The sequence below is a fragment of the Tumebacillus amylolyticus genome (assembly GCF_016722965.1).
GTDB lineage: Bacteria > Bacillota > Bacilli > Tumebacillales > Tumebacillaceae > Tumebacillus > Tumebacillus amylolyticus.
Map to the genome: position 1 here is coordinate 346,030 of NZ_JAEQNB010000001.1, position 57,671 is coordinate 403,700.

General features: G+C 57.3%; 52 protein-coding genes and 1 pseudogene (2 of these 53 only partly in view). 46 read left to right on the plus strand and 7 right to left on the minus strand.

Going from position 1 to position 57,671, the window contains the following annotated elements; translation table 11 throughout:
* A protein-coding gene (locus JJB07_RS01670; protein WP_201630581.1) for a M4 family metallopeptidase crosses the window boundary here: on the minus strand, positions 1-1,176 show its 5' portion. 360 nt of this gene lie to the left of the window's left edge; only the first 1,176 of its 1,536 coding nucleotides appear in the window; it begins with the start codon at positions 1,174-1,176; the stop codon falls past the left edge of the window.
* A 343-nt stretch (positions 1,177-1,519) separates the two neighbouring features.
* Here JJB07_RS01670 and JJB07_RS01675 point away from each other — a divergent pair, with 343 nt between their 5' ends.
* The 9 genes from JJB07_RS01675 (at position 1,520) to kamE (ending at position 11,515) form a co-directional block, all read left to right on the plus strand.
* Entirely contained in the window at positions 1,520-1,759 is a 240-nt protein-coding gene (locus JJB07_RS01675) for an alpha/beta-type small acid-soluble spore protein (protein WP_201630583.1), read from the plus strand.
* 135 nt (positions 1,760-1,894) lie between these two features.
* Positions 1,895-2,350 (plus strand): GNAT family N-acetyltransferase, encoded by a 456-nt coding sequence (locus tag JJB07_RS01680; protein WP_347338305.1) that lies wholly within the window; start codon positions 1,895-1,897, stop codon positions 2,348-2,350.
* An 89-nt stretch (positions 2,351-2,439) separates the two neighbouring features.
* Positions 2,440-3,885, plus strand: coding sequence for a sigma-54 interaction domain-containing protein (locus JJB07_RS01685; protein ID WP_201630585.1), 1,446 nt, complete (start codon positions 2,440-2,442; stop codon positions 3,883-3,885).
* Positions 3,886-4,054: 169 nt separating this feature from the next.
* On the plus strand, positions 4,055-5,092 hold the full coding sequence (kdd, locus tag JJB07_RS01690; RefSeq protein ID WP_201630586.1) for an L-erythro-3,5-diaminohexanoate dehydrogenase: 1,038 nt from the start codon (positions 4,055-4,057) through the stop codon (positions 5,090-5,092).
* A gap of 15 nt (positions 5,093-5,107) precedes the next feature.
* Positions 5,108-6,487 carry a lysine 2,3-aminomutase gene (kamA, locus tag JJB07_RS01695; RefSeq protein WP_201630587.1) on the plus strand — a complete coding sequence of 460 codons (1,380 nt, stop codon included), beginning with the start codon at positions 5,108-5,110 and terminating at the stop codon, positions 6,485-6,487.
* 1 nt (position 6,488) lies between these two features.
* Positions 6,489-7,535, plus strand: a complete 1,047-nt coding sequence (gene kamB / locus JJB07_RS01700; RefSeq protein ID WP_201630588.1) for a lysine 5,6-aminomutase reactivase subunit KamB — start codon at positions 6,489-6,491, stop codon at positions 7,533-7,535.
* A 2-nt stretch (positions 7,536-7,537) separates the two neighbouring features.
* Positions 7,538-9,166, plus strand: coding sequence for a lysine 5,6-aminomutase reactivase ATPase KamC (kamC, locus tag JJB07_RS24155; protein ID WP_201630589.1), 1,629 nt, complete (start codon positions 7,538-7,540; stop codon positions 9,164-9,166).
* Positions 9,167-9,170: 4 nt separating this feature from the next.
* A complete protein-coding gene (kamD, locus tag JJB07_RS01710; RefSeq protein WP_201630590.1) occupies positions 9,171-10,742 on the plus strand; it encodes a lysine 5,6-aminomutase subunit alpha in 1,572 nt (523 codons plus the stop codon).
* A complete protein-coding gene (kamE, locus tag JJB07_RS01715; RefSeq protein WP_201630592.1) occupies positions 10,739-11,515 on the plus strand; it encodes a lysine 5,6-aminomutase subunit beta in 777 nt (258 codons plus the stop codon). The genes kamD and kamE overlap by 4 nt, the downstream gene beginning before the upstream one ends.
* A 59-nt stretch (positions 11,516-11,574) precedes the next feature.
* Here the strand turns inward: kamE and JJB07_RS01720 are convergent, their stop codons facing one another.
* Complete coding sequence (locus tag JJB07_RS01720) at positions 11,575-12,564, minus strand: ABC transporter substrate-binding protein (RefSeq protein ID WP_201630594.1); 990 nt, start codon at positions 12,562-12,564, stop codon at positions 11,575-11,577.
* A 120-nt stretch (positions 12,565-12,684) separates the two neighbouring features.
* Between JJB07_RS01720 and JJB07_RS01725 the strand changes: the two genes are divergently transcribed.
* The 5 genes from JJB07_RS01725 to JJB07_RS01745 all read left to right on the plus strand — a co-directional run bounded on the left by JJB07_RS01725 (position 12,685) and on the right by JJB07_RS01745 (position 17,209).
* Complete coding sequence (locus tag JJB07_RS01725; RefSeq protein ID WP_201630596.1) at positions 12,685-13,695, plus strand: FecCD family ABC transporter permease; 1,011 nt, start codon at positions 12,685-12,687, stop codon at positions 13,693-13,695.
* Positions 13,692-14,723 carry a FecCD family ABC transporter permease gene (locus JJB07_RS01730; RefSeq protein ID WP_201630598.1) on the plus strand — a complete coding sequence of 344 codons (1,032 nt, stop codon included), beginning with the start codon at positions 13,692-13,694 and terminating at the stop codon, positions 14,721-14,723. The genes JJB07_RS01725 and JJB07_RS01730 overlap by 4 nt, the downstream gene beginning before the upstream one ends.
* A gap of 16 nt (positions 14,724-14,739) precedes the next feature.
* The gene (locus JJB07_RS01735; RefSeq protein ID WP_201630600.1) at positions 14,740-15,561 is read left to right on the plus strand and encodes an ABC transporter ATP-binding protein; all 822 of its coding nucleotides are present in this window, start codon (positions 14,740-14,742) and stop codon (positions 15,559-15,561) included.
* A 16-nt stretch (positions 15,562-15,577) separates the two neighbouring features.
* On the plus strand, positions 15,578-15,880 hold the full coding sequence (locus JJB07_RS01740) for a hypothetical protein (RefSeq protein WP_201630602.1): 303 nt from the start codon (positions 15,578-15,580) through the stop codon (positions 15,878-15,880).
* Positions 15,881-15,994: 114 nt separating this feature from the next.
* Positions 15,995-17,209, plus strand: coding sequence for a DUF2515 family protein (locus JJB07_RS01745; RefSeq protein ID WP_201630604.1), 1,215 nt, complete (start codon positions 15,995-15,997; stop codon positions 17,207-17,209).
* Positions 17,210-17,256: 47 nt separating this feature from the next.
* Here JJB07_RS01745 and JJB07_RS01750 read toward each other — a convergent pair whose 3' ends face one another.
* Entirely contained in the window at positions 17,257-18,642 is a 1,386-nt protein-coding gene (locus JJB07_RS01750) for a hypothetical protein (RefSeq protein WP_201630606.1), read from the minus strand.
* 125 nt (positions 18,643-18,767) lie between these two features.
* Between JJB07_RS01750 and JJB07_RS01755 the strand changes: the two genes are divergently transcribed.
* A complete protein-coding gene (locus JJB07_RS01755) occupies positions 18,768-19,193 on the plus strand; it encodes a hypothetical protein (RefSeq protein ID WP_201630608.1) in 426 nt (141 codons plus the stop codon).
* 16 nt (positions 19,194-19,209) lie between these two features.
* Here JJB07_RS01755 and JJB07_RS01760 read toward each other — a convergent pair whose 3' ends face one another.
* On the minus strand, positions 19,210-19,848 hold the full coding sequence (locus JJB07_RS01760) for a cyclase family protein (RefSeq protein WP_201630610.1): 639 nt from the start codon (positions 19,846-19,848) through the stop codon (positions 19,210-19,212).
* Positions 19,849-20,096: 248 nt separating this feature from the next.
* On the opposite strand from JJB07_RS01760, the gene JJB07_RS01765 reads away from it, so the two are divergent.
* The 8 genes from JJB07_RS01765 (at position 20,097) to JJB07_RS01800 (ending at position 29,337) form a co-directional block, all read left to right on the plus strand.
* On the plus strand, positions 20,097-22,130 hold the full coding sequence (locus tag JJB07_RS01765) for a (Fe-S)-binding protein (RefSeq protein ID WP_201630612.1): 2,034 nt from the start codon (positions 20,097-20,099) through the stop codon (positions 22,128-22,130).
* 139 nt (positions 22,131-22,269) lie between these two features.
* The gene (locus tag JJB07_RS01770) at positions 22,270-23,445 is read left to right on the plus strand and encodes an acetyl-CoA C-acetyltransferase (RefSeq protein ID WP_201630614.1); all 1,176 of its coding nucleotides are present in this window, start codon (positions 22,270-22,272) and stop codon (positions 23,443-23,445) included.
* Positions 23,446-23,499: 54 nt separating this feature from the next.
* Entirely contained in the window at positions 23,500-24,348 is an 849-nt protein-coding gene (locus JJB07_RS01775; protein WP_201630615.1) for a 3-hydroxybutyryl-CoA dehydrogenase, read from the plus strand.
* 14 nt (positions 24,349-24,362) lie between these two features.
* Positions 24,363-25,145, plus strand: a complete 783-nt coding sequence (locus JJB07_RS01780; protein ID WP_201630616.1) for an enoyl-CoA hydratase-related protein — start codon at positions 24,363-24,365, stop codon at positions 25,143-25,145.
* Between the two features lie 12 nt (positions 25,146-25,157).
* A complete protein-coding gene (locus tag JJB07_RS01785) occupies positions 25,158-26,297 on the plus strand; it encodes an acyl-CoA dehydrogenase (protein WP_201630617.1) in 1,140 nt (379 codons plus the stop codon).
* A gap of 38 nt (positions 26,298-26,335) precedes the next feature.
* Positions 26,336-27,481 carry an acyl-CoA dehydrogenase gene (locus JJB07_RS01790; RefSeq protein ID WP_201630618.1) on the plus strand — a complete coding sequence of 382 codons (1,146 nt, stop codon included), beginning with the start codon at positions 26,336-26,338 and terminating at the stop codon, positions 27,479-27,481.
* A 4-nt stretch (positions 27,482-27,485) separates the two neighbouring features.
* Positions 27,486-28,430 carry a methylmalonyl Co-A mutase-associated GTPase MeaB gene (meaB, locus tag JJB07_RS01795; RefSeq protein WP_201630619.1) on the plus strand — a complete coding sequence of 315 codons (945 nt, stop codon included), beginning with the start codon at positions 27,486-27,488 and terminating at the stop codon, positions 28,428-28,430.
* Positions 28,431-28,491: 61 nt separating this feature from the next.
* Positions 28,492-29,337: an arylamine N-acetyltransferase gene (locus tag JJB07_RS01800; RefSeq protein WP_201630621.1), complete on the plus strand. Its 846-nt coding sequence runs from the start codon at positions 28,492-28,494 to the stop codon at positions 29,335-29,337.
* A gap of 46 nt (positions 29,338-29,383) precedes the next feature.
* Here JJB07_RS01800 and JJB07_RS01805 read toward each other — a convergent pair whose 3' ends face one another.
* From JJB07_RS01805 to JJB07_RS01815, 3 genes and pseudogenes are all read right to left on the minus strand, one after another.
* On the minus strand, positions 29,384-29,731 hold the full coding sequence (locus JJB07_RS01805; protein ID WP_201630623.1) for a DUF4870 domain-containing protein: 348 nt from the start codon (positions 29,729-29,731) through the stop codon (positions 29,384-29,386).
* 35 nt (positions 29,732-29,766) lie between these two features.
* The gene (gene cmpA, locus JJB07_RS01810) at positions 29,767-29,877 is read right to left on the minus strand and encodes a cortex morphogenetic protein CmpA (RefSeq protein WP_347338306.1); all 111 of its coding nucleotides are present in this window, start codon (positions 29,875-29,877) and stop codon (positions 29,767-29,769) included.
* Positions 29,878-29,956: 79 nt separating this feature from the next.
* A pseudogene (locus JJB07_RS01815) lies at positions 29,957-30,370 on the minus strand (ComE operon protein 2); the annotation flags it as partial.
* Between the two features lie 312 nt (positions 30,371-30,682).
* On the opposite strand from JJB07_RS01815, the gene spoIIE reads away from it, so the two are divergent.
* From spoIIE to JJB07_RS01930, 23 genes are all read left to right on the plus strand, one after another.
* Positions 30,683-33,253, plus strand: coding sequence for a stage II sporulation protein E (spoIIE, locus tag JJB07_RS01820; protein WP_201630627.1), 2,571 nt, complete (start codon positions 30,683-30,685; stop codon positions 33,251-33,253).
* A gap of 126 nt (positions 33,254-33,379) precedes the next feature.
* Positions 33,380-34,120 (plus strand): vWA domain-containing protein, encoded by a 741-nt coding sequence (locus JJB07_RS01825; protein WP_201630629.1) that lies wholly within the window; start codon positions 33,380-33,382, stop codon positions 34,118-34,120.
* Complete coding sequence (locus tag JJB07_RS01830; RefSeq protein ID WP_201630631.1) at positions 34,092-35,030, plus strand: protein kinase domain-containing protein; 939 nt, start codon at positions 34,092-34,094, stop codon at positions 35,028-35,030. Before JJB07_RS01825 ends, JJB07_RS01830 begins: the two co-directional genes overlap by 29 nt.
* A gap of 84 nt (positions 35,031-35,114) precedes the next feature.
* Positions 35,115-35,897: a threonine/serine exporter family protein gene (locus JJB07_RS01835; RefSeq protein ID WP_201630633.1), complete on the plus strand. Its 783-nt coding sequence runs from the start codon at positions 35,115-35,117 to the stop codon at positions 35,895-35,897.
* On the plus strand, positions 35,894-36,397 hold the full coding sequence (locus JJB07_RS01840) for a threonine/serine exporter family protein (protein ID WP_201630635.1): 504 nt from the start codon (positions 35,894-35,896) through the stop codon (positions 36,395-36,397). Before JJB07_RS01835 ends, JJB07_RS01840 begins: the two co-directional genes overlap by 4 nt.
* Positions 36,351-37,781, plus strand: a complete 1,431-nt coding sequence (gene tilS, locus JJB07_RS01845) for a tRNA lysidine(34) synthetase TilS (protein WP_201630637.1) — start codon at positions 36,351-36,353, stop codon at positions 37,779-37,781. Before JJB07_RS01840 ends, tilS begins: the two co-directional genes overlap by 47 nt.
* 51 nt (positions 37,782-37,832) lie before the next feature.
* A complete protein-coding gene (gene hpt / locus JJB07_RS01850; RefSeq protein ID WP_201630638.1) occupies positions 37,833-38,372 on the plus strand; it encodes a hypoxanthine phosphoribosyltransferase in 540 nt (179 codons plus the stop codon).
* A gap of 24 nt (positions 38,373-38,396) precedes the next feature.
* Positions 38,397-40,304, plus strand: a complete 1,908-nt coding sequence (gene ftsH, locus JJB07_RS01855) for an ATP-dependent zinc metalloprotease FtsH (protein WP_201630639.1) — start codon at positions 38,397-38,399, stop codon at positions 40,302-40,304.
* Between the two features lie 107 nt (positions 40,305-40,411).
* Positions 40,412-41,497, plus strand: coding sequence for an HD-GYP domain-containing protein (locus tag JJB07_RS01860; RefSeq protein ID WP_201630640.1), 1,086 nt, complete (start codon positions 40,412-40,414; stop codon positions 41,495-41,497).
* Between the two features lie 24 nt (positions 41,498-41,521).
* Positions 41,522-43,246, plus strand: a complete 1,725-nt coding sequence (locus tag JJB07_RS01865; protein WP_201630641.1) for a formate--tetrahydrofolate ligase — start codon at positions 41,522-41,524, stop codon at positions 43,244-43,246.
* A 163-nt stretch (positions 43,247-43,409) separates the two neighbouring features.
* Complete coding sequence (gene nadA, locus JJB07_RS01870) at positions 43,410-44,360, plus strand: quinolinate synthase NadA (protein ID WP_201630642.1); 951 nt, start codon at positions 43,410-43,412, stop codon at positions 44,358-44,360.
* 36 nt (positions 44,361-44,396) lie between these two features.
* On the plus strand, positions 44,397-46,007 hold the full coding sequence (gene nadB / locus JJB07_RS01875) for an L-aspartate oxidase (RefSeq protein ID WP_201630643.1): 1,611 nt from the start codon (positions 44,397-44,399) through the stop codon (positions 46,005-46,007).
* A gap of 3 nt (positions 46,008-46,010) precedes the next feature.
* Positions 46,011-46,853: a carboxylating nicotinate-nucleotide diphosphorylase gene (gene nadC, locus JJB07_RS01880; protein ID WP_201630645.1), complete on the plus strand. Its 843-nt coding sequence runs from the start codon at positions 46,011-46,013 to the stop codon at positions 46,851-46,853.
* Between the two features lie 13 nt (positions 46,854-46,866).
* Entirely contained in the window at positions 46,867-47,646 is a 780-nt protein-coding gene (locus tag JJB07_RS01885) for a type III pantothenate kinase (protein WP_201630647.1), read from the plus strand.
* A 1-nt stretch (position 47,647) separates the two neighbouring features.
* A complete protein-coding gene (gene def / locus JJB07_RS01890; protein WP_201630649.1) occupies positions 47,648-48,142 on the plus strand; it encodes a peptide deformylase in 495 nt (164 codons plus the stop codon).
* Between the two features lie 116 nt (positions 48,143-48,258).
* On the plus strand, positions 48,259-48,438 hold the full coding sequence (locus tag JJB07_RS01895) for a hypothetical protein (protein ID WP_201630651.1): 180 nt from the start codon (positions 48,259-48,261) through the stop codon (positions 48,436-48,438).
* A 122-nt stretch (positions 48,439-48,560) separates the two neighbouring features.
* Positions 48,561-49,595 carry a substrate-binding domain-containing protein gene (locus JJB07_RS01900; RefSeq protein WP_201630652.1) on the plus strand — a complete coding sequence of 345 codons (1,035 nt, stop codon included), beginning with the start codon at positions 48,561-48,563 and terminating at the stop codon, positions 49,593-49,595.
* Between the two features lie 111 nt (positions 49,596-49,706).
* Positions 49,707-51,803: an amylo-alpha-1,6-glucosidase gene (locus tag JJB07_RS01905; RefSeq protein ID WP_201630653.1), complete on the plus strand. Its 2,097-nt coding sequence runs from the start codon at positions 49,707-49,709 to the stop codon at positions 51,801-51,803.
* Positions 51,804-51,824: 21 nt separating this feature from the next.
* On the plus strand, positions 51,825-53,075 hold the full coding sequence (locus JJB07_RS01910) for an ABC transporter substrate-binding protein (protein WP_201630654.1): 1,251 nt from the start codon (positions 51,825-51,827) through the stop codon (positions 53,073-53,075).
* Between the two features lie 86 nt (positions 53,076-53,161).
* The gene (locus JJB07_RS01915; RefSeq protein WP_201630655.1) at positions 53,162-54,037 is read left to right on the plus strand and encodes a carbohydrate ABC transporter permease; all 876 of its coding nucleotides are present in this window, start codon (positions 53,162-53,164) and stop codon (positions 54,035-54,037) included.
* Positions 54,038-54,055: 18 nt separating this feature from the next.
* The gene (locus JJB07_RS01920) at positions 54,056-54,865 is read left to right on the plus strand and encodes a carbohydrate ABC transporter permease (protein WP_201630656.1); all 810 of its coding nucleotides are present in this window, start codon (positions 54,056-54,058) and stop codon (positions 54,863-54,865) included.
* Between the two features lie 105 nt (positions 54,866-54,970).
* On the plus strand, positions 54,971-56,653 hold the full coding sequence (locus JJB07_RS01925; RefSeq protein ID WP_201630657.1) for a glycoside hydrolase family 13 protein: 1,683 nt from the start codon (positions 54,971-54,973) through the stop codon (positions 56,651-56,653).
* A 752-nt stretch (positions 56,654-57,405) separates the two neighbouring features.
* A protein-coding gene (locus JJB07_RS01930; protein WP_201630658.1) for a response regulator crosses the window boundary here: on the plus strand, positions 57,406-57,671 show its 5' portion. Its footprint extends 106 nt past the window's final position; only the first 266 of its 372 coding nucleotides appear in the window; its start codon is at positions 57,406-57,408; the stop codon falls past the right edge of the window.

Genomic DNA, 57,671 nt, shown 5'->3' on the forward strand with positions numbered 1-57,671 from the left:
GACCATCCAGTCGTTGCCGTCCATTACCGTACCTTGAGCGTCAGACCAGGATTCGTTCAGAGCGCCGGATTGGTTGGAGTAGGTCAGGTTGGAAGTGGTTTCGGTGACTGCGTGGGTCAACTCGTGACCAACAACGTCGAGTGCGCCGGACAAGGAACGGAAGGTTACGCCGTCGCCATCGCCGTATACCATTTCAGCGCCATCCCAGTATGCGTTGTTGTAGCCGGAAGAGTAGTGGGTGTAGGAGTAGATCGCTGCGCCTGCGCCGTTGTAGGAAGTGCGGCCCAGACCTTTGTAGTAGTCATATACAACGCCAGCGTAGTAGTGAGCGTCAACGCCCGCTTTTTGAGTGGAGGAGTTCCACACGTTGTCAGCGTCTTGGTAGTAGTAACCGGTAGAAGTACCGTTTTTCATGTCGTAGGTTTCGATCGTGCCACGGGTGTGGTCGGTCATTTGGTAGGTAGAGCCGGTGTTGATGGTTTTGATCGACTTGGAGTCGCCCAGAACGCCGGTACCGGTACCAACGGTGTTGGTGTAGTTTTCGATCGTGTTGACCGAAGAGATAACGGAACCGTCAACTGCGTTTACGAGAACTTCGTAACGGCCCGGTTGTGCTGCATCCATGAATGCAACTTCAACTTTGTATGCGAGAACTGCTTTGTTGCCGTCAGCAACGTAGGTCAGTTCAGCGACTGCCGGACGGGACAGGTTGCCGGTGAAGCCGGTGGAAGCAACTGCTTTGTCAGAAGCTTGAACGCCGGTGATGACAGCTTTGGAAGCGGTCGGGGTCAGCGCTGCGAAGTCGCCGGTTACGCCTTGAACGACGCCGTTCGCTTCGTGAACGATCATTTCGTGGTTGAGAACTTTGATGCCGTTGATGATTTGGCTGACTTTGGTGTGAGCCAGGCCGTTTTCATCGTTGTGGGATTCTTTTACTTTGAAGTTGCCAGCAGCTTTTGCGAAGCCGAAGTCTTTGCCTACGAGATCGAGAGCTGCCATAGCGCGAGCTTCAGCGGTAGCGCCGGAAACTTTGCCGAGTTGGCCAGCAACGGTGTGAACTTTGCCGTTTTCGTCTTTGAGGGTAGACTTGTCAGCCGGTGCAGCGCCTGCGGAAACTGCGAATGCGGATGCAACGAGGGAAGACATTACCAAAGTAGTGATGAGCTTCTTGTTCATTCGAGAAGTACCTCCCGTTTATCTGTTTTGTCAGACGATTCTGTCGTCTGCAAAAACATCGTACAATGGAGTCCAGTTCTTTGTCAACGCAAAATTAAAAAAACTTTGAAAAAATACAGCACTTTGCTTCTAGCGATTAATACGAAAGAATTCAAGTAAATAATAAAATCCGCCACATTTCGTGACGGACTGGAAGTTTTCGACAGGTTTCATCCTCTTTTGCCAGAGAAAAAACACGATTTTTATGTAGTTTGGAATGATTTTTGTCTCCCGGTTTGTTTGAAGAGCTTCTGTGGCGATACTGGAAAGGATACTCGTATTGTAAAGGGGGAATGTGTCGAGTATGAGTCGACCTCATAAATGGAATCTTGAAGACCCTGAAATTCGGCACATGATTGAGCGTTTAAAGTTTGAGATCGCCCAAGAATACGGGATCAACATCCCCCTCGACGGCTACTGGGGTCGGGTGGCCTCCAAGGACCTCGGCACGATCGGCGCCCAGCTGCAAAAACGGCTCCCTTTGCTCTTGGAGCACCAAAAACGAACGAAGAGCGAGAAGAAACGAGTTCGAAAAAAGCCCTGAGAACTTCTTGTCGAGCCTTGTTGAATCTTGAAAAAAGAGCTAAAGGCGCCGAAATTTATGGATAAAAAAGAGGAGTTTCGAGGGCATGTTTCGTAAGTAAAAGAGGTGTTTAGGGAAAAAGGGAGGGAATACGCCGTGCTACATACTGTCCAAAAAAACCGTGAGGCGTATCTGCCGTTGTTGTTGTTGGCCGACCCGTCGGAAGAGATGGTACGCCGCTACCTGTCGGAGGGCGAGTTGTTTTCGTGGCTCACTTCGGAGGGGGAGACTGTCGGAGTTCTTCATCTGACGGATGGGGAAACCGGAGTGGTCGAGGTGCGCAACATCGCCGTCCGGGAGCAATACCAAGGTCAGGGACATGGTCGCGCGTTGCTCGAATCGATTCTAAAACTTTTGCGCGAGCGCGGAGGCGTGGACAAGGTCGTCGTCCGCACCGGCAATTCCAGCATCGGGAACCTCGCGTTTTATCAGAAGGTAGGCTTTCGGATCATGGCGATCGACCACGATTATTTCATCCGTGAATATGCGAACCCGATTATTGAAGACGGCATTCGATGCCGAGATCAGTTGTTGTTGGCCCGCAGCCTTTAGGGCAAGGGTCTTTTTTTTTGAAATGAAGTGCCGGAAATTCGGCGTAGCAGGTGCCTACATTTCGGCAGCTTGGGAAAAGGGGGATGGACATGGATCGGGAGACGCGCGAAACGGTGGAGATGCTCAACGCCATCCTCGCTTCGATTGACGAGGGCATTCATGCGGTGGACCGCAAGGGGAACACCATTTATTACAACAGGGCGGCGGCGAGGTTGGACGGTCTCGACCCGCAAGAGGTCATCGGGCGGCATGTGTTGGAAGTGTTTCCGTCCTTGGAGGCGGGAACTTCGACGCTGTTGAGAGTCATCGAGACGGGGCAACGCATCCCGGATTCGCCGCAGACCTACACGACTTCGCGGGGGACGAAAGTTCACACCGTCAACACGACGTTGCCGATCCTCTCCGGCGGGAAGTTGATCGGGGCGCTCGAAGTCGCCAAAGACCTCACTCGTTTGAAAGAAGTGAACGAAAAGTTGATCGACCTGCAAGCGCAGGTCGTAGGCGTCCCCAAGGGTCATGCGAGAAAACGCAGTCCGTTGGAAGCCCGCTGGACGTTCGATCAGATTTTGACGCGCGACCGTTCGATGCTCTTATTGAAGGAACTGGCGGCGAGAGCGGCGGGAACTTCGTCGCCTGTGCTGCTTTCGGGGGAGACGGGAACGGGCAAGGAGTTGTTCGTGCAGTCGATTCACAACGCGTCGCCGCGTCGGAACAAGCCGTTCATCGCCCAAAACTGTGCGGCGTTGCCCGCTTCCCTGTTGGAAGGGTTGCTGTTTGGGACGGTCAAGGGGTCTTTCACGGGAGCGGAGAATCGTCCGGGGCTGTTTGAGTTGGCGGACGGCGGGACGCTTTTTCTCGATGAGATCAATTCGATGCCGATGGAGTTGCAAGCCAAGCTCTTGCGCGTGTTGCAAGAGGGGCTGGTGCGACGGGTCGGGGATTCGAAAGTGATCGAAGTCGATGTGCGAATTCTCGCCGCGACCAACCAGAATCCGTTGCAAGCGATTGAAGCGGGAATGTTGCGCTCCGACTTGTACTACCGCTTGAACGTCGTCTCGTTGCATCTGCCCCGCTTGGCCGAGCGGCGGTCAGACATCCCGCTGCTTGCAATGGCATTTCTGGAAAAGTTCAACGCGGCGTTTGGCAAGCGCGTCGTCGAGTTGACGTCCGATGTGCAGGACCGCTTCTTGGCGTATGATTGGCCGGGCAACGTGCGGGAGTTGGAGCATGCGATTGAAGGGGCGATGAACTTGGTCGAGGGAGATCGGATCGAGCGAGAGCATCTGCCGTGGTCGTTGCAACATGCGACGCTCGGCTGGGAGGCCGATCTCCCGGCGACGGGTGGAGTGGGTGTTTCCTCGCTGTCTTTGGAAGGTCCGGTGCGGCCGTTGCGGGAGACGATGGAGCGGGTCGAGCAAGAGTTGATTCGGATGGCGATGGAGCAGACGAACGGCAACATTCAACAGGCGGCCAAGTTGCTGCAGGTGCCGCGTCAGACGTTGCAGTACCGCTTGGGCAAGCAATCGAAATCGTAAGAGTGCCGGAATTTCGGCACTTGGTGAACCGACAAGGAACGACCGTTTGGCAGGAAAAACGCCTGCCGAGCGGTCGTTTTTTTCTTTTTCAGAAGATTGGTACAAAGTTGGCACGGGAATTGCAACGGTTAGAGGGCAGACACAAACGACGCGAGGAGGATCGCCTGATATGAAGCAAGGAAATCGCTACGGCCTGCACCGTGTCCTCGAACCTGTAGGCACGATGCCGCAACCGGCATGGCGGATCGACAATACGATGGACCTGTACTCCAATGAAATTCTGCTCGACGTGGAGACGTTGAACATCGACTCGGCTTCTTTCGTTCAGATCAAAGAAGCTGAGTCGGGCGACCAGGAGCGCATCGGTGAACATATGAAAAAAATCGTCGCCGAGCGCGGCAAACACCACAATCCGGTGACCGGTTCGGGCGGCATGTTGATCGGAACCGTTCGAGCGGTAGGCGTTGAGTTGGCAGGACACATCGATCTGCAACCGGGCGACCGGATCGCCACGCTGGTCTCGCTTTCCCTGACACCGTTGACGATCGACGAAATCACGCATATGGATGTCAAAACGGGCCAAGTGAGCATCAAGGGGCAAGCGATTTTGTTTGAATCGGGATTGTACGCGAAACTTCCGGAGGGAATCCCGGATCGCATCGCACTCGCCGTGCTCGATGTGTGCGGCGCACCGGCCCAAACGGAGAAGCTCGTGCAAGAGGGCCACACGGTGGTCGTGCTCGGCGCCGGTGGCAAAAGCGGCACGATGGTGCTCTGCCAAGCGCGCAAATCGGCAGGTCCGACCGGCAAGATCATCGCCGTCGAGTACGGGGAAGCGGGCTGTGAACGCCTGCGCGAACTGGGATGGGCAGATGAGGTGCTGAACCTCGACTGCACGAAACCGGTCGACGTGCTTCAAGCCGTGGAAAAAGCGACCTCAGGCCGGATGGCCGATGTCACGATCAACTGCGTGAATATCCCGAACACGGAGATGGCGTCGATTCTCGCAACCAAGGACGAAGGCACCGTGTATTTCTTCTCGATGGCGACGTCGTTTACGGCGGCGGCACTTGGAGCAGAGGGCGTGGGCAAGGACGTCCAGATGATCATCGGCAACGGCTACACGAAAGGCCACGCCGAGATGTCGCTGAACCTCCTGCGTGAATCGGAACAACTACAAGCGATCTTTGAAGCCAAATATCAATAGAGGGGGACTTACCCAATGAGCATTCTCGAACCGACCCAAGAGCGTCTGCCGCAACATTTTTACGGGAAACAAAAACGCCACTTCCGCGACATTTCGCTGTGGAAGGACGTCACCAACGACCAATGGAACGACTGGATGTGGCAGTTGACCCATACGATCAACGATGCGGAAGCGCTGGGCCAAGTCATCAACTTGACCGAGTCTGAGAAATTCGGCATCGAGAACATCAAGTTGTCGATTCCGCTGCGCATCACCCCGTACTACGCGATGATGATGGACCCGGACGACCCGGAATGCCCGGTCCGACTGCAAGCTGCTCCGAAATCGGATGAGATGACCCGCGCACCGTGGGATATGGAAGACCCGCTGCACGAAGACGAAGACGCTCCGGCACCGGGACTTACGCACCGCTATCCGGACCGCGTGCTGTTCCTGATCACCAACCAATGCTCGATGTATTGCCGTCATTGTACGCGCCGTCGTTTCTCCGGCCAAGTCGGGCACTCGGTTCCGAAACCGCAACTCGACGCGGCGATCGACTACATCCGCCGCACGCCGCAAATTCGCGACGTCCTGCTCTCCGGCGGGGACGGCCTGCTCGTCAATGACAAAACGCTCGAATACATCATCTCGAACTTGCGTGCCATTCCGCATGTGGAAATTATCCGCATCGGCACCCGTGCGCCGGTCGTGTTCCCGCAACGCATCACCGACAACTTGGTCAACATGCTGAAAAAATACCATCCGGTCTGGATCAACACGCACTTCAACCATCCGGATGAGCTGACTCCGGAAGCGATCGCGTCTTGCCACAAGATTGCAGACGCAGGCATTCCGCTTGGCAACCAAACGGTCCTCATGCGCGGTGTCAACGACTGCGCGCACATCATGAAAAAACTGATGCACGACCTCGTGTACAACCGCGTGCGTCCGTACTACATCTACCAGTGCGACCTCTCCGAAGGCATCCAGCATTTCCGCACCACCGTTTCGAAAGGTCTGGAAATTATGGAGCAACTTCGCGGCCACACGTCGGGCTATGCGGTACCGACGTTCGTCGTCGACGCACCGGGCGGCGGCGGGAAGATCCCGGTCATGCCGAATTACGTTTTGTCGCAAGGGCATTCCAAAGTGGTTCTGCGCAACTTCGAAGGCGTCATCTCGGTCTACCACGAACCGACCTACGAAGACAAAGGGTGCCCGCCGACCTGCACGCACGATCACAGCACCGACAATGAAATCGGGATCGCGCGCCTCTTGAACGACAAGCAACTGTCTCTGGAGCCGAAGGGTCTGAAACGCCGTCGTCCGAAGGAGCAGGAGAGCTTGCAAGAGACCGCTTCTGCGCTTGAGACGATCAACGACCACCTGTTGCTCCAAAGCGACGAGGAGTAAAATGCTGTACCGGGCGATTGAAGAGGCGGGAGTCCGCCGCGTCGCCATCGTCGGCATCGCCAAACATGCCGGAAAAACGACCGCGATGAACAGTTTGATCTCGCAGGCTCAAGCCACCGGACGCCGTCTGGGCATCGTGTCCATCGGTGTTGATGGAGAGCGTCGCGATGCGATCATGGGGGTGCCGAAGCCGGATGTGTACGTCCCGGTCGGCGCCCTCGTGGCGTCTGCGGGGGATGTGATGAACGAAGGCAGCGCTGTACTGAGCGTCGTCGGGCGGACGGGATTCTCGTCAACGCTTGGCGATGTGTATCTGGCACGAGTTGAGCGTGCGGGAACGGTGTTGCTCGCGGGCGTGCGGTATGCGGCGCAAGTCGAGGCGGTGTTGCGCCAGATGGAGGAACTCGGAGCGGACTTGTGTTTCGTAGACGGGGCCTTTGATCGGATGATGGCGGCAACGCCAGCGTTGACAGAGGGCGTAGTGCTGGCGACGGGCGCTGTTGTGGCGTCGACGGTGGAGGAAGTGGCACGCAGAAGTGCGTTTTTCGTACAGCGGTTTGCGTTGCCTGTTGCGGACGACAGCGTTGGAAAGTTGCTGGATGTGGCGACGGAGCGCGGGGGTCTGGTCGTGGGATGCGCAACCGATGTCGAGGACGAGTGGGAGCCGGTGCTGCTTGAGCAGAAGTCGTCCTTTGTCGCGAACCCGTTGAGCGACCCGAACTGGCCTGGCGCAGAGCAAGCTCGCGTGCTGGCGGTTTCGGGGGCGGTGACGGATCGTCTGCTTGGAATGCTGGAAGGCTTGCCTCGCGGTTTTACGGTGGTGTTGCCGGATGCCACGCACTTTTTTGTCGGGTCTCAGGCGTGGAGGAAGTTTTTGCGTCGGGGGCACGGGGTGGTCGTCAGGCAGGGAGTCAAACTGATCGGACTGACGGTGAACCCGCACTCGATTTCCGGATATGACTTGCCGCGCTCTACGTTGCTTACGGCGGTGAAGGACGCGGTGGGTGCGGAATTGCTTGTGGTCGATGTGCAAGGAGAGGAGGCGTAGCGGTGTTCTGGGATGAGACGACGAAGCAGGCGATGGGCTGGGCAGAGGTCTGGGGATTGTTTCAGACCCTTTCCAAGCCGGGTCAACGGATGCGACGAAGTGTGCGTCCGTTTTTTCCGGAGGAGGAGGGAACTTGGCAAGAGGCGATGCGGGATTGGCAAGTTCTGCGAACGCTCTCGGACGACGAGGCGAAGAGCTGTCGCGAGGCGTTGGTGAAGTTGCCCGATGTGTTGTCTGTGCTGAACTTGATCTCTCAACGAGCAGGTGTGCGCGTGGTGGATCTGTTTGATCTCAAGCAGTTGCTGTGGCACGCTCGTGAGTTGGATTCTCTGCTGGACGGCTTTGGATTTGCTTGGTGGCCTCGTCTCGATTGGGATGCTTTGCTGCGCCTGCTGAATCCGCGCGGGGAGTTGGCGCCTTCGTTTTCGCTTGGCGATGTGGGAGATGGGGAGCTGGATGCGTTGCAAGAGAAGTTGCAACGTGTGGAAGCCGCGATCTTTGCCGTCAAAAAAGAGCAGACCGATCGTCTGCGCGCCGCGTTTGGGAAAGCACCGACCCGTGACGGGTTGTACGTGTTCGATAAAAAACAAGGAAATCTCGAACATGAAGACTTGCGTTTGCAAGGAGTCAATCTGTTCGAGGCCGTATTTGTTGTGATAGAACCTCCGCAAGTGCGCGAGTTGCAAGGTGTGCGCGAGGAGGTCTTGGTGCAGATCGAAGATCGGGAAGCTGTCGTGCTGGCGGAGGTTGTCTCTGCTCTGGTCCCACACGTGGAGGACTTGGAAAAAGCGTACGATGCTTGCGGGCGACTCGATTGGGCGTTTGCCAAGGCGGCGGTTGCCGATCAATGGGGAGCTTGTGCTGCCGAGTGGCAGCAGGCAAATGCAGACGAAGACGTACTCGCGAAGTCCGACAGCTCTGATTCCCAACTGGGCTGGTGGGTTCGAAACGGCTGGCATCCTACCGCACGCTCCGGCGTAGAGTCTCGCGGCGGGGCCTATACGCTGTTGAACTTGAGCTTGTCTCCGGGTGTGGGGCTGATCACCGGTCCGAACATGGGCGGCAAGACGGTGGTTTTGAAAACGCTCGGCTTGCTCCAAGCCCTCGCTCAGCACGCCTTGCCCGTTCCGGCGGAGGCATTTCGCTTCGTTCCCGTTGCTCGCATCGGGTGGTCGGGCGGCGACGAGCAGAGTCTGGTCAGCGGGTTGAGCTCGTTTGGCGCCGAGATGCAGCGCCTCGCGAGCTTGCTCCGCGAATCGAGCCCTGCCTTGCTTTTGCTCGACGAAGTGGCGCGGACCACCAACCCGCAAGAGGGGGAGGAGTTGGCGGTGGGCCTCGCCGAGTATTTGATACGGAGCGCCCACACGGCGCTTTTTGCCTCGCACTTCCCCGGTGTAACGCAGGTTCTCGGCTTGCAAGGGTTTCGCGTGGCGGGCCTGCGCTCCGAGGTGTGGGCACGATGGGAGAGCGACGGCGCGACTCCCGACCCGGACTCCCTGTTGACAGACTTGCAACAGGCGATGGACTACCGGCTTCTCCCCGCACAGGGCCAAGAAGTACCGCGCGACGCTTGGCGGATCGCGCGCCTTTTCGGCTTGCCGGAGGAGATCATTCGAAAGGAGGGCCCTTGAGCCCATGAGCAAACTCTATCTGGACCCGAACTTGATCGACCGGGCCCGCACGGCGGCGTCTGACATTGCCGATTCGTTGCAGTCCTTTATCTTAGAGCGTACCACCGTTGCCGTGGAGCGCACCGTTTTGCGTCTGTACGGGATGGACGGCGTGGATGCGGACTATGTGCCGCTGCCAAACGTCGTCGTGGACCATTTAAAAGAAGGGGGCCTGTTGGAGCACGGCGCGGCGAAGTTTGTGCTGAACGCGGTGATTCAGAAGGGCATGACCCTTCAAGAAATCGGCGAAGCAGTTGCGGACGGCACGTTGAACCTCTGCGAACTCCCGCTTGCTTCTCCTGAAGAAATTCGGAAAAAAGGTCTCGAACTCGCCACGGCGAGCCTCGACCTCATCCGCGCCAACCGAGCGAAGCGTGACGAATATCTCGCGCGCCTCGGCGAAGGTCCGCAACCGTATCTCTACGTGATCGTGGCGACGGGCAACATTTACGAAGACGTGGTGCAAGCCAAAGCGGCGGCGCGTCAAGGGGCGGACATCATCGCCGTCATCCGTTCGACGGGGCAATCGCTGATCGACTATGTGCCGTACGGAGCGACCACGGAGGGCTTCGGCGGGACGTATGCGACGCAGGAGAACTTTAAAGTCATGCGGGCTGCACTCGACGAAGTGGGCGAAGAAGTCGGGCGCTATATCCGACTGTGTAACTATTGCTCGGGTCTGTGCATGCCGGAGATTGCGGCGATGGGGGCGATTGAACGCCTCGATGTGATGCTCAATGACGCGCTGTACGGCATCTTGTTCCGAGACATCAACATGCAGCGGACGATGGTTGACCAGAACTTCTCGCGGATGATCAACTCGTTTGCGGGAGTCATCATCAACACGGGCGAGGACAACTACTTGACGACCGCCGATGCGGTGGAGCAGGCGCCGTCGGTGTTGGCTTCGCAGTTCATCAATGAGCAATTGGCGCTTCGCTCCGGTCTGCCGGAAGAGCAGATGGGGCTGGGTCATGCGTTTGAGATGAGCCCGGACTTGGAGGACGGCTTCCTGTTGGAGTTGTCGCAAGCGCAGATGGCCCGCGAGATTTTCCCTCGTGCGCCGCTGAAGTACATGCCGCCGACGAAACATATGACCGGGAACATTTTTAAAGGGCATGTGCAAGATACGCTGTTCAACATGGTGGGCGTCATGACGAACCAAGGCATTCAGTTGCTTGGGATGATGACGGAAGCGATTCACACGCCGTTGATCCACGACCGCCACATCGCGATTGAAGGGGCCAAGTATGTGTTCAAGAACATGCGCAACTTCAGTGAAGAGATCGAGTACAAGCGGGACGGCAAGATCGTGGCGCGGGCACAGAACGTGCTGACCGATGCGGCGGGCAAGTTGGAAGAAATCCGCGACATCGGGATGCTCGAAGCGATCTCTCGCGGGATGTTTGCAGACGTCAAGCGCACGATGACGGGCGGCAAAGGTCTGCATGGCGTGTTCATGCGGGCTGAGGATTATTGGAATCCGTTTGAAGACTTGCTGCGGGCGGAGTTGGGATTGGAGGCGATGGTACGATGAGCGAAGCGGCACGTTATGAACCGTGGAAGAACCGCGACATGACGCAGGTGCGTCCGTATGGCGATACATTCGACGACGGCGTGGTGCAGTTGTCGTTCTCGTTGCCAGTCCCGCCCGGTGAGGAAGCGGCAGAAGCGGCGAGGCAGTTGGTGACGCAGATGGGCTTGTTTGAGCCGGCTGTGACGCACCAACACGATCTGGGCGAGGACTTTACGTTCGTGGTCTTGTATGCGAAGACGAAGGCCGCGGTGGACTTCACCAAGATCAAAGTGGCGAAAGTCGATTCGCCGCGCATGTCGTTCTACGAGATCAACGAGTTCATCAAGGAACAGTTCGGGCGCAAGATCACGATCATCGGCGCATGTACGGGCACAGACGCGCACACGGTCGGGATTGATGCGATCATGAACATGAAGGGCTACAACGGGGAGTACGGCTTGGAGCGCTATCCGATGATCGACGCCTACAACCTCGGGGCGCAGGTGGAGAACGAAGAGATGGTGGCGAAGGCCATCGAGTTAAAAGCAGACGCCATCCTCGTCTCGCAAGTCGTTACGCAAAAGGACGTCCACATCCCGAACCTCGCGCAACTGGTCGAACTATTAGAAGCGGAAGGTCTCCGTGAAAAACTGATCCTCATCTGCGGCGGTCCTCGTCTCGGCCATGAACTCGCCCTGGAACTGGGCTACGACGCCGGGTTTGGGCCGGGGACTCTGGCACCGGATGTCGCGAGTTATGTGGTGCAAGAGATGATGAAGCGTGGTTTGAAGTAACGAGTTCCCGCAAAAAAAGGCTCCTGACACACGGTGTGTCAGGAGCCTTTTTTCAAGAACTATTTCAACAGGTACTTCGCGAGGTCGTCGAGCATGAGGTTGGCAGCGCGGACGCCGCCGGCGGTGTTCCAGATGGTGTCGTCGACTTTGTAGGCTTTGCCGGATTTGACGACGTTGAGGTTTTTGAAGAGAGGGTCGTTGGTCCATTCTTGCTCCAACTTCGTCGCTTGGCCGTTGCCGGTTTCGTAGGTGAAGTAGAACATGATGTCGCCTTCCATGTCCGGAATGCGTTCCTTGGTCACGTCGTCGGAGAAACCGTCGTTGTTTTGCTTCGCGGGACGCGCGAGGCCGAGGTCTTTGAAGATGATCCCTGCAAACGTGTTGTTGTAGTAGATGCGCGCTTTGCCCGGCATGAAACGGACGAGCGAAATCTGGTTTTTCAACTTGTCGCCCGCTTTGGCTTTGAGGTCGGCGACTTTTTTGTCGTAATCAGCGAGGACTTTGTCCCCTTCTGCTTTTTTGTTCAGAGCTTCTGCATAGAGTGTAAAGTTGACTTTCCAGTTGCCGCGCAAGTCGGTGGAGAACACCGTCGGTGCAATCGCGCTGAGTTGTTCGTAGATCTTCTCATGACGCATCTTGTTGCCGATGATCAGGTCCGGTTGCAGAGCGGCAATTGCTTCGAGGTTCGGTTGCCCTTCGTCCCCGACGACCGTGACGCCCTGCATGTCGCTTGCGATGTGCGGATACCACGGGTCGCCGACCCAAGACTTGACGGCGCCGACCGGTTTCACGCCGAGTGCAAGCAGAGCTTCGGTGCCTTCGTTGGTGAGGATGACGACTTTTTTCGGGTCGCCTTTGATCGTCGTTTCGCCCATTGCGTGCTTGATTGTACGCGTGGTTTCCGTCGAGCCGGACGGCTTGGTGGTGTCGGTGGATGCCTCATCCTTGGCAGCGCTGCCACAGCCGACCATGATCATGCAGAAAGCGAGCAAGAATGCGAGAAAACGGAAGCCCAACCCTTTTTTCGGACTGTATGTACCTTGTGTCATATTTGAAAATACCTCCCTAGTCACTGATAATGATTATCATTCACATGCTCATCTTAAAATCCCTCGTCAAATCTGTCAAGGGGTTGAGAACGGGAACAGAGGAAGCGAGGTTGCCGGTTTATGATTCATTTATTGAAGCGAAGTTCGTGGAAGTGGGGCGTGCTCGTCGCGGGGATTTTTTTGTTGGGAGGCGCGATGCTGGCAAGCGTGTTGTGGGGCGTCGTCGACACCACGTGGGCGATGCTGGTCGCGTCCTATACACAGCCTGATTCGTCTCAGGCGCAGATTATCATCCGCGATGTGCGGATTCCGCGTGCGTTGATCGCCGCCGCCATCGGGGGTAGCCTCGGGCTGTCGGGGATGTTGATGCAGGTGTTGATGCGCAATCCGCTCGCCGACCCGGGGATTTTCGGGTTGAACGCGGGGGCGGCTTTTTTTGTGGTGCTGGCAATGACGGTGTTTCAAGTGTCATCTCTTGGCGAACTGACGTGGGTGGCGTTTCTCGGGTCGGCGCTCAGCGGAGCGGTGGTCTACGGCTTGGGCTCGATGGGCCGCGACGGGTTGACGCCGATGAAATTGACGCTGGCAGGGGCTGCGATCATGGCGCTTTTTTCTTCGCTCATGCACGGGCTTTTGATTGTGAACCAGAGGGCGATGGAAGATGTGCTGTTCTGGCTTGCAGGGTCTGTCGCCGGGCGCAAATTGGAACTTTTGACGAGTTTATTGCCGTATCTCCTCGTCGGCTGGGTCGGGTCGTTCTTGATCGCGGCGCAGTTGAACACGCTGACGCTTGGTGAGGACGTGGCAAAAAGTTTAGGGCAGAAAACCGTATTCGTAAAATTGCTCGCGGCCCTGTTCGTGGTCTTGCTCGCAGGCGGTTCGGTCGCCGTGTGCGGACCGATTGGCTTCATCGGGCTGGTCATTCCGCATCTGGCGCGCGCGCTCGTCGGGCAAGACATGCGGTGGGGCATGGCGTATGCGATGCTTCTGGGGGCGTTGTTGCTGGTGGCCGCCGATGTTGCGGCGCGGTTCATCGCGATGCCCAAGGAAGTGCCGCTTGGCGTGATGACGGCGTTGATCGGGGTTCCGTTCTTTATCTATGTGGCACGAAAGGGGATTACGCGTTCATGAAACAGCAAGTGCAGGTACGCAACCGGCGTTTTTCCTTTCTCGTGGAACGGAAATCTCTCGTGGTTTTGTTGGCGCTGTTGATTTTGACGTTTGCGGTGGTGGTCGTTTCGACGGGGGTCGGGCAAGTGCAGATCTCGCCGCTGCGGGTGTTGAATGTGTTTTTGGGCGACGGGACGAAGCAGGAGCAGTTGATTGTCCATGACTTCCGTTTGCCCAGAACGTTGCTGTCGGTTTTGGTCGGGGTGGCGTTGGCGGTGTCGGGCGCGATCTTGCAAGGCATTCTGCGCAACCCGTTGGCGTCTCCCGATGTGATCGGGGTCACGGGCGGAGCTTCGGTCGCGGCGGTGCTGGTGTTGACCGTTTTTGAAGGGGTCAGCATCTCGTGGCTTCCGGTGGCGGCGATGCTTGGGGCGATTCTGGTGACGGCGCTCGTGTATGTGTTTTCGTGGAGTCGAGGCATTGCACCGCTTCGCTTGGTGCTGGTCGGGGTCGGAGTTGGAGCGGCGATGACTGCGCTTACGACGATGATGGTCGTGATGTCGCCGATGTATCTGACCGCACGGGCGGTGACGTGGATGGCAGGGAGCGTCTACGGGGCTTCGTGGGGCAATGTGTTCACGATGACGCCGTGGGTGGTTCTGTTCGTGGTGCTGGCGATGTTCTTGAGCCGCTCGATGAACGCTCAGCAGATGGGCGATGAAGTGGCGACCGGGATCGGGAATCCGGTGCAGCGGGACCGTTTGCTGTTGCTCGTCGTCTGTTGTGCGCTGGCCGGGTCGGCTGTGGCCGCCGGGGGCGCGATTGGATTTGTCGGATTGCTTGCCCCGCATATCTCGCGAAAATTGGTCGGGCCGGGGGCGGGCGTTTTGCTCCCGGTGTCCGGTTTGGTCGGGGCGTTGATCGTGCTGGTTTCGGATTTGATTGCCCGGACGGCGTTTGCGCCGCTTGATCTGCCGGTGGGGATCTTCACCGCATCGGTGGGGGCACCGTTTTTCATCTACTTGCTGTACAAGAATCGCAATTCATAGGGAGGAGGGTACCCACATGAGTAACTTGCAAACGCGCGACCTCTCCATTTCGTATGGAAAGACCCGCATCGTCGAAGGGATGAATCTGGAGATTCCGGAGGGAAAAATCACGGTGTTCATCGGGAGCAACGGGTCGGGCAAGTCCACGTTGTTGCGCTCGATGGCCCGTCTGTTGAACCCGGAGTCGGGAGCGATTCTGTTGGACGGTCATTCGATTCAAAAAATGCCGACCAAGCAAGTGGCCGCCAAATTGTCGATCCTGCCCCAAGGGCCGGTGGCACCGGAAGGCTTGACGGTACGGCAGTTGGTGAAACAAGGTCGCTACCCGCACCAGAGCTGGTTGCAGCAATGGTCGGAAGAAGACGAGCGCATGGTGCAATCGGCGTTGGAAGCGACAGGGATTGCCCAGTTGGCAGATCAGGCGGTGGATGCACTGTCCGGCGGGCAACGGCAACGGGCTTGGATTGCGATGTCGCTCGCCCAAGGGACCGAGATTCTGTTGCTCGACGAGCCGACGACGTATCTCGATATGACGCACCAGATTGAGGTGCTTGATATCTTGCAGGAACTGAATGAGAACGAGGGACGGACGGTTGTGATGGTGCTGCACGATTTGAATTTGTCCTGTCGCTATGCGGATCACATCGTGGCGATCAAAAAAGGCTCCGTGTACGCCGAGGGCAGCCCGGAGGACATCATCACGCCGGAGTTGGTGCGGGATGTTTTTAATATGGAATCGACGATCATCCGCGACCCGCTGTATGGAACTCCGATGTGTGTACCGTTTAGCCGTACTTTGAAGGCCGATTGCCGGGGCGGGCATTTGTTGAAGATGTAGAGGAGCTTGGTTTTGGATGGGACCTGTTTTACGAGCAATCATGCGTTATGTAGGGTATGTCGTCCTGATGGGGGCGATTGCAGTTGTGTTCACGCTTCTCCTTTTTGCTCTCCATTTCACTTCGATTCTCATCCCAGACCAGAATTCGGTCGCATGGAGTAATTTCCATGTCGTAGAGGACGTTTTCAAAACCAGTCCGTTCATCGGCGTATTCCTCGCGACGCGCTCATTGTTCGGGCGCATCGCGGCGGGTCTCGTCTTGACGTACTTCTGGATCTGGCCGGTCGTACATTGGTATTGGATCGGGGCCCCGCAATAGAATGAAAAAAGCTCACAGCCGCACATGCGGAGGTGAGCTTTTTTCGAATGCGCGTCTTGGGGCATACCATACATATGGAGTAGGGTTCGAACCCAAAAAGGAGGCCCGGCATCCATGTTCAACCGCGTGTACGAGAGCTGTCTCGCGTTTTGCAAGCGTCTTAGGGCGCGGGTGCTCGGCTTCTCCAATGCGGCGGAAGTTCGCCAAATTCGCCGCCGACTTCAAGACTGTTTGGATAAAGGCCCGCAGGTAGTCCCCGACCCTGCCACACTCACGGCGGAAGACCGTGAATTGTACGAGCGCATCCGTTCGGAGACCGATCGGCTCAACCGCAACAACGTAACGCGCACGCAAGCCTATTGGGAGTACTACAAGCGGGTTCCCGAACTGCACTGGGCTTTGCTTGCGCACATGGTCTCCCGCAACGGCGGGTACAACATGACCGACCTGCGCGGGGATTTGCTTTCTCGCGTGTTGGAGGGAGAGGAAGCGGAGCGTTTTTTTCAATTTCTGGAGCGGGCGAATTTCTTGATCTTCGGAGATGCGTACCCGCAGTTGTTGCTCTATGAAGCGAGCCGTGACGCAGGGCGGCCGCTTTTTCACCTGTTGCCGTACTTTGGGGTTTCGCAGTTTGCAGGTCTTGTGTGGGAGCGTTTCTGGGAGACGAACGATTCGGAGTTGCTGACGATGGCGCTCGTCGTGAACGAGCAGAATTACATCGAGCAACGCGTCGTCCGCAATCCCAAGTACCGCCCGGTGATCCGCTCGTTTGAATTTGCGGCGCAGACGCTTTTGAACTTGACGCAGGTGGTGTTCCCGTTTGACAGTTCGACGCAGAAGCCTGACGTACAGCTCGCAGGCGTGACGGTGGCGACGTTTCTCTCATTGACGGAGCGAATCGACACGGGGCGGCGGTTGTATGCGATTTTGTTCGGGCGGTCGGAGGTCTACGAGGGGGTCATGTCTTGGGCGGAGCGCACGCCGCACACGGCTTCGAGGATGGATTATTGGCCTCATCTGTACGCCAATCAAGCTACGGAGCGACCCGTTGAACGGTATCGACCACGGATCAACGGCCTTTTTTTGAAAAAAGGAGCCTCGCCGTTCCACTCGCCCTCCTTAGAGGATGTTTGGCCCGATGTCCGCGACCCCGAACCGGCAGGCGGGCACGACTGGTGCGGGAGCGCGGAGGCGGCGGAAGAGCTGTTCGGAACACGCCCTGCGAATGACTTCAACTTGACCGTCGCGTATGGAAAAACGCTCGCGCTCCTCGAAAAAGCGGTCGCCGCCGAAACGTGGTGGGACGAGGAGAAAAAGAACCGCGACTAATGAAAAACCCTCATCGGCACAGGGACCGGGTGAGGGTTTTTTTGGCATCATCGGGGTTCCAGCAAGTACGAAAACGGGTGCTCGAACAATTTCATCGCCCGCCGACGAAGCTCCGGCGCTGAGATCTCGGCCAGGCACGAAGCAAACATACGCGAAAATGCTTCATGATTCGCGCAGTTCTCGTCATCCTGTTCGCGCAGAACCGTCGCGGCTTGGTCGGCGAACGCGAGCAGACGACTTTGGACGAGGGAGTTGCGGTCGCCCGCCTCTGTTTCCAGAAAGCCGCGCAGTTCGGCGATGCGGTACAGAGAGTCCCGCCACTTCCAGCGCTGTTGGTTGCGTCGGCGCCGGGTTGCATCGAGTTCGGGGAGCGTTTCGGAGGACAGCAGGGTAACTGCGTCTGTCCATGCGTCGGGGTGGAGGCATTCTTGGAATTTTTGCAGACAGTAGGTTTCGTGCGGCAACAGTTCGATGACGGCGCGGTAGGAGGGGATGCGGTTGCGGAGCGCCGCTTTTTTCGCCCAAGAGGCGTGCGTTTTCTGATCGTGGAGGCTGCGGGCGAAAGGCTCGCGGAGGATTTCGATCTCCTCGTCGGGCAGTTCGTGCAGGGCGAGGAGATGACGTTTGAGGCGGTTGTTTGGGAGGTGGCAGTCCTCGTCCTCGGCTCTGAGCACAAAATGCTTGCGGTAGAGTGCGAGCGAGCGGCGGCTGACGGGGGTGTGCAGATTCTGCATCACTTCGTAGCGAAATCGCCCGTACTCCGGGCAGGACGAGTGTGCGAGATACGAGTCTCGGATCAAATGAAGATCGGCGCGCACCGCCATGATCTCGGACTGAATCAGTTCGTCCAGGCAGGAAATCGAAGTCTCCATATGGGTAAAAGCGGTCGCATCCTCAGCCGAACTCTCACCCAGCACACGCGGGTAGAGGTCGTGAAACAGCATGACCTGCGCCATCGAATGGTGGAAGTTTTGCAGGTGGGGTTGGACCTCGGGGGACAGCGTAATCCCCGCGTTGTAACTTTGAACCCAGATCGCTTGGTAAGTGGGCGAGAGCAGGAGCGCGGCAGAATGGTTCGGAATTCGCAGAGGGCGGTTGAAAAACGACGCATGCGTCTCCTCTTGCAACGACAACCACGTCATGCCAATCGCCAAAGATTGATACAGTTCGAATTCTCCGATGCGGGCGGCGTCGAGGGTGAAGCGATGGAGGGCGTGGAGGCAACTCGTCTTGGAGTCGGGGTCAAAGTCGTAGGAGGCGTGGAAGGTTTCAAGCGCGAGGGTAAAATCGTCCGAACTCACAGCGAGCAAGACGTTCAGGCCATCCACCCCAAGGTCGCGGCCGATCTCATTCTCAAAAAAGCGGTCGGGGTCTGCAGCGAGGGCGCGCAGAGTTTCGTAATGAGGAAGCAGGTCTGTGCGGTTGTGGAGCATGGAGGGGACACCCTTTCCGTAGTTTACTCAATGAAGGTAACCTATGGGGGAAATCCAAGAGCTATTCCTCCGAGTGCGTAGAGAGCAAATTCGTGGGTATTCTATGGAAAAAGGGGTGTCAGCTCATGTGGAAAAAAGTCGTAACGGCGGCGCTGTTGGTGTCCGCGCTGCTTTGCGGGAGTGCGCAAGCGGCGCTCGAGCCGGAGCGAATCTTGGTGTATGACGTGAAGAAACAGGAAGTCGTGAAAAAGATCGACAACACCCCCGCCCTCCAACAGGAAGCGAAAAAGTGGCTCGATACCGTCACCGGTCTCTCGCCACGAGTGAACCTTGGCACCGACAAAGGGCTGATCGTGAAGATCCCCATGGACCCGCCGACCCGTGCCGACAACCAGTGGATGAACGCGCAGATCACGGAGATCAACCTGATCCTCCGGCCGGGAGAGAAGCCGGCGATGTTGCTTTTTACAGAGGAGAACCTCCCGAAGGTGTTTGAGTTTACGCATGATGTCGGGAAGTTTTTGAGAAAAACGCACTTGCAGTATTCTTGACTGCAAGTGCGTTTTTTTACAGAGAGCGGAGGATCGCACGAACCGGAGCCGCGCAACTGCCCTCGATCTTCATCGGGAGCGCGATCAGTTCATAGCGCCCGGCGGGGACTTCATGCAAGCGCAGGTTCTCCAAGATATACACCCCGCGCTGCAAAAAAGCTCCGTGTGCGTCCAGCGTTTTGCTGTCGGCGGGGTCGACGGACGGCGTATCCATGCCGATCAGTCGGACACCGAGGTCTGCGAGGGCCAGCACCGCTTCAGGCGCAATTGCGGTGAAGTCGGTGTTGAACACGGTATGGTCGGGGTACGAGTCTGTCTTGAACAGCACCCGCGTGACGCCGTCGCCCGCTTTTTTCATCACGTCCTCGACAAACTCCCGCGAAATCAACGCCCCCGACTCGCGAGGCACGTTTACGACCAACGCTTCCCCTACATACACATCCAAGGGAACTTCCTCCGTCTTGCCGCCGGTACTTCCATAATGATACGGCGAATCCCCGTGCGTCCCCACATGCGGACTCATGACGATCCGCGAGACGTTGCAACTCCCGCCCATCTCCATCGTCCACACCCATTCTAATGAAAAGGGCGTGTCGCCGGGGAACGGTGCCGTCTCCGCCGTTACGCTCATCGTGATGTCATAGATCTTCTTCATCCTCTGCACCTCCACAAAACTGACCACTCCGTCTAAAACCAAGCAATTCGCAATCTTCCCTCACCATCTTCACCTATTCCCCCAAAACTGTCCAGAGCGGCCGCCACATCCTGAATTTCACTCTCGAATTTTTTGTTCAAATGATGTATAAGTATAGGTAGGATATTTCTCGCCTCGTGAACCGACCGCTCGGTCGGTTTTGAATGATGGTTCATTCATAGAGAAGGCATAAAAGGAGTGAAGACTACATGGAGTGGATTCGCGTTGTTCTGTTCTTGGCACTGGCCGGAGCGGCAGGGTACTTCAGCTTGTCGGCATTTTACAAGCGCTATCAATACCTCATGCTCGGCGCCCAAGAGGATCGTTTTGACGATCGAGACGCTCGCATCAGCGGCTTCTTCAAATACGTCATCGGTCAAGGCAAGGTCTTGGCGGAACCGGCGGGGATCGCGCATGCGATCATTTTCTACGGCTTTATCATCATTTCGATTGGGGCTTTGGACTTTTTCGTCTTCCATCTGACAGGCGGACATCACATTCCGGGTCTGGGCTCGAATGCGTTTGTCTTCTTGCATGAGATGGCGAACATCCTCGTGCTCGTGTCGCTTGGCATCGCAGCCCTGCGCCGCTACATCATCAAACCGATGCGTCTCGATGTGACCCTCGAAGCGGGTCTGATCGTCGGGATGATCGCGTTCCTGATCTTGACCGACTACGCGTTCTGGGGTGCGGCAGACGCACTTGAAGGCCACGCGCCGGGCTTCGTCGCTCCGGTTGTCGGCTGGCTCGCAGGTTCTGTCTATGCAGGTCTGTCCGAAACGACGCTGACCGTAACCAAAGAGATTTTCTTCTGGCTGCACTCGGCGATTCTGTTCTACTTCGCCGTCTTCATCCCGCGCTCCAAGCATCTGCACATGGTCGGCGCGATGTTCAACACCTACTTCCGCAAAACGGACGCAACCCGTCCGAAGGGCCGTCTGAAAAAGCTCGACCTCGAAGACGAGTCGATCGAAGAATTCGGCGTCGGCCGCATCGATCAATTCTCGTGGCGTCAACTGCTCGACGGCTACGCGTGCACCGAGTGCGGACGTTGCCACGTCAACTGCCCGGCGACTCTGTCCGGCACCGAGCTGTCTCCGAAATACCTGATTCTCAAAATGAAAGACCACCTGCTCACCGTCGGCGACTCGCTCGTCGCACAAAAAGCAGGCACCGTCTCCGGCGCAGCAGGCACCCAAGTGGAAGTCGCGGCGACCGCGGAACTGCCGATGCTGATCGGCGACGTCTACACCGAGAACGAAATCTGGGCTTGCACCACCTGCCGCGCATGTGAAGAAGCGTGCCCGGTCTTCAACGAACACGTCGACAAAATCATCGACATGCGCCGTTACCTCGTCCTCACCGAGGGCAAGGCAGAGCCGGAAGTCAACCGTGCGTTCCAAAACCTCGAGCGTCAATCCAACGAATGGGGCCAAAACCGCAAGACTCGCGGCGACTGGGCCAAGGACATGGGCATCCAAACCATGGCCGAAGTGGACGGCGAAGTCGAGTGGCTGTACTACGTCGGTTCCTCCGCATCGTTTGACGCACGCAACCAAAAAATCGCCCAGTCCTTCGCGAAGCTGCTCCAAGAAGCAGGCATCAACTTTGCGATCCTCGGCTCCGAGGAAGAATCGGACGGCGACACCGCTCGACGCCTCGGCAACGAAATGCTCTACCAATCGCTCGTCGAAGCGAACATCGAGATCTTCAAAGAGTACGGCGTGAAGAAAATCGTCACGACCTGCCCGCACGCGTACAACACCTTCAAGAACGAATACCCTGACTTCGGCTTCGAACTCGAAGTGGTCCTGCATCATACGGAACTTTTGGCTCAACTGGTGGACGAAGGCAAGCTCAACCCGACTCATGAAGTCGAGCACACCCTGACCTTCCACGATTCCTGCTACTTGGGTCGCTACAACGACATCTACACCGCACCGCGTTACCTGATCTCGATCATCCCGGGCGTCAAGCTCGTCGAGATGGAGCGCAACCGCACCAAGTCGATGTGCTGCGGCGCCGGCGGCGGCGGTCTGTTCAAGGAAGACACCGGCGAACAACGCATCAACGTCATGCGCACCGAGCAAGCGATGGAGACCGGCGCAACGGCGATCGGCACCGCTTGCCCGTACTGCATGACCATGATCACCGACGGCACCAAGGCGAAGAACGTCGAGGAGAACCTCCCCGTGTACGACGTCGTGGAACTGCTCTCCATGTCGGTGTTCGGCACCAACTAATTTTCAGGAAAAAAGACCGGGGGTACTCACCCGGTCTTTTTTTTCGTGTATAATGGGGAGGAGTCATCTTCCAAAATACCGACTGTTTGTTCGAAACTGAATGATTCTTCATTCATCTGCACATAAAGGAGTGTCAATCATGCGCAAGACGGTCATTGTTTCTTCCGCACGCACCCCGTTTGGGAAGTTCGGCGGTTCGCTCTCGTCTTTAACCGCAACCGACCTCGGTGGCATCGTGATCAAGGAAGCGCTTTCTCGCGCCGGAGTTTCCGGCGAAACTGTGGACGAAGTGATCATGGGCATGGTTCTCCAAGGCGGGGCCGGTCAGATTCCGTCCCGTCAGGCGGCCGTCAAAGCGGGCCTCTCTTGGGAAGTTCCGACCCAGACGATCAACAAAGTCTGCGCGTCCGGCATGCGGGCCGTCACTCTCGCCGACCAGATCATTCGCGCCGGAGATGCCGATGTCATCGTCGCAGGCGGGATGGAGTCGATGTCCAACGCTCCGTACATTCTGCCGAAGGGTCGTTTCGGGTTGCGCATGGGCGACGGTCAAATCGTAGACCTCATGCAGTACGACGGTCTGCGTTGCGCGTTCCATGACGTTCCGATGGCAATCCACGGTTCGGTCGTCGCCAACGAATACGACATCTCCCGCGAGGCGCAAGATGCGTGGGCGCTGCGCTCGCAACAACGAGCCACCGCTGCACGCGAGGCAGGCAAGTTCGCCGAAGAGATCGTGCCCGTCGAAATTACGGGCAAGAAAGGCACCACCCTCGTCGAACACGACGAAGCGATTCGCCCGGATACAACGGTCGAAGGTCTTGCCGCGCTCAAACCGGTCTTCATGAAGGACGGTTCGATCACCGCAGGCAACGCGCCGGGCGTCAACGACGGTGCGGGCGCATTGGTGCTCATGTCCGAAGAGAAAGCCAAGGAGCAAGGAATGAAACCGCTCGCGACGATCCTCGGCCACGCGCAAGTCGGCCAAGACGCGCCGTACATCGCCACCACACCGGGCCTTGCGATTCAAAAGTTGCTGAAGAAGACAGGATATACCTTGGAAGACATCGACCTCTTCGAAGTCAACGAAGCGTTCGCAGCCGTTACCCTCACCTCGGGCCAACTGCTCCAATGGGATGAGGAGAAAGTCAACGTCAACGGCGGCGCCGTCGCTCTCGGTCATCCGATCGGCGCTTCCGGCGCACGTATCATCGGCTCGCTGATCTACGAACTTCGCCGTCGCGGCGGAGGTCTGGGCATCGCCGCGATCTGCTCCGGTGCCGCACAGGGCGACGCGATCCTCATTCAAGTCTAATCAAAAAAAGGGGCGTGCCACACCCGCCCCTTCTACATAGGAGGTTTTTTCAAAATGGAAATCCGCAAAGCGCTCGTCGTCGGTGCCGGCCAAATGGGCTCCGGCATCGCACAAGTTTTGGCTCAAGCAGGCGTGCAAGTCGTCCTGAACGACATCAAGCCTGAATTCCTCGAACGCGGCATCGGCGTCATCACCAAGAACCTGTCCCGTGACGTGGAAAAAGGACGCAAAACCGAAGAGGAAAAAGCGGCCGTCCTCGCCCGCATCCTCCCGACCACCAACATGGGCGAAGCGCACGACGCACAACTCGCCATCGAAGCGGCGACCGAGAACATGGAGATCAAGAAAAACATCTTCCGCCAAATGGACGAAGTGCTTCCGGCCGGCGCGATTCTCGCGACGAACACCTCTTCGCTCCCGATCACCGAGATTGCCGCTGTGACCTCCCGCCCGGAGCTCGTCATCGGCATGCACTTCATGAATCCGGTTCCGGTCATGAAGCTCGTCGAGATCATCCGCGGCCTGGCTACGACCCAAGAAGTCTACCAATCCATCGAAGACCTCACCAAGAAAATGGAGAAAGTCCCGGTTGAAGTCCAAGACTTCCCCGGTTTCGTCGCGAACCGCATCTTGATGCCGATGATCAACGAAGCGATCTACTGCGTCTACGAAGGCGTCTCTTCCGTTGAGGACGTAGACCAAGTCATGAAGCTCGGCATGAACCACCCGATGGGTCCGCTGACCCTCGCCGACTTCATCGGTCTCGACACCTGCCTCGCGATCATGGAAGTGCTCCACGAAGGCTTCGGCGATTCCAAATACCGCCCGTGCCCGCTGCTTCGCAAATACGTGAAAGCCGGCTGGCTCGGCAAGAAAACCGGCCGCGGCTTCTACCAGTACTAAGGGGGCACACACAAATGACCTACGAAAACTTGCTCTTTGAAGTCCGCGACCACATCGGCTTCATCACGCTCAACCGTCCGAAATCGCTCAACGCGCTGAACTCTTCGCTTTTGCGTGAACTGGGTCATTTGCTCGACGAGATCAAAACCAACGACGACATCCGTGCCGTCATCATCACAGGGACCGGGGAGAAAGCATTCGCCGCCGGTGCCGACATTTCTGAAATGCAACCGATGACCGCCATCCAAGGCCGCAAATTCTCGGCGGACGGCATGGACTCGATCACCAAACTCGAAACCCTGCCGCAACCGACCATCGCAGCGGTCAACGGTTTCGCACTGGGCGGCGGCTGTGAAGTGGTTCTTGCGTGCGACATGCGCATCGCTTCGACCAACGCGAAGTTCGGGCAACCGGAAGTCAATCTCGGCGTGACGCCGGGCTTCGGTGCGACTCAACGCCTGCCGCGCCTCGTCGGAGCGGGTATCGCCAAGGAACTTCTCCTGACCGGAGACGTCATCGGGGCTGAGCGCGCGCACCAGATCGGACTCGTCAACCACGTCGTCGAGCCGGAGAACCTGATGGAAAAAGCGATCGAGATCGCCACCAAGATTGCCGGCAAAGGCCAACTCTCCGTCCGCATGACGAAGCAAGGCGTCAACGAAGGCATGAACATGGACGTCGAACGCGGTCTGCAATACGAGACCGAGCTGTTCGCGCTTTCCTTCTCCACCGAAGACCAAAAAGAAGGCATGCAAGCGTTCCTTGAAAAGCGCCCCGCGAACTTCCAGGGCAAATAAGGAGGTCAACTGATGGATTTCCAATTCACCAAAGACCAGCGCGACATGCAACAGATGGTACGCGACTTTGTGCAAAACGAAATTGCACCGCGTGCTGCAGAGATCGATTCCACCGACGAGTTCCCGCGCGAACTGATTTCGAAAATGGGCGAACTCGGCCTGATGGGCATCCCGATCCCGGAGGAGTACGACGGGGTCGGAGCCGACTTTGTTTCCTACATCTCCGCCATTGAGGAGATTTCCTACGGCAGTGCGTCTGTCGGCGTCATTCTCGCCGTTCATACGTCGGTCGGCACCTACCCGATCTTGAACTTCGGCACCGAGGAGCAGAAGCAAAAGTACGTCTCCAAGCTCGCCACCGCTGAGAAAATCGCCGCCTTCGGTCTCACCGAACCGGGCGCCGGATCGGACGCATCGGGTATGCGCACCCGTGCCGTTCGCGACGGTGACAACTACATCCTCAACGGCTCGAAGATTTTCATCACCAACGGCGAAGTCGCCGACATTTTCAACGTGTTCGCTGTCACCGATCCGGCGCAGGGAGCCAAGGGCGTCTCCGCTTTTATCGTTGAACGGGGCACTCCGGGCTTTACGATTGGGAAAAAAGAGCACAAAATGGGCATGAACGGCTCCGGCACCGTCGAGTTGATTTTCGACAACGCCGTCGTTCCCGCGTCGCAAAGGCTGGGACAGGAGGGCGAAGGCTTCAAGATCGCCATGTCCAACCTCGACGGCGGGCGGATCGGCATCGCAGCGCAGGCGCTCGGGATTGCCCGCGCCGCTTTTGACTTCGCGGTGGAGTACGCCAAGCAACGCACCCAGTTCAACCAGTCGATCTCCGACTTCCAAGCCATTCAGTTCATGATTGCCGACATGGCGACCAAGATCGAAGCGGCGCGCCTCTTGACCTACCAAGCGGCGTCCCTTCGCCAGCAAGGTCTGCCCTGCGGCAAACAAGCGTCGATGGCGAAATACTTTGCCTCCGACGCGGCGATGAGCGTGACCACCGACGCCGTGCAGATTTTCGGCGGATACGGCTACTCTAAGGAATTCCCGGTCGAGCGCCTCATGCGCGACGCCAAAGTCACGCAAATCTACGAAGGCACGAACCAGATTCAGCGTGTCGTCGTTGCCAAGAACCTGCTCAAGTAATTGAAACGATTGAAATGTAGAAGGGAAGACACAACGAGATGAACTTTCAACTGACCCAAGACCAAGAAGACATCCGCAAACTGGTACGCAACTTCGCACTCAAGGACGTCGCTCCGACGGCCGCAGAACGCGATGAGAAGGAAGAATTCTCCCATGAAATCTTCAAAAAAATGGCGGAGATCGGCCTGACGGGTATCCCGTGGGCAGAAGAATACGGCGGGGCGGGCATGGACTACGTTTCTTATGTCATCGCCGTCGAAGAACTCTCCCGCGTCTGCGCATCGACCGGCGTTACGCTGTCTGTGCAAACGTCGCTGGCCGGCTGGCCGATCCACGCGTTCGGCAACGAAGAGCAAAAGCAAACCTACCTGCGTCGTCTCGCAGAAGGCACGTCCATCGGCGCATACGGCCTGACCGAACCGGGCTCCGGCACCGATGCAGGCGGCATGCGCACCAACGCTGTGGAAAAAGACGATCACTGGCTGCTCAACGGCTCCAAGATTTTCATCACCAACGGCGGCGTGGCTGACATCTACGTGGTCTTCGCCGTCACCGATGCAGAGAAACGCACTCGCGGCGGCATCACGGCGTTCATCGTCGAAGCTTCCTACCCGGGCTTCTCGGTCGGCAAGCATGAGAAAAAACTCGGCATCCGTGCGTCCACGACCACCGAGATCATTTTCGAAGATGTAAAAGTTCCGAAGGAAAACGTTCTCGGCAAAGTCGGCGAAGGCTTCAAGATCGCGATGATGACCCTCGACGGCGGCCGCAACGGCATCGCGGCGCAAGCACTGGGCATCGCCCAAGGCGCCCTGGACCTCGCAACCGAGTACTCCAAGCAACGCGTGCAATTCGGCCAATCGATCTCGAACTTCCAAGCGATCCAGTTCAAACTGGCAGACATGGCAACCGAGATCGAAGCAGCTCGTCTCTTGACCTACCAAGCGGCATGGCTGGAAAGCCAAGGCCTGCCGTACTCCAAGCAATCGGCGATGGCGAAAGTCTTCGCGTCGGAAGTGGCGGTCAAAGCAGCTTCGGAAGCTGTGCAAATCTTCGGCGGCTACGGCTTCTCCCGCGAGTATCCGGTGGAGCGTTTCTACCGCGATGCGAAAATCACCCAAATCTACGAAGGTACCAGCGAAGTCCAACGCATGGTCATCTCGCGCCACCTTCTGAAGGACTGATGTTATGCACGAGCTGGTAGCACGCATTCTCTCCGGGGACAAACGGGCCGTCGCCCGCGCCATCACCCACATCGAGAATGACGCTCCGGAAAAAAATCAGATCCTGCGCGACCTGCACCCGCACACGGGCAAGGCCTTTCTCGTCGGCCTGACCGGACCGCCGGGGGCAGGCAAAAGTTCGCTGACCGACCGCCTCATCGGGTACCTGCGCCGGGAGTTCGACTACTCCATCGGCGTCGTCGCCGTCGATCCGACCTCGCCGTTCACCGGCGGGGCGATCCTCGGCGACCGGGTGCGCATGGGGACGCACGCTCTCGATCCCAAAGTGTTCATCCGTTCGATGGGCACGCGCGGTTCGCTCGGCGGTCTGTCGCGTGCGACGCAGGAAGCGATTCGCGTGTTGGATGCGTACGGCTGTGACGTGATTCTCATCGAGACGGTCGGTGTCGGGCAATCGGAACTCGACATCATGAACGTCGCCGATTCCACCGTCGTTGTGTTGAACCCGTCCGCGGGGGACCACATCCAGACGATGAAGGCGGGGATCATGGAGATCGCCGATTTGTTTGCGATCAACAAAGCCGACCTGCCCGGAACGGACAAGACGGAACGCGAAATTCACTACATGCTGGACATGCTCGGTCACATCCCGTGGCGACCGCCGGTCGTGAGGACGATCTCGCGCGACAACCAAGGCTGTCCGGAATTGTGGAGCGCGATTCAGAAACACAAGCAGCATCTCGAAGACTCCGGCCTCTGGTCGGAACGCCGCCATCAGCGTCGTCAAGAGGAGATCGTCGCGATCGTGGAGGGCACCATCGCCCGCCGCCTCAAGGAACAGATCAACGCCGACGCCGACTGGGCGCAGAAACTCGCCCGCGTCGAGCAGGGCGTCCTCGACCCGTACCAACTGGCGGACGAGATGATGCAGAACATCTTGAAGAAGTAAAACAGACACCCCGCCATCTCTGTGGCAGGGTGTTTTTTCTAACAAGAGAGGGGGAGTTGGTTTGACGTGGGTAGAGAGGTATCTGAACGTGTTGGGCGTAGACGTTTCGAACCCTGACTTTGAAACGTTGGCGGCTCTGACGCAAGCGCATCTTTTGCGAATCCCGTACGAGCTTCTGAGCAAGATTCACTATTACAACCATCGCGCGGAAAACGGCTGGCTGGTGCCGCCGGCGGAGGTGTTCGTGGAGAACTTGGCGACGAAGGGGTGGGGTGGGAACTGCTTTATCTTGAACTTCAACTTCGGGCGGTTGCTGGAAGCACTCGGCTACCTCCTCGACTACTGCCGCGTCGCACCGGGTCACATGGCGATCCGTGTCCATCTCGACGGGCAGATCTGGTACGTGGACGTCGGCTACGGCGCCCCGACCTACCGCCCGCTGTTGCTCGACGAGGAGCCGGACTTCACCTCGCTGTACGGAGAGCGGGTCAAGATCACGAAGCTCACCGACACCACCTATGAAATTGAACGCTTCTACTACGAAGACCTCTTCGTCAAAAAAGTCATCGAGTGGTCCCCGCTGACGTTCGTCGATTTCGACGAAGACATCGCGTTCTCCCACCGAGACACCGACGACAACGTCTTCATGCGCCGAGCTTCTGCGGACGGAATCAAATCCCCGTATGAGAAAGTCTGGATCGACACCCACCGCCACCTGCGCATGGATACGCAAGGACGGCACCAAACCGACATGCCCGACATGGAGACGTTTTACCGCTCGCTCCACGAAACGTTCGGCCTCGACCGCGCCGTCGCCGAAGAAGCTGTCGAGTTCGTCACAGCTTCACACCGCCAACAAACAACCCACCAAAACGCCACCCACAACCCGCGCCGCTACGGCGGGTAACAAAAAAAGCCCTGCGCCGCGTCTCGACTTGGCAGCAGGGCTTTTTTTACTTGAGAAAGCGGATCGTGAACGGGTAGCGGTACGCTTCTCCGCTGTTGGCGCGGACACCGGCGATGATGATGAACACCAGCGACGCGATGCCGATGATCGGCAGCAGAATCAATCCGATCAGCACCACGCACAGAATGCCGGCGATGATCGCGTACAGGATGATCGAAATCTGGAAGTTGATCGCTTCCTTGCCTTGGTCGTTCACGAACTGGTGTTGGTCCCGTTTGAGCAGCCAGAAAATCAGCGGCCCGATGATGTTTCCAAACGGGATGAGGTACCCGGACAGAGCCGAAAGATGGCACAGCATCGCAAACGTGCGTGCTTCGGGATTGGTTTCGTGCATCAGGCAGTCCCCCTCTCCCTACCATCTATATGCAGTCAGGAGTTCCTTCTGTATTTAAAAAACGCACGGTTGAGCATGATGATCGATCTTTTGTCCCTCTCACGATACGCGCGTGAGAGTTGGGTAACAAGCCAGCTCGGCATCATCCTTCCCCCTCGTTCGTCGTTTGCCTCTAGGCTATGCAACGAGAGGGGAAAGCGTGCGTCACTCGGCGATTTGCACGAGAATTTGCATCATCTCCACGCCCGCTTGCTTCAGCAGATCGACGGCGTAGGGATCGATACGGTAATCGGCTTCATAAAAAATCTGCGCGATGCCCGCTTGGATGATTTGCTTGCTGCACAGGAGGCAAGGGAAGTGCGTCACGTAGATCGCCGCACCCTCCGTCGAAACGCCGAACTTGGCACATTGCAATATCGCGTTGGACTCGGCGTGAATCGTGCGGATGCAATGGCCGTTCACGACGTTGCACCCTTCATCGTGGCAGTGTACGTCGCCCGACACGCTGCCGTTGTAGCCGGTGGAGATGATTCGTTTGTCACGCACGATGACGGCGCCGACATGCAGACGGTCGCAGGTGGCGCGGGTGGCGACCATCCGGGCTTGGTCCATAAAGTATTCGTTCCAAGGTTTGCGCAAGAGACAGGACCTCCTCGATTGAAATCTACATGTCTATTCTACTCCTCGTGAAATTAGGTGTCGAACGCCAGATTTCTTTCCGACAAATCGCCACATCCGCGCGACAATTCGAGCCGAAGTGCAACGAGGCTTTTTTAGAATGCTTCTTGCAAGGACGGGGCTTCACGGGAAAAGGAGAGCGGGTGTTCGTGTACGAGAACGGCATTCTGTGTCGGAAATTTCCCAAGCGCAGGTGCGCGAACCGACAAACAATTCAGAGGAGACATGCTATCCTGAACCTACTAAATTCGGAGACGGGATGGTGGGGACAGAATGTGGAAACGATTCTTCCAGCGTGAAGACAGAGGACTAGCAGCGGGGGCAGCCGGTGGGGCAGGGGGCGCAAGTGGAGCGTCTCGTGCGAAGGGGCCGTTCGGGCGAATGCAAGACCGACTTCACTACGCGATGGGAGGCGTGCAAGCGTACTTGGGGAGATCGACGACGATCTTGACCGTGATGGCGTTTTTCCTCGGACGTGCGATGATTCTGGGGGAACTCTCGCCGTTTGCCATCGCGTTCTACGCGGTGATCTTGCGGCTCAAGCGCTCCGCCGCCCGCTACGTGCTCGGAGCGTTGATGCTCGGCTCGTTCACAACCAACGGGTTGTTCTCGATCTGGCCCATCTTGGTTCTGGCGCTGCTCGGGTATCGCTTCGTCTACGGCTTGCTGAGCAAGAAAAAAGCGCTGACGCTCGGCACCGTGCCGTTCGTGGTGTTCCTCGTAGACAGCGCGGTGCGACTGGCGGGCAACGCGGCGATGGGAGACATGAGTTCCTACAGCTTCCTGATGGGTCTCGTAGACGGGTTCCTCTCGATGGTGTTGACGCTGATCTTCATCCAGTCGCTGCCGATCTTCACGTTCCAACGCGGGGTCAAAGAATTGCGCAACGAAGAGATCGTCTGCCTCGTGATCTTGCTCGCGTCGATGCTCACCGGACTTCACGGTTTGCATCTCGGAGCGCTGTCGTTTGAAAATGTGTTCTCCCGCTACCTGATCATGCTGTTCGCGCTGATCGGCGGGGCCGGAGTCGCGGCTGGTGTGGGCGTGGTGACGGGGATCATCCTCACGATGGCAAGTCTGATGGCGGCGACGCAAATCGGATTGCTGGCTTTCTCGGGACTGCTCGCCGGCCTCCTGCGCGATGTGAAAAAAATCGGCGTCGGCATCGGCTTCGTGCTCGGTGCGGCGATCTTGACGGTCTATGTGAACGACACAAGTTCGGTCATCGTGGCGCTCGAAGAATCGGCGATGGCGTTCGCGATGCTCTTGCTGACACCGAAGAGCTTCATCGACCAAGTTTCGCGCTACGTGCCGGGCACGCACCAGCACTCGCTCTCGCAACAGGATTACGCCCGCCGCATTCGTGAACTGATGGCGATGCGAATCCGCGAAGTCTCCAGCGTTTTTCAAGAACTCTCCAACACGTTCGCGCAGATTTCCAGCGCCTCGCAACAAAAAACACAAGCGCAGGACGAAGTGATGAACAAAACGTTTCAATCCGCAGCCAGTCAAGTCTGCAAAGGATGCTTCAAGCAAGAACAATGCTGGGAAAAAAACTTCTACCAAACCTACCGAGCCCTGTTCGACACGGTGACGTTGATCGACATCGAGGGCGGGTTGAGCAAATCGGAAATCCCCAAGGAACTCACGAAGTTCTGTGTCAAAACGGATGCGATGATCCCCGCGCTGACCGGCGCGGTGGAAATCTCGAAACGGGACATGCAGTGGCAGAACCAACTCGCCGACTCCCGCAACATGGTCGCGGAGCAGTTGGTGGGCATCTCCTCGATCATGGCGGACCTCGCGCAAGAGATTCGCAAGGAAAACCACGTCTCCGCCGACCACGAAGAGCACATCGTCGCCGCACTGGAACACCTCGGGCTGTCGATTCGCTCGGTGGACATCGTGTCGCTTGAGGAAGGCAAAGTGGAGATCGAAGTGACTTCGACGGGCGCAACGTCGGCGGATGAAGGCGAGAAATTGATTGCGCCGCTCCTCTCCGAAGTGCTGGGCGAGAACATCGTCGTGACGAACTCACGCTATTGGGAAGACGAGAACGGCGTGACGATGACCTTGTCGTCCGCGAAGTTGTATCACATCGAGACGGGGATCGCATCGGCGGCGAAGGACGGACGGATGCATTGCGGAGATTCGTTCACGGCGCTCGATGTAGGCAATGGAAAATACGCCGTGGCGGTCAGCGACGGCATGGGCAACGGCGAGCGTGCGATGCAGGAGTCGAGCGCGGCGATTCGTTTGTTGCAGCAATTGTTGAAAGCAGGCTTTGACGAGCAGTTGGCGATCAAGACGGTGAATTCGGTGCTGCTGCTCCGTTCGCAAGATGAGATCTTCACGACGATGGACCTCGCGCTGATCGACATGTTCACGGCGAAAACCGAGTTCCTCAAGATCGGATCGGCGCCGTCGTTCATCAAGCGTCAAGGCAAAGTCAACACGATCTCCGGCGAGAACATCCCGATCGGCATCCTGCAAGAAATCGACATCCAGACGGTCGAGGAAGAACTGCAAGAGGGCGACTTGCTGATCCTGATGTCGGACGGCATCTTCGACGCTCCGAAGCACACCGACGACAAAGAAGGCTGGCTCAAGAAAAAAATCGAAGACTTCGAAAGCAACGACCCGCAAGAAATCGCCGACATGCTGGTGGAACTTGCGGTGCGCATCAACCACGGCAAGATCATCGACGACATGACCGTACTCGTCGCCCGCGTCGCCAAGTACAAGCCGGAGTGGGCCACGATCCGTCTCCCCGGTGTGCAAAAAATCAAGCGCAGAGGTGGCCAGATGCTTCACGACCAAGACAAACTGGTGCCGATGACGTAAGGTGTACGAAAAAAGAGAAGGCTCTCCCGCGCGGGAGGGCCTTCTCCTTTTTTCCAAACATACCAAGTATGCACTCTAGCACTTCTGGGGATACTACTAGTAATTATGCCTTGGAGGGGTGGAACTATGTGGAAGAATGTGACGATGAAACAGATTTTGCTGATTACCGACGGGTGCTCTAACCGGGGAGGCAACCCGATTGAAGCGGCGACGTTTGCCCGCAAGCTCGGGATCGCGGTGAACGTGGTCGGCATCGTGGACGGCGGCGACCTGAACTCCGCCGGTCGTCAGGAAGTCCAAGCCATCGCCGAATCGGGCGGCGGCATCTCGCGCATCGTGGAAGCGAAGCAACTCGCCATGACGATGCAGATGGTCACGAAACACACCGTCCAGATGACGATCCAGCAAGTCGTCAACAAAGAACTCCGCCAGCTCATGGGCACCGACGCGGACGGTCTCCCGCCGGAGAAACGCAGCGACGTCGCCGAAATGGTCGACAAACTCGGTGACGAAGCACAGTTGCAACTCGTCGTCGTCATCGACACCAGCGCATCCATGCACGACAAACTCCCGACCGTCCGCGAAGCGATCCGCGACCTCAAGATCGGTCTCGATGTCCGCAAAGGCAACCACCAAGTTGCGATCCTCACGTTCCCGGGTCAACAGGGCGAGGACGTCTCGGTCGTCGCCGACTTCACGCAAAACGCCAACCTCGTCGATCTGATGAACGCTCTGCGCGCCAACGGTGGCACGCCGACGGGCCCGGCGATTGAGAAAGCAACGCGCATGCTCTCACAGCATTTGATCGAACGACCCGCCAATCGGGAGGATGATGGAGATGGCGACATGGCAGCCTACGTGGTCTGATCCTTTTTTTCAAAAAGGCCAGTTCATCACCGGCCTCTGGAACAAAAAACGCTACCGCATCGACGGGATGCTCGGCAGCGGCGCGAACGGTGAAGTCTACCGCGTGACCTGCGACGGACAGACCTACGCGCTGAAAGTGTCGGCGCAGGCTCCGGAAATCTCGCTCGAACATAAAATACTCAAACAACTGCAGGGGGTGGCTCGAGGCGCAGACCTTGGGCCGCTCATCTTTGATTTGGACGATGTGCAAACGCCGCGGGGCAAGGTGTTTTTTTACGTCATGGAATGGGTGCGCGGCACCGACCTCCCCGACTTTCTTCAAAAAAGAGGCGCACACTGGACCCCGGTGCTCCTCCTCCAACTCTGCACGTACTTGGAACGCCTCCACGCCCAAGGCTACTGCTTCGGCGATCTCAAAGCGGAGAACTGCCTCGTCAACGAGGAGCACGGCATCGTCCGGCTCGTCGATTTCGGCGGCGTCACCCCCTTTGGGCGCGGGGTCAAAGAATACACCGAATGGTACGACCGCGCCTGGTGGGGGCAGGGCAGCCGCTTGTCGGAGGAGAGCTACGATGTGTTTGCGCTCTCGATGCTCGCCATCCAACTGCTCGCCCCGGAAGCGCGCAAGGGAGTCTCCCAGATCGGACCGAACTACTCGATGCTGAAAAAAGCCATCCTCAGCGACCCGCGCTTCGACGACTGGCGAGGTCTTTTAAAAGGAGTGGGGGACGGCCGTATCCGCACGATCGCCTCTCTGCGGGAGGCGCTTTCACCGCTCGTGAAAAAAAGCGTCGAAACCGAAAAAAAGCTCAAACGCAAACAAACACGCCGCCGCGATTGGACCGATTGGCTGTTGCTCGGTTCAGCGGCGGTGTTGGTGTTGGTATTTTGTCAATTTCTCCTCTTCTAAGGAAGGAGGAATGTCCGCGCATGAAACGAAAACTAACGGGAATGGGCAAGTGGACACAAAAACGAGAGAACAGGATGGATGCTCATGAGCAGCGGCCAAGGCCAAGACCGGGTACTCGACCTCTGCTTGCGCGCAGGCGATCTCATGCTCAAACACGGTGCGGAAACATCGCGTGTAGAAGAGACGATCGTGCGCGTAGGACGGGCGTCCGGTGCAAAGTTGGTACATAGTTTTGTGACGCCGACGGGGATTTTCATCTCGGTCGGAGCGGCGGGCGCGGAGAAAACCGGCCTGATCCGTATCCGCACCACATCGGCGATCAATCTGTACAAAGTCCATGAGGTCAACGACCTCTCCCGAAGATTCGAGCGCGGGCAGTTGACGATCGACGAGATGTTCGACCGTTTGAACGCCATCGACGCCGCACCGCCGCACTATCGGATTCGTTATCAACACGTGGCGGCCGCGATCTCGAGCGGCGCTTTTACCATGCTGTTTGGCGGCGGGTGGTCAGAATTTCTGATCGGCTCGGTGTGCGGATGGTTGAGCAACACGACGATGGAATCGATGTTTGAGCATGTGCCGCGCTTCTTGCGGGTGTTTATCGCAGCGCTCGTCGGCGTTTTGGTGGCGGCGTTGAGCGTCAAGAGCGGGTTCTCCAGCAACCTCGAAGCGGCGGTCATCGGCGCGGTGATTCCGCTGGTGCCGGGACTGAGCTTGACCAACGCGATTCGCGATCTGATGGCGGGCGAATTGCTCTCCGGCGTCGCGCGGGCGAGTGAAGCGACGCTTACGGCGTTTGCGATCGCCGTCGCCGTGGCGCTGGTGCTCTCGTTCATCTCCGTCGGCGTGGAGGTGGCACCATGAGTTTCCCGTATACGATGGAGCAGATTCCTCATCTCTTGCTGCTGCTCGTGATGAGTTGGCTTGCGACGCTCGGCTATGCGATTCTCTACCATGTGCCCAAGAGCGCTTCGCTTTGGGTCGGGCTGATCGGCACGGCGGCGTGGCTGTCCCAAGACTTGGCGATGCGCTTCGGAGTTTCATCGGTCGGTGCGGCGTTCGTCGGAGGCTTGGTGGTTTCCGTGCTCAGCGAATATCTCGCCCGCTTGAAGCGGATGCCGGTCATCGTGTTCGTGGTCGGCGGCATCGTGCCGCTGGTACCGGGGTCGTCGGCGTTTCGCACGATGCGTGAATTTGTCACGGGACACCAATTGCAAGGACTGGCGCAAGGAACCAACACGTTTCTGATCGCCAGCGCCATCTCCGCCGGCCTCGTCATCGCCGGCACGATCATGCGATTGGACAGGAGGAGACGGTATGAGAACCCATCCACTGATCGAGAGCGTACGCCGGACGGCAACTGATCACGACCTGCTCCCCTCGGGGGAAAAAGTCCTCGTCGCCGTCTCCGGCGGCGTGGACTCGATGGTGTTGCTGGACGTGTTGCATCGCTTGCAGCCTCATTTCGGAATTGAGGTGGTCGTCGCCCACGTTGACCACGGACTGCGCGGGCACGAATCGAGCGAAGACCGGGCGTTTGTGGAACGTCAAGCCGCGGAGCGGGGGCTGGACGTTTTTTCCGAAGCGTTTGACGTCAAAGCGTACGCACGGGAAAACGGACTGTCCACGCAGGTGGCAGCCCGTGAAGTTCGGTATGACTATCTGCGACGAGTCGCTGGAGAATCGGGAGCCCGTCTGATTGCGACGGCGCACCATGCGGATGACCAAGCGGAGACCGTGCTGATGCGCGTCTTGCGCGGGACGGCGCTCAAAGGGCTTGGCGGCATCCCGATGCGGCGCTTCGAAGACGGAGAACGGTACGAACTGATCCGTCCGCTCCTTGAAGTGTGGAGAGCGGAAATCGCATCATATGCCAACGACTTTGGAATCCTGTATCGAGAGGACTCTTCGAATGCATCTTCGCACTATCTGCGCAATAAGATACGTATACAACTTCTCCCCGAACTCGCGGCAGAGTACAACGAGGGGGTAAAGTCCCACCTCGTCCAACTCGCAGGCTGTGCCCGCGAGGATGATCGCTACCTGAACGGGTTGGCGGAGAGGGAGTATCGGCGCATCTGCCGACACGAGTCGGAGCGCGTCCTCTCTGCAGACGTGCGGCTTCTCGGTGTGAGCCCGCTTCCTTTACAACGCCGGGTAATTACACTAATATTATATTATCTGCGCGGACATACCAAAGTGTGGGAGCAGGTACATATCGAGAGCGTACGCTCTCTGCTTGAAAATCGCTATCCGAGCGCGGAATTGCACCTTCCGCATGCCATCGTCGCCCGCAGGGAGTACGATCGGCTGTTTTTCACCTTTGCGGAAGACCCCCCGCACGAACCTGCTGTCCCCGATGCACCTTTTGAACTGACGCAACTTGGGCGTTTTGAACTCCCGCAATTCGGGATCGCGCTTCAAGTGACGGAGGTCGAAGGTGTACCTTCGCGTCCCCGTGATGCGTGGGTCGCCCATTTTGATGCTGATGAACTGTCCAGTTCTCGCATATACATACGGTCAAGGGCGGCCGGAGACACCCTTCACCCGCTCGGCCTGCACGGAAGCAAGCTCGTAAGCGACGTTTTCGTGGACGCCAAAGTCCCGAAGCACCGCCGCGAGACTTGGCCGTTGCTTTGCATCAATGACTCGATTGCGTGGGTCGTAGGACTCACCCGCGGGCAAGCGGGACTTCTGACTCAGAAGACAGCGCGCACGCTTGTCATCCGGGCCACGGAACTCTCGTGATCCCAGCCAACTATTTGTAGCGACCCGTTTTTCAGGAGGTATTCCTAGACCATGCATACAGACGTACTCGAAATTCTGTTCACTGAAGAAGCGGTGACAGAGCGCATCCGTGAACTCGGTGCCCAGATCACTCGCGATTATGAAGGCAAGAACCCGCTTATCATCGGCATTTTGAAAGGGGCAACCCTGTTCATGGCCGATCTCGTCAAGCGGATTGAATTCCCCGTTGAGATGGATTTCATGGCGGTCTCTTCCTACGGTCAATCTTCCGAATCAAGCGGTGTGGTCCGCATCATCAAGGACCTCGACCAATCGATCGAGGGCCGTGACGTGATCATCGTGGAGGACATCATCGACACGGGTCTGACGCTGGTCTATCTGAAAAACCTCTTGGAACAGCGCAAGGCCGCTTCGGTCAAACTGGTAACGCTCTTGGATAAACCGGATCGCCATAAAGTGGACATCACGGCGGATTATCTTGGATTTACCGTCCCCGACCACTTTATCGTGGGCTATGGCCTCGATTATGCGGAGCGCTACCGCAATCTGCCCTATATCGGGGTGCTGAAACCGGAAGTCTACCAATCCTAGCACGGTGCCGAGAGGAGGTATGAAATGAACAGATTTTTCCGCAATGCCGGCTTTTACTTATTGATCTTCCTGATCACCGTGGGCATCGTCAACTTCATCACCGGTGAGAAGCAGGATAAGGCTGAAATTACGTACTCCCAATTCCTTGACAAGGCGCAGGCAGGCCAAGTCAAGGATGTCACCGTCACCTCCGAAGGTCTCACCCTGAAACTGCAGGGCAAGCTCTCGGATGACAAGGAGTACATCTCTCGGGCCTTGTTCAGCGAGGACTTCTCGCAAAAGCTGAGCAGCGATCTCGCCAAATCCAACGTCAAAATCAACGAACCGCAGAAAGAATCGGTTTGGCTGACCTTCTTGACGTCGATCGTTCCGTTTATCGTCATGTTCATTCTGTTCTTCTTCCTCTTCAACCAAGCCCAAGGCGGCGGCTCCAAAGTCATGAACTTCGGCAAGAGCCGCGCCAAGCTGTACACGGAGGAGAAGAAGAAAATTACGTTTGAGGACGTCGCAGGTGCCGACGAGGAGAAAAACGAACTCGTCGAAGTGGTTGAGTTCCTCAAAGACCCGCGCAAGTTCGCGGCACTCGGGGCTCGCATTCCGAAGGGCGTACTGCTCAACGGGCCGCCCGGTACCGGTAAAACCTTGCTCGCACGCGCAGTCGCCGGCGAAGCAGGCGTTCCGTTCTTCTCGATCTCCGGTTCCGACTTTGTGGAAATGTTCGTCGGGGTCGGTGCATCCCGCGTGCGCGACCTGTTCGAAACCGCCAAGAAAAACGCACCTTGCATCATCTTCATCGACGAAATCGACGCCGTCGGTCGTCACCGTGGCGCAGGCCTTGGCGGCGGTCATGACGAGCGCGAACAGACGCTCAACCAATTGCTTGTCGAGATGGACGGCTTTGGCGCGAACGAAGGCATCATCATCATCGCAGCGACCAACCGCCCGGACATCCTCGACCCGGCGCTTCTGCGTCCGGGACGTTTTGACCGTCAGATCACCGTCAACCGTCCGGACGTCAAGGGCCGTGAAGCGATCTTGAAAGTCCATGCTCGCAACAAGCCGATCTCTCCGGACATCCCGCTTGAAGCGATTGCCAAGCGCACGCCGGGCTTCACCGGTGCGGACCTTGAGAACGTCTTGAACGAAGCGGCGCTGCTCGCAGCCCGTCAGAACAAGCGCTTGATCGAGACGTCCGACATCGACGAAGCGATCGACCGCGTCATGGCAGGGCCGGAGAAACGCAGCCGCGTCATGAGCGAGCACGAGCGCAAACTCGTCGCGTATCATGAAGCAGGTCACGCCGTCGTCGGCTACCACCTCGAACACGCCGACGAAGTTCACAAAGTCACCATCGTTCCCCGCGGGATGGCGGGCGGTTACACCGTCATGCTCCCCAAGGAAGACCGCTACTTTATGACCCGCTCGGAAATGTACGACAAAATCTCCGGCCTGCTCGGAGGTCGCGTCGCCGAAGAGATCGTGCTCGGCGAGATCTCGACGGGCGCTTCGAACGACTTGGAGCGTGTCACCGCCATCGCTCGCAGCATGGTCACTGAGTACGGGATGACCGATTCGCTCGGCAACTTGCAATACGGTCACCGCCAAGGCGGCCAAGTGTTCCTCGGTCGCGACATCAACGCCGAGCAGAACTACTCGGACACGATTGCGCTCGAGATCGACAAAGAAATGCGCCGCATCATCGACCAATCGTACAACGTCACCAAGGACGTCCTCACCAAGCACCGTGACCAGCTCGATCTGCTGGCACAAGTGCTGCTCCAAAAGGAAACGATCGACAAAGCGACGATCGACTCCCTCATGGAAAAAGGCGTTCTGCCGGACGGCTCCCGCATTGATTTCAACGTAAACATCAAAGCGTCGGACGACAAAGACACGGAAACTTCCGCGTCCACCGACGAGAAAAGCGAATAACGTGTCGGAAAAGGGCATCTCTTACTAGAGGTGCCTTTTTCTTGCATCTGTCCCTAAGGATCAGTACAATAAAAGAAATACTAAACGGCATTAAGGAGTGAGAACGTTTGCGATTAGCTGCTTTACAGAAATTGACGCCCGGCACTACACTGGCTCGCCCAATCTTGGATGAGAAAGGGATGATCTTGCTGGGTTCGGGCGTCGAACTTACGACATTTTTAATCAAGCGGCTCGTTGCAATGGGTATTACTTCTGTCTATATTGAAGATGACCGGACCGGAGACATCGTCGTCGAAGATGTGATTTCAACACAGACACGGCGAGAAGCATTGGGGCTTGTCCACACTTCGATTCAAGATTTGACCGCACCGCAACGTTTGCCGCGGCATTTCCAGCAGAAGCAGATCGGACGGCAGATTCGCGACATGTTCGACGTGATTCTTTCGGAGATGAAATCGAAGCCCAACGCTACGTTTCACCTGTCCAACATTTATTCGACCGACAATTTTCTCTACCATCATTCGGTCAACGTTTCGATCCTCGCGATGGCGATCGGGATGGAGATGGGCCTGACACAGAAACAGTTGCTCGACTTGGGTGTCGGGACTCTTTTGCATGACGTCGGCAAACTGTCGCTTCCCCAAGAGATTCTGAACAAACCGGGGAAACTCACGCCGGAGGAATTCGATGTCATCAAGCAACACCCGATGGTCGGATACGAGATCCTGCGCCAACAGGACGACATCTCGATCCTCTCCGCACACATCGCGCTCCAACACCACGAGAAAATCGACGGCACGGGCTACCCGCGTGGACTCAAGGGAGACGAAATTCACCTCTACGCCCGCATCACCGCCGTTGCAGACGTCTACGAGGCGCTGACGGCAAACCGCGTGTATCGCAAGGGTCAATTGCCGCACCTCGCCCTTGAATTGTTGCTCGGCTCTTGCGGCACGCACTTCCAAACCGACATCGTGCAGAAATTCCTCAAGACCGTCTCGATTTACCCGTTGGGCATGACGGTGACGTTGAACACCGGTGTTGAGGGAGTCGTCACGAGCATCGAACCGCACCACCCGCAGCGTCCGACGATCCGCGTGCTCAAGAACGAGCGCGGAGAAGACCTGAACACCCCGTATGAACTCAATCTCATGGAACACCTGACGACCATGATCGTCGCTTGCGAACAATAGATCGAACTGGGGGATTTGAAACTCATGACCGTCGACCAAACCAACGTACCGAACAAACCGATGAAAAGCGACATCGAGATCGCACAGACGGCGAACCTGTTGCCGATCAAGCAGATTGCCGCAGGAATTGGACTGACCGAGGATGACATCGAGCCCTATGGCAAGTACAAAGCCAAGATCTCGCTCGATGTCTACCGCCGCTTGCAAGCAGAGAACAAAGCGGACGGCAAACTGATCCTCGTCACCGCCATCTCGCCGACTCCGGCGGGTGAGGGCAAGTCCACGACCACAGTCGGACTCGGGCAAGCGCTCGGCAAGAAGCTCAAAGACACCGGCAAGACCGCGATGATCGCCCTGCGCGAACCGTCGCTTGGACCGTCGTTTGGGATGAAGGGCGGCGCGGCCGGCGGCGGGTACTCGCAAGTCGTGCCGATGGAGGACATCAACCTGCACTTCACGGGTGACTTCCATGCGATCACCGCAGCGCACAACTTGTTGGCCGCTCTGATCGACAACCACATCCACCAAGGCAACGTGTTGCGCTTTGACGTTCGCCGCATCACGTGGGGCCGCGTGCTCGACGTCAACGACCGCGCGCTGCGCCAAGTGATCGTCGGACTGGGCGGCGTCGCCAACGGCATCCCCCGCGAATCGGGCTTTGACATCACCGTGGCCTCGGAAGTCATGGCGGTGCTCTGCCTCGCGAGCGACGAACAAGACCTCAAAGACCGCTTGAAAAAGATCATCATCGGCTACAACGTCGACAAAAACCCGATCACCGTCGCCGATCTCGGGGCGGAAGGCTCGATGACCGTCCTGCTCAAAGACGCGATCAAGCCCAACCTCGTACAGACCTTGGAGCACACCCCGGCGCTCGTCCACGGCGGTCCGTTTGCCAACATCGCGCACGGGTGCAACTCCGTCATCGCGACCAAGATGGCGCTTAAACTTGCCGACTACGTCGTCACGGAAGCGGGCTTCGGCGCCGACTTGGGGGCAGAGAAGTTTTTCCACATCAAGTGCCGTCAAGCGGGCCTCAACCCGTCCGCCGTCGTCGTCGTCGCGACCGTCCGTGCGCTGAAAATGCACGGTGGCGTTGATAAAACCGACCTCGCCACGCCGAACGTGGAGGCCGTGACCCGCGGTTTGGACAATCTCTCGAAGCACGTCGAGAACGTCCAGATGTTCAACATGCCGGTCATCGTCGCCGTCAACAAATTCCCGACCGACACCCCGGAAGAGATGGACGTCATCTCGAACTGGTGCGGGCAGTACGGAATCCCGGTCGCGCTCTCGGAAGTCTTCACCGACGGCGGGGACGGCGGGCTCCAACTGGCGGAGAAAGTTCTCGACGTCGTGGAAAACCGCCCGGGCGGTCTGATGTACCTCTACAACCTGGAGGACAGCATCGAAGTGAAAATCGACACCATCGTCCGCGACATCTATGGCGGCGCAGGTGTGCAATACGCGCCGAAAGCGTTGACGACGCTCAAGAAATTGCAGGAGATGGGACTTACGCACCTCCCTGTCTGCATGGCGAAGACCCAGTACTCCTTCTCCGACAATCCGAACTTGCGCGGACGTCCGGAGGGCTTCACGATCACGATCCGCGAACTGCGCGTCTCCGCCGGAGCTGGCTTCGTGGTCGCGGTCACCGGCGAGATCATGACGATGCCTGGCTTGCCGAAAGTTCCCGCCGCGATGAGCATCGATTTGCTTGCGGACGGCAAAATTACAGGATTGTTCTAATAAAAAGGGACTCCGAGGGGCAGACTGCTTCCGAAGGAGTCCCCTTTTTTGGAATTCGACAGATGTTCGACAAATTGACAGGTCCTCTACCAAGCGTTAGAATGCAGTCATATAGCATTTTTTAAAATAGCCCATTACTAACCGAAGGGGGCACTGTCTCTCGATGGCTCAACTTCAAGCGGTACCGAATCGTGAACAGAACGAATACTACGTAGAGCGTCTGCAACAGTTGAAAAAAGAGCGCAACGCGATCATCCTCGCGCATTACTACATGCGTCCGGAAGTCCAAGCGGTTGCCGATTATATCGGGGATTCGTTTGGTCTCTCGCAGAAAGCCCGTGACACCGATGCGGACGTCATTCTTTTTTGTGGCGTACATTTCATGGCGGAGAGCGCCAAGATTCTCAATCCAGATAAAATTGTCCTCATGCCGGATGAACGTTCCGGTTGCCCGATGGCCGACATGGTCACCGGCGAAGGACTGCGCAAGCTGAAAGCGGAACACCCGAACGCCAAGGTTGTCGCCTATGTCAACACCTCGGCTGACGTCAAAGCGGAGACCGACATCTGCTGCACGTCGTCGAACGCTTTGAAAGTCATCGAATCGGTCGACACCGACGAGATCATCTGGGTGCCGGACAAGAACCTCGGGCACTATGTCTCGCAGTTCACCGACAAGAAAATGATCATCTGGCAGGGCTACTGCAACACCCACGACCTGCTGACGCCGGAGGAAGTGCTGGAACTCAAGCGCCAGTACCCGAATGCGCCGATCGTCGTCCACCCGGAGTGCCGTCCGGAAGTCGTCGCACTGGGCGACTACGTGGGCTCCACCACCGGCATCCTCAAATACTGCCGTGAATCGAACTTCGAAGACTATATCGTGGCAACCGAAGAGGGCGTCCGCTACATGCTTGAGAAGGACTCCCCGGAGAAAACCTTCCACTTCGCGTCCCGCTTCATGGTTTGCCCGAACATGAAAGTTCACAACGTCAAGAAAATGGTCCGCGCGCTGGAAACGATGCAACCGCAGATCCATGTCGATCCGGAAGTGGCGGCCAAAGCGAAGCGTTCGCTCGATGCGATGCTCGCGGTCGTTCCGGAGAAAGCATAACCTCATACTTGCTTGATCGGTGAAGGAGATCAGACGATGTTTGCGAGATTCATTGCCAATTTCACTCCGGAGCAGGCGACGGTTCATGACACCGAAGTCATCGTCGTCGGCACGGGGATTGCAGGGCTGTACACCGCTCTGAAAATCGCGGAGTACGCAGACGTCGTGATCCTGTGCAAGAAAGGTCTCACCGAGAGCAATACCAACCGGGCACAAGGGGGAATCGCTGCGGCCATCGCCGAGGGCGATTCCCCTGACTTGCATCGGGAAGACACGTTGATGGCCGGTGCGGGACTGAACTCGCTCACGGCTGTCGACGTGCTCGTTCACGACGGCCCGGACTTGGTGGAAGACCTGATCCAGTTGGGCACGCAATTTGACAAGGAAGGCGAAGACGACCACCTCGCACTCACCAAGGAGGGGGCGCACTCCCGCCGTCGAATTCTGCATGCCAACGGAGATGCTACAGGAGCGGAGATCGTCCGCGCTCTGGCAGCCCAAGTGCGCCAGAACCCGCGCATTACTGTGATCGAAAACGCATTCGCCATCGATTTGATTACGGCGGAGAACGGCTCTTGCAAAGGACTGCTCTACGAACACGAGGGAGCCTTGCGTTACATACGGTCAAAAGCGACCGTCCTCGCCACCGGCGGCGCCGGTCGGATGTACCGCTACACCACGAACCCCGACGTCACGACGGCAGACGGGTTTGCCATGGCGTACCGGGCAGGCGCTCAATTGCAGGACCTTGAATTTATCCAGTTCCATCCGACGGTCCTCGTCTATCCGGGAGCGCCGCGCTTCTTGATTTCAGAAGCGGTGCGCGGAGAGGGCGCCGTCTTGCGCAACGCCGCGGGCGAGCGCTTCATGCCGGCCTATCATGCATTGGAAGAACTGGCTCCGCGCGACATCGTGGCTCGTGCCATCGTCTCGGAGATCGAGAAAACCAAATCGACCTACGTCTACCTCGACATCACGCACCAGCCGCCGGAATTGATCAAGTCGCGCTTTCCGACGATCTATGCGTTTTGCTTGAGTTACGGACTCGACATGACGACCGACTGGATTCCGGTGGCACCGGCCCAGCATTACGTCATGGGCGGGGTCAAGACCGACCTCTACGGCGAGACCAACGTCCGCCGATTGTTCGCATGCGGCGAGGTCTCTTGCACCGGCGTTCACGGAGCGAACCGCTTGGCGTCCAACTCGCTGTCGGAAGCCATCGTATTCGGCAAGCGGATTGCCGAGCGCGTGCAAGCCTTTTTGGACGAGCCGTGCGAGCATATCGGGTTGCCGACCGTTCCGACGCGCTACCCAAGCCCGGTGGAGATGATCGAAGACCGCAAACTGCATCTGCAAAAAGTGATGGTCCGCTATGTCGGCGTCAAACGCACCAAGGAATCGTTGGAGCGGGCGCTTGCCGAGATGGGCCGTCTGGCGCCGATGTTGTCGCATGCCTACAGCAAGCCGTCCGAGTGGGAGTTCATCAACTTGTTGACGGCCGCGATGCTGACGGCACAAGCGGCTCTGTTGCGCGAAGAATCTCGGGGCGGGCATTATCGCAACGACTTCCCGAAACAAGATGAGCAATGGTTGAAGCACATCGTATTCCAACATGGGATCGGTGTCATTGAAGAGGGGTGCTAACGAATGAAGTTGGATCTACATTCCATCGAAACCATCGTGCGCAACGCACTGACTGAGGACATCGGGTTTGGCGATATCACCACCAACTCGATCGTACCGACGGAAAAGCAAGGCGTGGGGCAACTCGTGACCAAGGAACCGGGCATCATCGCCGGTCTTGACGTAGCCGAGTTGACGTTCCGTCTCGTTGATCCGACTTTGACCATCGTCCGTCATGCAGCGGACGGCGACCAAGTGCCCAAGGGCCAATTGTTGATGGAAGTGACCGGGTCGGCGCGTTCGATTCTGACCGGGGAGCGTGTGGCGCTGAACTTCCTGCAGCGAATGTCCGGCATCGCGACTCGCACCTCGAAGTTCGTCGAGCTCGTGCGCTACTACAACGCCAAGATCGTCGATACCCGCAAGACCACGCCGGGCCTGCGCGTGCTGGAGAAGCACGCCGTCGTCGTCGGTGGCGGACGCAACCACCGCTTCGGGCTGTTTGACGCGGTGTTGATCAAGGACAACCACATCGAGATCGCAGGCGGAGTCAAGCAAGCGATCATCGCGGCACGCCACCAGATTCCGCACACCATGCGCGTGGAAGTGGAAGTCGAGAACATGGAACAGATCGACGAAGCGCTGGAAGTCAAAGCGGACATCATCATGCTCGACAACATGACGCCGGAACAAATGGACGTAGCTGTCGAGAAGATTGCGGGCCGTGCGCTTGTGGAAGCGTCGGGCGGTGTCACCGAAGAGACCATCGTAGAAATCGCCAAGACCGGCGTGGACTACATCTCCATCGGCGCGCTGACCCACTCGATTAAGTCGCTCGACATCTCCTTGGATATCGAAGCGAAGTAAGGAGTCTACTCGGATGATTCTCGTATTGGATGTAGGCAACACCAACATCACCCTCGGGGTGTTCAAGGACCGAGAGTTGCTCGTCCACTGGCGCATCGCGACCATCCGCGAACGCACCGAGGACGAGATGGGCATCTTGATCAAAAACCTGTTCGCAGACCGCGGCTTCAACCATGAGGACATCGAAGGCGTCGCGATCTCGTCTGTCGTACCGCCGCTGATGTTCGCATTGGAGCGCATGTCGATCAAATACTTCGGCCACAAGCCGATCACCGTCGGGCCGGGCGTCAAAACCGGCCTGAACATCAAGTACGAAAACCCGCGTGAAGTCGGAGCCGACCGCATCGTCAACGCCGTTGCTGCACTGGAAAAGTACGGCGCGCCGCTGATCATCGTCGATTTCGGCACGGCGACCACCTTCTGCGTTCTCAATGAAAAGGGCGACTACATGGGCGGCGTTGTCGCACCGGGGATCGGGATCTCCACGGAGGCTCTGTACAACAAAGCGGCGAAACTCCCGCGCATCGAGATCGCGCGTCCGCCGAGCGTCGTCGGGCGCAACACCGTCACGTCGATGCAGTCGGGCGTCCTCTACGGGTTCACCGGCCAAGTCGACGGCATCGTCGGGCGCATCAAAAAGGAATTCAACTTGCCTTTCAAAGTCGTCGCCACCGGCGGCCTGTCAGGTCTGATCGCAGCAGAATCCTATGAGATCGAGATCAAGGACGACGACCTGACGTTGGACGGATTGCGCATCATCTGGGACATGAACCAAGAGAAAGGGGTTTCGTAACATGGCAGTAAGACCTGTAGTGCTGGAGGGCGAACCGGTCCTGCGCCAAGTGGCGGACGAGGTTCAGAACATTGACCGCGAAATCCACAAACTTCTCGACGACATGGCAGACACCATGTACGAATACCACGGGATCGGCCTCGCCGCCCCGCAAGTCGGCGTACCGCTTCGTGTGATCGTCGTCGATTACGGCGACGAGTACGGCGGTCTGATCGAGATGATCAACCCCGTCATCACCGAAAAAAGCGGCTCGGTCGTCGACGTCGAAGGGTGCCTCTCCATCCCCGGACTGCGCGGCCACGTCGAGCGCTTCGACAAACTGACGATCCGCTTCAAGCAACGGGACGGCGAGACCTACGAGATGAAACCCGAAGGCTACTTCGCGCGCGTTTTCCAGCACGAAATCGACCATCTCGACGGCATCTTGTACACAGACAAAGCCATCGACACCTTCCCGGTTGACGAAAGTGAACAAATCCCGGAAGACGAACAATAAGGTACATTTGCAGAAATTGTCTGGCAAAAACGCCCTGTGTGCTATAAACTAGTGAAAAAGCCCCTGCTTGTAGGCAGGGCTTTTTTTCTGCAGCATACAGGGGGAGTTGAGCAGCATTGTCGGACAAACACTTGGAAGACACGGTCAGCAAAGTGGTCTCGTTGATGGAACGCATGCTCGACCTGCAAGACCGCATGGTGAAGCAGATGGAGACGGTCACGGCCCAAGTCGAAGAATTGCAAGTGCGTCTCGACGAAATTGCGCCGATTGCACCCAAGAGCAACCGCCTGAATTGAACAGGTATCCGCACGTCGAAAAATTTTGGTTGCCAGACTTTTTTGCCGTGTGGTAACCTACTGGTAGATATCGAAAACGTTTTCGATACTACATCTAGAAAGCGTTTTCGGAGGTGGGAGAAGTGGGTCCAACAATCAAGGATGTAGCGAAGGAAGCCGGCGTTTCCATTACGACGGTCTCCCGCGTGCTCAACCAATATTCGGACGTCAATCCGAAGACTCGCACCAAAGTTTTGAAGGTGGTCGAACAACTCGGCTATCAGCCGAACTCGGTCGCCAGGTCGTTGGTGATGAAGCGCACGCAAACCGTCGGCTTGGTCGTTTCCGACCTCTCGCGTTCCCGCAACGGCCATCACTTCATGTTCGATGTCCTCTGCGGCATCAACGACCGCGTGCAGGAACTGGGCTATGATCTGGTTCTGTTCTCCACCTCGACCACCGCGCAGAAGAAAACACCCTATATGGACTTTGTTCGTCAGCGCCGCGTTGACGGTGTGCTGATGATGGGGATTCGCCTCGACGACCCGTATACACACGAAGTGGTGGAAGCCAGCGTCCCGAGCGTTTTGATCGACGTGCCGTTGGTTTCGGACACCTGCTCCTATGTCACCACCGACAACGTGGCAGGCGCCACGATGGCGATTCAACATCTCGTGGAATTGGGACATCGCCGAATCGGCTTCGTCAACGGCCACGCCCAAGCTGCCGTTTCCAAGGAACGCTTGCAGGGGTACCGGATGGCGCTCGAAGAGGCGGGAATTGCGTACGACCCCGAGCTCGTCTACTACGGCAACTTCGAACAGCAGGACGGTGCCACCGGCGTTGCAGAGCTGATGGAGAAATTCGAGGACCTGTCCGCCGTATTCTTCGCCTCTGACCTGATGGCGTTGGGCGGAATCAAATACTTGCAGAGTCTCCAACTTCGCGTCCCGGAGCGCATGTCGATCGTCGGCTATGACGACATCGAGTTGGCCGCCATGATGCAACCGATGCTGACCACCGTGCGCCAGACGCGCTACGAGATGGGACAATCGGCTGCCGAGACCTTGATTCGGATGCTGGAACAGAACGAAAAGGGACGGGGCATCGTCTTGCCGCCGGAACTTGTCGTCCGCGAGACAACTTCGAAGCATGGAGTGAACCTTTCACACATATAAGAGATAGAGAGAGACCGAAAACGTTTCCGACCAGTTGGAACCGTTTTCTATTTAGAGTTTGTCGAAAACGTTTTCGGAAAACGCTTTCGGTCTCCGGCCAGGAGGAATGAGATGGACTACCAAGTGATCAAAGAGAACGACTTGTTTTTGCTCACCAACAACCGCGGCGATGTACGGCCGGACGACGACTTGATTCTCGGTCTGTTCACCGACGATACCCGCTTTCTGAGTCGCTTTGATGTACTCGTCGAGAATTTGGAGATGATTCTGCTCTCCTCCCGCGTCTCGCATGACTTTATCGGCCGCGTCAAACTGACCAACAAGGAACTTGTCGAGAACCACGAAGTCAAAGTCTGGCGCGAATCGATCAATCTCGAACGCAAGCGATTTATCTCGCAAGGCGTGCTTTACGAGCAGCTGCTTTTCCGAAACTACAACATCCACTCGGTTCCGCTCTCCGTGCGAGTGGACGCCGACTCCGATTTTGCGCACATGTTCACAGTGCGCGGCTACGAAGACTCGGCACACGGCGAGTTTCTGCCGGTGGAGTCGCTGACGGACGGAGTCCGTTTTTCCTACAACGGCAAGGACGGCGTCAAGCGTCGCACTCATTTGCAGGCATCTCCGGCTCCGACCGACATCACGGCAGACGGATCGCTTCGCTTCCTCTTCGAACTCGCCCCGCAAGGCACGCACGAAATAATGCTTACCGTCGTGCCTGAGATCGACGGCAAGCAAGGCGTGGTGCAAGACCCGACCCTGGCACTCGCGGAACTCAAAGCTTCCTACGAAGAGTGGCAGAGTGAGATCACCGAAGTCATCACCGACAACTCCGCTTTCAACGCGCTCTATAAACGCTCGACCCACGACATGTTCGCGCTCTTGACGAACCTCGGAGACGGACGATTCCCGACGGCGGGAGTCCCGATTTTTGCCGTTCCTTTTGGGCGAGATTCGCTGATCGCCGCGTGGCAGATGGCGGCCGTCCATCCGGAGATCATGCGCGGCACGCTCAAGACGATGGCGCGTCACCAAGGTACGAAGATCGACCCGTGGCGCGAGGAGCAACCGGGCAAGATCTTGCATGAAATTCGCTACGGCGAACTCGCCAACTTAGGCGTCATCCCGCACGCCCCGTACTACGGCTCCATCGACTCCACGCCGCTGTTCCTCGTCCTCGCAGCCGAGTATTTCGACTGGACGGGAGACGAATCGTTCTTGCGCGAACTGCTTCCGAACCTCGAAGCGGCGCTTGCGTGGATTGATCAATACGGCGACCGTGACGGAGACGGTTTTGTCGAGTACTACCAAGAATCGAGTAAGGGCTGTGCCAACCAGAATTGGAAAGACTCCGGCGATTCGATGGTCCACCGCGACGGGACGCTGGCCAAGGCCCCGCTTGCTCCGTCTGAAGTGCAAGGCTACGTCTACGATGCCAAACTTCGCCTCGCCCGACTCTTCGAACTCCTCGGACTCGGGGAAAAAGCAGATCGTCTCCGAAGCTCCGCGTCTCAACTAAAGTCGCAATTTGCCGACGCTTTCTGGATGGAAGACCAACAATACGTCGCAATGGCTCTCGACGAGAACAAAGCCCACGTCGGCTCCGTCTCGTCCAACCCCGGCCATTGCCTGCTGTCGGGCATCCTCACCGACGACCAAGCTCGAAAAGTCGCAGATCGGTTGCTGTCCGACGACCTCTTCACCGGCTACGGCATCCGCACGCTCTCGGCGAGCGAGAAAGCGTTCAACCCGATGAGCTACCACAACGGTTCCATCTGGCCGCACGACAACTCGCTGATCGTGATGGGGTTGAAAAAATACGGCTTCCACGAACACGCCGACCGCGTTATGGAAGGTTTGATCGACGCCGCCGCACACTTTGCGTACGACCGCCTGCCTGAATTGTTCTGCGGCTACAGTCGAGAGGACGAAGACCCGGTTCCCTACCCGGTCGCTTGCTCTCCGCAAGCCTGGGCGGCGGGCACCCCGCTGACGTTCGTGCGCGTCATGCTCGGCCTGATGCCAACCGTCGCCGACGGAGTGATTCGCATCTCGCCGTCGCTTCCCAAGGGCTTGAACACCATGCAAGTTCGCAACCTGCGAGTGGGCAACGGGTCCCTCGACCTGTTGATACAAAAATACAACGACAGTCACACCACTTGGAAAGTGCTTCGAAACACCACCGGATTGCAAGTCATCTCCGGCTAAAAACAAGGGGGAATCACTGCGATGAAAAAGAAAAACGTCATCACCGGCATTCTGGCAACCACTCTGGCCATGACCGCGCTCGTCGGCTGTTCCAGCTCCACGTCCGACACGAGTGACAAAGGCAGCACCTCGGGCGACAAATTCACCCTGCGCGTCGGCGGCTGGTCGTCCTCGCCGCAAGAGCAAGCGATGCTCGACAAGCAAATCGCAGGCTTCAAGGAAAAACACCCGAACATCGACGTCAAATTCGAGCCGGTCGTCGGCGACTACTTGCAGAAGCTCCAACCGATGATCGCGTCCAAGACCGAACCGGACATTTTCTACCTCGACGCAAACGTTGCGCCGGACTTCATGGACAAAGGCGTCATCGAACCGATCGACGACCTCGTCAAAAAGCACAACGTCAACCTCTCCGACTACGAAGACGCAGCCGTCCAAGCGTTCCAATGGAACGGCAAGACCTACGGCCTGCCGAAAGACTATAACACCCTCGCTCTGTTCTACAACAAAGAAATGTTCGACAAAGCGGGCATCACCGCACCGCCGAAGACGTGGGACGAACTCAAAACCGACGCTGCGAAATTGACCAAGGACGGCGTCACCGGCTTCTCGATTTCGGCAGAACTCCCGCGCTACCAACCGTTCCTCGTGCAAGCGGGCGGCTCGGTCTACACCGACGGCAAACCGACGTTGAACAACCCGGCGAACACCACGGCGCTGGACTTCATCTACAAAGACATGATGGGCAAAGACAAGATCGCCGCCTACCCGAAAACGCTCGGCGTGGACTGGTCGGGTGACGCATTCGCCACCAACAAAGCGGCGATGGTCGTCGAAGGCTCCTGGTTGATCCCGCACATGGCGCAAAAAGCCCCGAACACCAAGTACGGCATCGCCGAACTCCCGGTCAAAGAAGGCGGCAAACCGTCGAACATGATCTTCACCGTCGCCTATGCGCTGTCCAAAAACTCCAAGCACAAAGACGACGCCATGGACCTGATGGCGTACCTGACCGGCACCGAAGGTCAAAAAGTCACCGTCGAAGGCGGTCTCGCCCTCCCGACGATCAAAGCGATGGGCAAGGAATACTCCACCAAGTACCCGGAGCGTGAAGCGTTCGTCAAAGGCGCGTCCTATGCGCAACCGTTCCAATACGGCGTCATCGGCTCCAAACTGACCGATGCGGCAAACAAAGCGGCGGAAGCGATCGTTCTCGGGGCACAACCGGACGGGAAAGCGGCGCTCGAAGAAGCACAAGGCAAGCTGAAGTAAGGATGTTTTTTTGAAAAAAAGGCCCGTCGCACGGCGGGTCCTTTTTTCCACATCCGTACTCCACAGCAGGAGAGGGAGGGGAGAAGATGCGCACACGCGGGGATTTGGCAACGGGGTATCTGTTCGTGTTGCCGGTTGTCGTCTCGTTGGCGGTCTTTTTGATCGGGCCGATCATCTATGCACTGTATATCTCATTTCATCATTTCTCATTCTTGGCTCCGGACCAAGCGACTTGGGCGGGGCTTAGCAATTACACGAAACTCTTCCACGACCCGCGCTTCATCCGGGCGCTTGGCAACACCAGCCTGTATTCGCTGGGTGTGGTTCCGATTCAGATTGCGATTGCGCTGATGCTCGCGTTGATCGTCGATTCGAAGATCAAAGGCAAGACGCTGTTTCGCGTCGTGTACTTTCTGCCGACCGTCACGTCCACCGTCGCCGTCTCCGTCATGTTCATGTACTTATTTAAAAACGACGGCCTCGTGAACCTGTTCCTCTCCAAAGCGGGCATCCCGACGTTTGACTGGTTCAATTCGCTGACGTTCGCCTTGCCGGCGGTGATGGGGATGGCAATCTGGACGACCGTGGGACAGTTCATGGTCATCTACCTCGCGGGGCTGCAAGACATTCCGCAAGAGCTCTACGAAGCGGCGGAAGTGGACGGAGCGACGCCGTGGCAACGGTTGCGTTTTATTACGTGGCCGATGCTCAAGCCGACGACGTTTTTCATCTTGATCATGTCGATTATCGGGACGTTCCAAGTCTTTGACCAGATGTACGTCATCTCCAAGGGCGAGGGCGGACCGCAAGATCGGACGTTGACCGTGGTGTTCTACCTCTATCGTTCGGCGTTCAAGGACTTCGACATGGGGTATGCGTCGGCGATGGCGTTCGTGCTGTTCCTGATCATCCTCTTGCTGACGGTGATTCAGCGCAAATTCTTCAAAGAAGAGACCAACTAAGGAAGGGAGACCAAACAGATGAAAAAAATTCTGCGCATCCTGTTCTACTGTGTGGTCATCGGGTATGCGGTGCTGACCCTGATCCCGTTTCTGTGGTCGGTTCTCACGTCGCTGAAATCCACGCCGGACATGGATAAGTTCTGGGTGCCGGTCTCAAGCCTTACGTTTGAAAACTACTCCTACATCATCACAAAGTTCCCGTTTTTCCGCTGGCTGATCAATTCTGCGATCGTCGCGGGCGCGGTCACCGTCGGGAACTTGTTGTTCAACACGTTGGCAGGCTATGCGCTGGCGAGAATCAAGTTCCCCGGACGGGGATTGATCTTCTACATCGTGTTGGCCGTGATGATGGTGCCGGGCCAAGTCGTGATGATTCCGGTGTACATTATGCTTGCGAACTGGGGCTGGATCAACACGTACCAAGGGTTCATCATCCCGTTCCTGACCTCGTCGTTCGGCATCTTCATGATGAGGCAGTTTTTCCTCGCCTTGCCGGTCGATTTAGAGGAAGCGGCGCTGATCGACGGACTCTCGCGCTGGGGAATCTTTTTCAAAATCGCGTTGCCGCTCGCCAAGCCGGCGCTTGCGGCGCAGACGATCTTCATGTTCCTCGGCAACTGGAACTCCTTCATGTGGCCGTCGCTGCTGGCGTCGTCCGACGACATGTACACGCTCCCCGTGGGGCTGAACTCGTTCCACTGGCAATACGTCGCCTACTGGAACCAAGACTTGGCGGGCACGATGTTCATGACGGTGCCGATGCTGATCGTGTTCCTCCTCTTCCAGAAGTGGTTCATCAAAGGCATTGCGACCTCCGGTCTCAAATAAGTACCCGAAAAGCGGCACAATCACTGTGTCGCTTTTTTATGCAATCGTTTGCCCCGAGGGGTATACTAAAGGGAAACAAGCACTTGAATGGAGGACTTTCTACATATGGAACGCAAGTGGTGGAAAGAAGGAACCGTCTACCAAATCTACCCGCGCAGTTTTGCGGACTCGAACGGGGACGGCATCGGCGACATCCCGGGCATCATCACGAAACTCGACTACCTCAAAAACCTCGGCATCGACATCATCTGGCTGAGTCCCGTCTACAAGTCTCCCAACGATGACAACGGCTACGACATCTCCGACTACCAAGACATCATGGACGAATTCGGCACCATGGCGGACTGGGATAACCTGCTCGCCGAACTGCATGCGCGCGGCATGAAACTGATCATGGACCTCGTCGTCAACCACAGCTCCGACGAACACCGCTGGTTTGTGGAGTCCCGCAAATCCAAGGACAATCCGTACCGCGACTACTACATCTGGCGTGCGGGCGAGGGAGATCGCGAGCCGAACAACTGGGAGTCGATCTTCTCCGGCTCGGCGTGGCAGCACGACGAACTCACCGACGAATACTTCCTGCACCTCTTCTCCAAAAAACAACCGGACCTCAACTGGGAGAATCCCAAAGTCCGCGATGAAATCTACAACATGATGACGTGGTGGCTCGACAAAGGTGTGGACGGGTTCCGCATGGACGTCATCAACATGATCTCCAAAGTCGAAGGCTTGCCGTCTGCACCGGCCCAAGAGGGACGCAAATACGCAGGGGGCGGCGACTACTTCATGAACGGCCCGCGCATCCACGAATACATGCGTGAAATGAACGAAAAAGTGCTATCCAAGTACGACATCATGACGGTCGGCGAAACCCCGGGCGTCACGCCTGAGCAGGCGATTGACTACGTCAATGAAGACCGTCATGAGTTGCACATGCTGTTCCAATTCGAGCTCATGGACGTGGACTCGGGCCATGGCAAATGGGACATCATCCCGTACAAACTGACCGATCTCAAGCGAATCCTATCCAAGTGGCAATACGGCCTCGGGCACGGCAAGGGTTGGAATTCCCTCTACATGAACAACCACGACCAACCGCGCATGGTCTCGCGTTTTGGCAACGATGAGACGTACCGTCTTCAATCTGCCAAGATGTTGGGCACGCTCCTGCACACCCAACAAGGAACGCCCTACGTCTACCAAGGCGAAGAACTCGGCATGACGAACGTCAAGTTCGACTCGATCGACCAATACAAAGACATCGAAACCCTAAACATGTACCACGAAAAAGTCCATGAACAGGGCGTCGACCCGGCCCACGTCATGTTGACCATCTACATCAAGGGACGAGACAACGCGCGCACGCCGATGCAATGGGACGACAGCGCCAACGCCGGTTTTACAACCGGAACCCCGTGGATCGAAGTCAACCCCAACTACACCGAAATCAACGCAAAGCAAGCGGTCTCCGACCCCAACTCCATCTACAACTATTACAAACGACTCATCCGAACGCGCAAAGACAACCTCGTCCTCGTCTACGGAGAATTCGACGAGCTGCTCGCAGACAGCGAGACCTTCTACGCGTACACGCGCACGCTCGACAACGAGCGAGCCCTGGTCGTGCTCAACTTCACGGCCCAAGACCAAACCTTCACCTTGCCGTCCGAAATCACCTACACCGGCTTCGAGCTCCTCATCAGCAACTACGACCTCGACGCCACCCAAGACATTCGAACCTTCACCACCCGTCCCTACGAAGCCCGCGTCTACCGCCTCGTCTAAAAGGTTTTCCCTTCGGCGGGCAGAGGGCGTGGCGCCGAAGGGAGGGGACCTGTTTGGAGGAGCGAGTTCTCTTTGAGGGTGAACTTCCCGAAAAGGGTGTCTGAGCGGGGCAAACAGGTCCCCGACCGCAGGCAAACCACCATCCCCCCACCGGCAGGGTTTATCCCCCGCCGAACTTAGGCCCTCGCACCCCCACCATCAGCCGTTTCAATCCCCCTTCCTTCACAATATCTTGGTAGTACACCACGTGAAAGAAGGGAAAAAGAAATGGCATTTGGCGCTTACACCCGCTGGGCAGTTGTATTCTTGATCATTTTCGTCCTGTTCCTCCTGCTGACCCCGGTTTGCTACCCGGTCACCACCACGACCACTCACTGCGACTAATCGCACGAAACACGGCACAAAAAGGGACAGCCCACAGACAACGGGCTGTCCTTTTCTCTGCTTATTTCCATGGAAATAATCAACCACAAAACTTCCCTCCTTTTTCATTCCCCCTCCCCCCACCCAAAATCCCACAAAAGTACCCCGCCCTCTCCACACACCCCCCTACCAAAACTCCACACCCACCCCCACACTCCACCCATACGATCAACGAAAAAACTAAAAATGACGAAAAACGTCGAAAAACCACTAAAACCCTCAAAATATAAGGGAATTTGCATCCTTTACGTTAAAAAGGAATTTCCCCACTAGGAAGCGAATTACATCAAGTATTGGAAATGGTTTGCAAGAAAGGGGTCAAATCGATCATGGAACGCAAAGATAAGAAGGTACTCATCGTGGACGACCAATACGGCATCCGCGTTCTCCTCCAAGAAGTGCTCGACAAGGAAGGCTACACGATCTTCCAAGCACCCAATGGTGTCACGGCCCTTGAGATCGTCAAAGAACACCAACCCGACCTCGTGCTTCTCGATATGAAAATTCCCGGCATGGACGGACTTGAGATTCTCCGCCACATCCGCACCATCGAACCGGACACCAAAGTCATTATGATGACCGCATACGGCGAACT

Excerpts from the sequence above, each read along its gene's own strand:
- JJB07_RS01790 (WP_201630618.1), top strand. The coding sequence starts at position 26,336 with ATGAACTTTCAACTGACCCAAGACCAAGAAGACATCCGCAAACTGGTA.
- JJB07_RS01780 (WP_201630616.1), top strand. The coding sequence starts at position 24,363 with ATGACCTACGAAAACTTGCTCTTTGAAGTCCGCGACCACATCGGCTTC.
- JJB07_RS01910 (WP_201630654.1), top strand. The coding sequence starts at position 51,825 with ATGAAAAAGAAAAACGTCATCACCGGCATTCTGGCAACCACTCTGGCC.
- JJB07_RS01805 (WP_201630623.1), bottom strand. The coding sequence starts at position 29,731 with ATGCACGAAACCAATCCCGAAGCACGCACGTTTGCGATGCTGTGCCAT.
- def (WP_201630649.1), top strand. The coding sequence starts at position 47,648 with ATGGCAGTAAGACCTGTAGTGCTGGAGGGCGAACCGGTCCTGCGCCAA.
- JJB07_RS01915 (WP_201630655.1), top strand. The coding sequence starts at position 53,162 with ATGCGCACACGCGGGGATTTGGCAACGGGGTATCTGTTCGTGTTGCCG.
- JJB07_RS01760 (WP_201630610.1), bottom strand. The coding sequence starts at position 19,848 with ATGAAGAAGATCTATGACATCACGATGAGCGTAACGGCGGAGACGGCA.
- JJB07_RS01775 (WP_201630615.1), top strand. The coding sequence starts at position 23,500 with ATGGAAATCCGCAAAGCGCTCGTCGTCGGTGCCGGCCAAATGGGCTCC.
- nadC (WP_201630645.1), top strand. The coding sequence starts at position 46,011 with ATGAAGTTGGATCTACATTCCATCGAAACCATCGTGCGCAACGCACTG.
- meaB (WP_201630619.1), top strand. The coding sequence starts at position 27,486 with ATGCACGAGCTGGTAGCACGCATTCTCTCCGGGGACAAACGGGCCGTC.
- tilS (WP_201630637.1), top strand. The coding sequence starts at position 36,351 with ATGAGAACCCATCCACTGATCGAGAGCGTACGCCGGACGGCAACTGAT.
- JJB07_RS01865 (WP_201630641.1), top strand. The coding sequence starts at position 41,522 with ATGACCGTCGACCAAACCAACGTACCGAACAAACCGATGAAAAGCGAC.
- JJB07_RS01785 (WP_201630617.1), top strand. The coding sequence starts at position 25,158 with ATGGATTTCCAATTCACCAAAGACCAGCGCGACATGCAACAGATGGTA.
- JJB07_RS01830 (WP_201630631.1), top strand. The coding sequence starts at position 34,092 with ATGGCGACATGGCAGCCTACGTGGTCTGATCCTTTTTTTCAAAAAGGC.
- spoIIE (WP_201630627.1), top strand. The coding sequence starts at position 30,683 with ATGTGGAAACGATTCTTCCAGCGTGAAGACAGAGGACTAGCAGCGGGG.
- JJB07_RS01750 (WP_201630606.1), bottom strand. The coding sequence starts at position 18,642 with ATGCTCCACAACCGCACAGACCTGCTTCCTCATTACGAAACTCTGCGC.
- JJB07_RS01685 (WP_201630585.1), top strand. The coding sequence starts at position 2,440 with ATGGATCGGGAGACGCGCGAAACGGTGGAGATGCTCAACGCCATCCTC.
- JJB07_RS01725 (WP_201630596.1), top strand. The coding sequence starts at position 12,685 with ATGATTCATTTATTGAAGCGAAGTTCGTGGAAGTGGGGCGTGCTCGTC.
- kamE (WP_201630592.1), top strand. The coding sequence starts at position 10,739 with ATGAGCGAAGCGGCACGTTATGAACCGTGGAAGAACCGCGACATGACG.
- JJB07_RS01720 (WP_201630594.1), bottom strand. The coding sequence starts at position 12,564 with ATGACACAAGGTACATACAGTCCGAAAAAAGGGTTGGGCTTCCGTTTT.
- JJB07_RS01765 (WP_201630612.1), top strand. The coding sequence starts at position 20,097 with ATGGAGTGGATTCGCGTTGTTCTGTTCTTGGCACTGGCCGGAGCGGCA.
- JJB07_RS01770 (WP_201630614.1), top strand. The coding sequence starts at position 22,270 with ATGCGCAAGACGGTCATTGTTTCTTCCGCACGCACCCCGTTTGGGAAG.
- JJB07_RS01835 (WP_201630633.1), top strand. The coding sequence starts at position 35,115 with ATGAGCAGCGGCCAAGGCCAAGACCGGGTACTCGACCTCTGCTTGCGC.
- JJB07_RS01755 (WP_201630608.1), top strand. The coding sequence starts at position 18,768 with ATGTGGAAAAAAGTCGTAACGGCGGCGCTGTTGGTGTCCGCGCTGCTT.
- nadA (WP_201630642.1), top strand. The coding sequence starts at position 43,410 with ATGGCTCAACTTCAAGCGGTACCGAATCGTGAACAGAACGAATACTAC.
- JJB07_RS01925 (WP_201630657.1), top strand. The coding sequence starts at position 54,971 with ATGGAACGCAAGTGGTGGAAAGAAGGAACCGTCTACCAAATCTACCCG.
- JJB07_RS01675 (WP_201630583.1), top strand. The coding sequence starts at position 1,520 with ATGAGTCGACCTCATAAATGGAATCTTGAAGACCCTGAAATTCGGCAC.
- hpt (WP_201630638.1), top strand. The coding sequence starts at position 37,833 with ATGCATACAGACGTACTCGAAATTCTGTTCACTGAAGAAGCGGTGACA.
- JJB07_RS01735 (WP_201630600.1), top strand. The coding sequence starts at position 14,740 with ATGAGTAACTTGCAAACGCGCGACCTCTCCATTTCGTATGGAAAGACC.
- JJB07_RS01885 (WP_201630647.1), top strand. The coding sequence starts at position 46,867 with ATGATTCTCGTATTGGATGTAGGCAACACCAACATCACCCTCGGGGTG.
- JJB07_RS01740 (WP_201630602.1), top strand. The coding sequence starts at position 15,578 with ATGGGACCTGTTTTACGAGCAATCATGCGTTATGTAGGGTATGTCGTC.
- JJB07_RS01745 (WP_201630604.1), top strand. The coding sequence starts at position 15,995 with ATGTTCAACCGCGTGTACGAGAGCTGTCTCGCGTTTTGCAAGCGTCTT.
- nadB (WP_201630643.1), top strand. The coding sequence starts at position 44,397 with ATGTTTGCGAGATTCATTGCCAATTTCACTCCGGAGCAGGCGACGGTT.
- JJB07_RS01825 (WP_201630629.1), top strand. The coding sequence starts at position 33,380 with ATGTGGAAGAATGTGACGATGAAACAGATTTTGCTGATTACCGACGGG.
- kamB (WP_201630588.1), top strand. The coding sequence starts at position 6,489 with ATGCTGTACCGGGCGATTGAAGAGGCGGGAGTCCGCCGCGTCGCCATC.
- ftsH (WP_201630639.1), top strand. The coding sequence starts at position 38,397 with ATGAACAGATTTTTCCGCAATGCCGGCTTTTACTTATTGATCTTCCTG.
- kamA (WP_201630587.1), top strand. The coding sequence starts at position 5,108 with ATGAGCATTCTCGAACCGACCCAAGAGCGTCTGCCGCAACATTTTTAC.
- cmpA (WP_347338306.1), bottom strand. The coding sequence starts at position 29,877 with ATGATGCCGAGCTGGCTTGTTACCCAACTCTCACGCGCGTATCGTGAG.
- kdd (WP_201630586.1), top strand. The coding sequence starts at position 4,055 with ATGAAGCAAGGAAATCGCTACGGCCTGCACCGTGTCCTCGAACCTGTA.
- JJB07_RS01920 (WP_201630656.1), top strand. The coding sequence starts at position 54,056 with ATGAAAAAAATTCTGCGCATCCTGTTCTACTGTGTGGTCATCGGGTAT.
- kamD (WP_201630590.1), top strand. The coding sequence starts at position 9,171 with ATGAGCAAACTCTATCTGGACCCGAACTTGATCGACCGGGCCCGCACG.
- JJB07_RS01730 (WP_201630598.1), top strand. The coding sequence starts at position 13,692 with ATGAAACAGCAAGTGCAGGTACGCAACCGGCGTTTTTCCTTTCTCGTG.
- JJB07_RS01905 (WP_201630653.1), top strand. The coding sequence starts at position 49,707 with ATGGACTACCAAGTGATCAAAGAGAACGACTTGTTTTTGCTCACCAAC.
- JJB07_RS01840 (WP_201630635.1), top strand. The coding sequence starts at position 35,894 with ATGAGTTTCCCGTATACGATGGAGCAGATTCCTCATCTCTTGCTGCTG.